Origin of the sequence: Streptomyces sp. NPDC050743 (assembly GCF_044456925.1) — a bacterium.
Lineage (GTDB): Bacteria > Actinomycetota > Actinomycetes > Streptomycetales > Streptomycetaceae > Streptomyces.
This window is the reverse complement of sequence record NZ_JBITGJ010000008.1, coordinates 169,972-217,574: the sequence shown is the minus strand read 5'-3', so window position 1 is coordinate 217,574 and position 47,603 is coordinate 169,972. Positions and strand designations below refer to the sequence as shown.

General features: G+C 70.8%; 46 protein-coding genes, 3 tRNA genes and 3 pseudogenes. 35 read left to right on the top strand and 17 right to left on the bottom strand.

Features of this window, described 5'->3' with window-relative positions:
- Window positions 1–29 precede the first annotated feature (29 nt).
- Window positions 30–1,352, bottom strand: a complete 1,323-nt coding sequence (gene aspS / locus ACIBJF_RS12290; RefSeq protein WP_399173616.1) for an aspartate--tRNA(Asn) ligase — start codon at window positions 1,350–1,352, stop codon at window positions 30–32.
- Window positions 1,353–1,756: 404 nt separating this feature from the next.
- On the opposite strand from aspS, the gene ACIBJF_RS12285 reads away from it, so the two are divergent.
- Window positions 1,757–2,326 carry an HD domain-containing protein gene (locus ACIBJF_RS12285; protein ID WP_399173615.1) on the top strand — a complete coding sequence of 190 codons (570 nt, stop codon included), beginning with the start codon at window positions 1,757–1,759 and terminating at the stop codon, window positions 2,324–2,326.
- A 10-nt stretch (window positions 2,327–2,336) separates the two neighbouring features.
- Here the strand turns inward: ACIBJF_RS12285 and ACIBJF_RS12280 are convergent, their stop codons facing one another.
- Both ACIBJF_RS12280 and ACIBJF_RS12275 read right to left on the bottom strand, forming a co-directional pair.
- The gene (locus ACIBJF_RS12280) at window positions 2,337–2,804 is read right to left on the bottom strand and encodes an NUDIX hydrolase (RefSeq protein WP_399173614.1); all 468 of its coding nucleotides are present in this window, start codon (window positions 2,802–2,804) and stop codon (window positions 2,337–2,339) included.
- 7 nt (window positions 2,805–2,811) lie between these two features.
- Window positions 2,812–3,561 (bottom strand): XRE family transcriptional regulator, encoded by a 750-nt coding sequence (locus ACIBJF_RS12275; protein ID WP_399173612.1) that lies wholly within the window; start codon window positions 3,559–3,561, stop codon window positions 2,812–2,814.
- Between the two features lie 98 nt (window positions 3,562–3,659).
- On the opposite strand from ACIBJF_RS12275, the gene ACIBJF_RS12270 reads away from it, so the two are divergent.
- From ACIBJF_RS12270 to ACIBJF_RS12225, 10 genes are all read left to right on the top strand, one after another.
- Window positions 3,660–4,358, top strand: coding sequence for an HAD family hydrolase (locus tag ACIBJF_RS12270; protein WP_399173611.1), 699 nt, complete (start codon window positions 3,660–3,662; stop codon window positions 4,356–4,358).
- 150 nt (window positions 4,359–4,508) lie between these two features.
- Window positions 4,509–5,603, top strand: coding sequence for a hypothetical protein (locus ACIBJF_RS12265; protein ID WP_399173610.1), 1,095 nt, complete (start codon window positions 4,509–4,511; stop codon window positions 5,601–5,603).
- Window positions 5,603–7,648 carry a hypothetical protein gene (locus ACIBJF_RS12260; protein WP_399173628.1) on the top strand — a complete coding sequence of 682 codons (2,046 nt, stop codon included), beginning with the start codon at window positions 5,603–5,605 and terminating at the stop codon, window positions 7,646–7,648. The genes ACIBJF_RS12265 and ACIBJF_RS12260 overlap by 1 nt, the downstream gene beginning before the upstream one ends.
- A complete protein-coding gene (locus ACIBJF_RS12255) occupies window positions 7,645–8,715 on the top strand; it encodes an enolase C-terminal domain-like protein (protein WP_399173609.1) in 1,071 nt (356 codons plus the stop codon). Before ACIBJF_RS12260 ends, ACIBJF_RS12255 begins: the two co-directional genes overlap by 4 nt.
- Entirely contained in the window at window positions 8,697–9,143 is a 447-nt protein-coding gene (locus ACIBJF_RS12250; RefSeq protein ID WP_399173608.1) for a hypothetical protein, read from the top strand. Before ACIBJF_RS12255 ends, ACIBJF_RS12250 begins: the two co-directional genes overlap by 19 nt.
- Complete coding sequence (locus tag ACIBJF_RS12245; protein ID WP_399173607.1) at window positions 9,140–9,805, top strand: HAD family hydrolase; 666 nt, start codon at window positions 9,140–9,142, stop codon at window positions 9,803–9,805. Before ACIBJF_RS12250 ends, ACIBJF_RS12245 begins: the two co-directional genes overlap by 4 nt.
- Entirely contained in the window at window positions 9,802–10,599 is a 798-nt protein-coding gene (locus ACIBJF_RS12240; protein ID WP_399173605.1) for a methyltransferase domain-containing protein, read from the top strand. Before ACIBJF_RS12245 ends, ACIBJF_RS12240 begins: the two co-directional genes overlap by 4 nt.
- Window positions 10,596–11,435, top strand: a complete 840-nt coding sequence (locus ACIBJF_RS12235; RefSeq protein ID WP_399173604.1) for a creatininase family protein — start codon at window positions 10,596–10,598, stop codon at window positions 11,433–11,435. The genes ACIBJF_RS12240 and ACIBJF_RS12235 overlap by 4 nt, the downstream gene beginning before the upstream one ends.
- On the top strand, window positions 11,419–12,186 hold the full coding sequence (locus tag ACIBJF_RS12230) for a phytanoyl-CoA dioxygenase family protein (protein ID WP_399173603.1): 768 nt from the start codon (window positions 11,419–11,421) through the stop codon (window positions 12,184–12,186). Before ACIBJF_RS12235 ends, ACIBJF_RS12230 begins: the two co-directional genes overlap by 17 nt.
- Before the next feature lie 3 nt (window positions 12,187–12,189).
- Entirely contained in the window at window positions 12,190–12,840 is a 651-nt protein-coding gene (locus tag ACIBJF_RS12225) for an L-threonylcarbamoyladenylate synthase (protein WP_399173602.1), read from the top strand.
- A gap of 177 nt (window positions 12,841–13,017) precedes the next feature.
- Here the strand turns inward: ACIBJF_RS12225 and ACIBJF_RS12220 are convergent, their stop codons facing one another.
- Genes ACIBJF_RS12220 through ACIBJF_RS12210 form a run of 3 tightly spaced genes read right to left on the bottom strand, consistent with a single transcriptional unit; the run spans window position 13,018 to window position 14,699 of the window.
- Window positions 13,018–13,218 carry a hypothetical protein gene (locus tag ACIBJF_RS12220; RefSeq protein ID WP_399173601.1) on the bottom strand — a complete coding sequence of 67 codons (201 nt, stop codon included), beginning with the start codon at window positions 13,216–13,218 and terminating at the stop codon, window positions 13,018–13,020.
- The gene (locus ACIBJF_RS12215; RefSeq protein WP_399173599.1) at window positions 13,218–14,267 is read right to left on the bottom strand and encodes a major capsid protein; all 1,050 of its coding nucleotides are present in this window, start codon (window positions 14,265–14,267) and stop codon (window positions 13,218–13,220) included. Before ACIBJF_RS12215 ends, ACIBJF_RS12220 begins: the two co-directional genes overlap by 1 nt.
- Window positions 14,268–14,282: 15 nt before the next feature.
- Complete coding sequence (locus ACIBJF_RS12210) at window positions 14,283–14,699, bottom strand: head decoration protein (RefSeq protein ID WP_399173598.1); 417 nt, start codon at window positions 14,697–14,699, stop codon at window positions 14,283–14,285.
- 266 nt (window positions 14,700–14,965) lie between these two features.
- On the opposite strand from ACIBJF_RS12210, the gene ACIBJF_RS12205 reads away from it, so the two are divergent.
- On the top strand, window positions 14,966–15,661 hold the full coding sequence (locus tag ACIBJF_RS12205; protein WP_399173597.1) for a collagen-like protein: 696 nt from the start codon (window positions 14,966–14,968) through the stop codon (window positions 15,659–15,661).
- Window positions 15,662–15,708: 47 nt separating this feature from the next.
- Here the strand turns inward: ACIBJF_RS12205 and ACIBJF_RS12200 are convergent, their stop codons facing one another.
- Window positions 15,709–15,954 (bottom strand): GntR family transcriptional regulator, encoded by a 246-nt coding sequence (locus ACIBJF_RS12200; protein ID WP_399173596.1) that lies wholly within the window; start codon window positions 15,952–15,954, stop codon window positions 15,709–15,711.
- 364 nt (window positions 15,955–16,318) lie between these two features.
- Between ACIBJF_RS12200 and ACIBJF_RS12195 the strand changes: the two genes are divergently transcribed.
- Together ACIBJF_RS12195 and ACIBJF_RS12190 are read left to right on the top strand one after the other, a co-directional pair.
- Window positions 16,319–16,504: a hypothetical protein gene (locus ACIBJF_RS12195; protein WP_399173595.1), complete on the top strand. Its 186-nt coding sequence runs from the start codon at window positions 16,319–16,321 to the stop codon at window positions 16,502–16,504.
- On the top strand, window positions 16,504–16,692 hold the full coding sequence (locus tag ACIBJF_RS12190) for a hypothetical protein (RefSeq protein ID WP_399173594.1): 189 nt from the start codon (window positions 16,504–16,506) through the stop codon (window positions 16,690–16,692). Before ACIBJF_RS12195 ends, ACIBJF_RS12190 begins: the two co-directional genes overlap by 1 nt.
- Window positions 16,693–16,874: 182 nt before the next feature.
- On the opposite strand, the gene ACIBJF_RS12185 is transcribed toward ACIBJF_RS12190, so the two are convergent.
- The 3 genes from ACIBJF_RS12185 to ACIBJF_RS12175 all read right to left on the bottom strand — a co-directional run bounded on the left by ACIBJF_RS12185 (window position 16,875) and on the right by ACIBJF_RS12175 (window position 17,280).
- Window positions 16,875–16,951: transfer RNA gene (locus ACIBJF_RS12185), tRNA-Ile, on the bottom strand.
- A 177-nt stretch (window positions 16,952–17,128) separates the two neighbouring features.
- Window positions 17,129–17,201 (bottom strand) — tRNA-Asn (locus ACIBJF_RS12180).
- Window positions 17,202–17,207: 6 nt separating this feature from the next.
- Window positions 17,208–17,280: transfer RNA gene (locus ACIBJF_RS12175), tRNA-Asn, on the bottom strand.
- 159 nt (window positions 17,281–17,439) lie between these two features.
- On the opposite strand from ACIBJF_RS12175, the gene ACIBJF_RS12170 reads away from it, so the two are divergent.
- From ACIBJF_RS12170 to ACIBJF_RS12155, 4 genes are all read left to right on the top strand, one after another.
- Window positions 17,440–17,745 (top strand): YtxH domain-containing protein, encoded by a 306-nt coding sequence (locus ACIBJF_RS12170; protein ID WP_399173593.1) that lies wholly within the window; start codon window positions 17,440–17,442, stop codon window positions 17,743–17,745.
- A gap of 72 nt (window positions 17,746–17,817) precedes the next feature.
- Window positions 17,818–19,257 carry an FGGY family carbohydrate kinase gene (locus tag ACIBJF_RS12165; RefSeq protein ID WP_399173592.1) on the top strand — a complete coding sequence of 480 codons (1,440 nt, stop codon included), beginning with the start codon at window positions 17,818–17,820 and terminating at the stop codon, window positions 19,255–19,257.
- Window positions 19,258–19,370: 113 nt separating this feature from the next.
- Complete coding sequence (locus ACIBJF_RS12160; RefSeq protein WP_399173591.1) at window positions 19,371–21,104, top strand: ABC transporter ATP-binding protein; 1,734 nt, start codon at window positions 19,371–19,373, stop codon at window positions 21,102–21,104.
- Window positions 21,104–23,032: an ABC transporter ATP-binding protein gene (locus tag ACIBJF_RS12155; RefSeq protein ID WP_399173590.1), complete on the top strand. Its 1,929-nt coding sequence runs from the start codon at window positions 21,104–21,106 to the stop codon at window positions 23,030–23,032. The genes ACIBJF_RS12160 and ACIBJF_RS12155 overlap by 1 nt, the downstream gene beginning before the upstream one ends.
- A gap of 32 nt (window positions 23,033–23,064) precedes the next feature.
- On the opposite strand, the pseudogene ACIBJF_RS12150 reads toward ACIBJF_RS12155, so the two are convergent.
- A pseudogene (locus tag ACIBJF_RS12150) lies at window positions 23,065–24,364 on the bottom strand (RNA polymerase sigma factor).
- A gap of 111 nt (window positions 24,365–24,475) precedes the next feature.
- On the opposite strand from ACIBJF_RS12150, the gene ACIBJF_RS12145 reads away from it, so the two are divergent.
- Window positions 24,476–25,102 carry a hypothetical protein gene (locus ACIBJF_RS12145; RefSeq protein WP_399173589.1) on the top strand — a complete coding sequence of 209 codons (627 nt, stop codon included), beginning with the start codon at window positions 24,476–24,478 and terminating at the stop codon, window positions 25,100–25,102.
- A pseudogene (locus tag ACIBJF_RS12140) lies at window positions 25,099–26,084 on the top strand (nucleotidyl transferase AbiEii/AbiGii toxin family protein). Before ACIBJF_RS12145 ends, ACIBJF_RS12140 begins: the two are co-directional and overlap by 4 nt.
- On the opposite strand, the gene dnaG reads toward ACIBJF_RS12140, so the two are convergent.
- The 4 genes from dnaG to ACIBJF_RS12120 form a co-directional block, all read right to left on the bottom strand.
- Window positions 26,081–27,985 (bottom strand): DNA primase, encoded by a 1,905-nt coding sequence (gene dnaG / locus ACIBJF_RS12135; RefSeq protein WP_399173588.1) that lies wholly within the window; start codon window positions 27,983–27,985, stop codon window positions 26,081–26,083. The pseudogene ACIBJF_RS12140 and the gene dnaG overlap by 4 nt on opposite strands.
- A 38-nt stretch (window positions 27,986–28,023) precedes the next feature.
- Window positions 28,024–29,289 carry an NAD(P)/FAD-dependent oxidoreductase gene (locus tag ACIBJF_RS12130; RefSeq protein WP_399173587.1) on the bottom strand — a complete coding sequence of 422 codons (1,266 nt, stop codon included), beginning with the start codon at window positions 29,287–29,289 and terminating at the stop codon, window positions 28,024–28,026.
- A 104-nt stretch (window positions 29,290–29,393) separates the two neighbouring features.
- A complete protein-coding gene (locus ACIBJF_RS12125; RefSeq protein WP_399173586.1) occupies window positions 29,394–30,668 on the bottom strand; it encodes a deoxyguanosinetriphosphate triphosphohydrolase in 1,275 nt (424 codons plus the stop codon).
- 107 nt (window positions 30,669–30,775) lie between these two features.
- Window positions 30,776–31,636, bottom strand: coding sequence for a sirohydrochlorin chelatase (locus ACIBJF_RS12120; protein ID WP_399173585.1), 861 nt, complete (start codon window positions 31,634–31,636; stop codon window positions 30,776–30,778).
- Between the two features lie 163 nt (window positions 31,637–31,799).
- On the opposite strand from ACIBJF_RS12120, the gene ACIBJF_RS12115 reads away from it, so the two are divergent.
- The 4 genes from ACIBJF_RS12115 to ACIBJF_RS12100 all read left to right on the top strand — a co-directional run bounded on the left by ACIBJF_RS12115 (window position 31,800) and on the right by ACIBJF_RS12100 (window position 35,661).
- The gene (locus ACIBJF_RS12115; protein ID WP_399173584.1) at window positions 31,800–32,480 is read left to right on the top strand and encodes a vancomycin high temperature exclusion protein; all 681 of its coding nucleotides are present in this window, start codon (window positions 31,800–31,802) and stop codon (window positions 32,478–32,480) included.
- Window position 32,481: 1 nt separating this feature from the next.
- On the top strand, window positions 32,482–32,622 hold the full coding sequence (locus ACIBJF_RS12110; RefSeq protein ID WP_399173583.1) for a hypothetical protein: 141 nt from the start codon (window positions 32,482–32,484) through the stop codon (window positions 32,620–32,622).
- Window positions 32,623–32,667: 45 nt separating this feature from the next.
- Window positions 32,668–34,770 carry a molybdopterin oxidoreductase family protein gene (locus ACIBJF_RS12105; protein WP_399173582.1) on the top strand — a complete coding sequence of 701 codons (2,103 nt, stop codon included), beginning with the start codon at window positions 32,668–32,670 and terminating at the stop codon, window positions 34,768–34,770.
- 81 nt (window positions 34,771–34,851) lie between these two features.
- Window positions 34,852–35,661 (top strand): arylamine N-acetyltransferase, encoded by an 810-nt coding sequence (locus ACIBJF_RS12100; protein WP_399173627.1) that lies wholly within the window; start codon window positions 34,852–34,854, stop codon window positions 35,659–35,661.
- 1 nt (window position 35,662) lies between these two features.
- On the opposite strand, the gene ACIBJF_RS12095 is transcribed toward ACIBJF_RS12100, so the two are convergent.
- Window positions 35,663–36,106, bottom strand: coding sequence for a gamma-glutamylcyclotransferase family protein (locus tag ACIBJF_RS12095; RefSeq protein WP_399173581.1), 444 nt, complete (start codon window positions 36,104–36,106; stop codon window positions 35,663–35,665).
- A gap of 139 nt (window positions 36,107–36,245) precedes the next feature.
- Between ACIBJF_RS12095 and ACIBJF_RS12090 the strand changes: the two genes are divergently transcribed.
- From ACIBJF_RS12090 to ACIBJF_RS12080, 3 genes are all read left to right on the top strand, one after another.
- The gene (locus tag ACIBJF_RS12090) at window positions 36,246–37,898 is read left to right on the top strand and encodes a M4 family metallopeptidase (protein ID WP_399173580.1); all 1,653 of its coding nucleotides are present in this window, start codon (window positions 36,246–36,248) and stop codon (window positions 37,896–37,898) included.
- 320 nt (window positions 37,899–38,218) lie between these two features.
- A complete protein-coding gene (locus ACIBJF_RS12085; RefSeq protein ID WP_399173578.1) occupies window positions 38,219–38,725 on the top strand; it encodes a hypothetical protein in 507 nt (168 codons plus the stop codon).
- Window positions 38,726–38,888: 163 nt separating this feature from the next.
- Entirely contained in the window at window positions 38,889–39,527 is a 639-nt protein-coding gene (locus ACIBJF_RS12080; RefSeq protein ID WP_399173577.1) for a class F sortase, read from the top strand.
- Between the two features lie 36 nt (window positions 39,528–39,563).
- On the opposite strand, the pseudogene ACIBJF_RS12075 reads toward ACIBJF_RS12080, so the two are convergent.
- A pseudogene (locus tag ACIBJF_RS12075) lies at window positions 39,564–39,692 on the bottom strand (winged helix-turn-helix transcriptional regulator); the annotation flags it as partial.
- 36 nt (window positions 39,693–39,728) lie between these two features.
- Here ACIBJF_RS12075 and ACIBJF_RS12070 point away from each other — a divergent pair.
- The 8 genes from ACIBJF_RS12070 to ACIBJF_RS12035 all read left to right on the top strand — a co-directional run bounded on the left by ACIBJF_RS12070 (window position 39,729) and on the right by ACIBJF_RS12035 (window position 47,532).
- Window positions 39,729–40,085: a hypothetical protein gene (locus ACIBJF_RS12070; RefSeq protein ID WP_399173575.1), complete on the top strand. Its 357-nt coding sequence runs from the start codon at window positions 39,729–39,731 to the stop codon at window positions 40,083–40,085.
- 24 nt (window positions 40,086–40,109) lie between these two features.
- A complete protein-coding gene (locus ACIBJF_RS12065) occupies window positions 40,110–41,327 on the top strand; it encodes an NAD(P)/FAD-dependent oxidoreductase (RefSeq protein ID WP_399173574.1) in 1,218 nt (405 codons plus the stop codon).
- Complete coding sequence (gene nirB, locus ACIBJF_RS12060) at window positions 41,327–43,933, top strand: nitrite reductase large subunit NirB (protein ID WP_399173573.1); 2,607 nt, start codon at window positions 41,327–41,329, stop codon at window positions 43,931–43,933. Before ACIBJF_RS12065 ends, nirB begins: the two co-directional genes overlap by 1 nt.
- Complete coding sequence (nirD, locus tag ACIBJF_RS12055; RefSeq protein ID WP_365325587.1) at window positions 43,930–44,283, top strand: nitrite reductase small subunit NirD; 354 nt, start codon at window positions 43,930–43,932, stop codon at window positions 44,281–44,283. The genes nirB and nirD overlap by 4 nt, the downstream gene beginning before the upstream one ends.
- Window positions 44,284–44,344: 61 nt before the next feature.
- On the top strand, window positions 44,345–44,929 hold the full coding sequence (locus ACIBJF_RS12050) for a TetR/AcrR family transcriptional regulator (RefSeq protein ID WP_399173572.1): 585 nt from the start codon (window positions 44,345–44,347) through the stop codon (window positions 44,927–44,929).
- A gap of 101 nt (window positions 44,930–45,030) precedes the next feature.
- Window positions 45,031–46,116 carry an IS630 family transposase gene (locus tag ACIBJF_RS12045; protein WP_399173571.1) on the top strand — a complete coding sequence of 362 codons (1,086 nt, stop codon included), beginning with the start codon at window positions 45,031–45,033 and terminating at the stop codon, window positions 46,114–46,116.
- 70 nt (window positions 46,117–46,186) lie between these two features.
- On the top strand, window positions 46,187–46,948 hold the full coding sequence (locus ACIBJF_RS12040) for an SDR family NAD(P)-dependent oxidoreductase (RefSeq protein ID WP_399173570.1): 762 nt from the start codon (window positions 46,187–46,189) through the stop codon (window positions 46,946–46,948).
- A gap of 176 nt (window positions 46,949–47,124) precedes the next feature.
- Window positions 47,125–47,532: a hypothetical protein gene (locus tag ACIBJF_RS12035; protein WP_399173568.1), complete on the top strand. Its 408-nt coding sequence runs from the start codon at window positions 47,125–47,127 to the stop codon at window positions 47,530–47,532.
- Window positions 47,533–47,603: the final 71 nt, after the last annotated feature.

Genomic DNA, 47,603 nt, shown 5'->3' with positions numbered 1-47,603 from the left:
GACGTAGGCCAGCCATACACAGAGGCCAGCTATGGGGTGAGCCGGTTCGGTCCGCGGAAGAGGAAGGTGGCCTCGCGGATCGACTCCAGTCCGAGCAAGACCATCAGCACGCGTCCGAGGCCCATGCCCAGGCCGCCGTGCGGTGGGCACCCGTACCGGAACGCGTTCAGGTAGTCCTGCATCGGCTCCGGGCTCAGGCCCTTCTCCGCGGCTTGCTTCAGTAGGACGTCGTAGCGGTGCTCGCGCTGGGCGCCGGTGGTGATCTCCAGGCCCTTCCACAACAGGTCGAAGCTCAGCGTCACACCCGGGTTGTCAGCCGGGCGCATGTGGTAGAAGGGCCGGATGCTCACTGGGTAATGCGTGATGAACACGAATTCGTGGCCGGTGGCCTGCTGGATGTGGGCGCTGATGCTCCGCTCGCCCTCCGGGTCCAGGTCCTTCTTGATTCCTTCCGGGTCCCAGCCGCCCTTGCGCAGGATGTCGTGCGCCTCGCCCATGGTGATGCGGGGGAAGGGCGTCGTGGGGATGGTGATCTCCACGCCGAACTGCTCACGGACGGCCTCGCCGTGGGCGTCGGCGACTTTGGCGATGGCGTGGGGGAGCATCCGCTCCTCGAACGCCATGACGTCCTCGACGCCGTCGATCCAGGCCAGCTCGACGTCGACGCCGGTGAACTCGGTGGCGTGCCGGGAGGTGAACGACGGCTCGGCGCGGAAGACGGGGCCGATCTCGAAGACCTTCTCGATGCCGGCCGAGATCGCCATCTGCTTGTAGAACTGAGGCGACTGGGCGAGATAGGCGCTGCGGTCGAAGTAACCGAGTTCGAAGACCTCCGCGCCGGACTCCGAGGCGGTGCCCATGAGCTTGGGGGTGTGCATCTCCGTGGCGCCCTGCGCGTAGGCGTACTCGCGCATCCCCTGCTCCAGGGTGGTCTGCACGGCGAACATCAGCTGAGCGGCGGGACGGCGGCGTACGTCCAGGAACCGCCAGTCCAGGCGGTGCTCCAGGCCCGTGTGCTCGTCGATGGGCAGCGGTGTCGCGGCGCGGTTCAGCACCTCGACCCGCTCCGGGATGATCTCCAGGCTGTGGAGCTTCACGATCGGGTTCTCTGCGACGCGGCCGGTGATCCGCACGGCGGACTCCGGCGTGAGCTGCTGCAGGGCGGCCTCAATGTCGTCGCCTGCGCCGCCGCGCCGGTGGGTGACCTGCACCATGCCCGTGTGGTCGCGTACGACGACGAACTGGACCTTACTGAGCAGGCGCAGAGTGTGCGCCCAGCCCGATACGGAAACGGTTCGACCCAGGTGCTCGCGCAGGTCAGATACCAGTACACGATCGGTCGTATGGATCATCGCAGCCCTCCAGGGCGTCATGGTGATCCCTTGGGGGCGCGGGCGAGAAGGGGACTCGCGGTTCCACCACGCCTTCACCACCACTCGACAGCGGCGGCCTCATTCGTGGCCGGTAACGCGGCCAGCCGGCGGGGCATTGGACCACATGGCCGTTCCTCCCCGCACTCAGGAGGGTCTTCACTCTGGGGCGCGAGGCTGCCTTCCCAGCTGCCAGCAGCTCTCTCGGCTCGCGTGATCCCTGGCTACTCGTCTCCGTCAACGCGTTGCCCGGAAGAATAAGTACGCGGCGATCGGGTCCGCAATCGAGAAACGCTTCAGCGGCTCCAGCAGCGTCCAGGCTTCCCCTTTGCGCACGGCCGCGGATGCCCAAGACGTCCTCGCCGTTGCTGCCATATCCTCCCCAGGTGGCAACGACCAAGGTTGACTGGGCGTACGAACTGGCTGGTGAGCTGCTGAGTAGCAGCCTCCCGCGCAGGTGGGCACACTCGCAGGGCGTTGCCGCTTGCGCCCAGACGCTGGCGCCGCTGGCCGGTAACAGCGCCGAGGTGCTGGAAGCGGCTGCGGTGCTGCATGACATCGGCTACGCGCGCCCGCTCGTCTCTACGGGATTCCATCCGCTGGACGGAGCACGGTATCTCCGGGACGTGCACGGGGCGGAGGGACGGGTTGTCCGCCTGGTCGCGAACCACTCGTATGCGCTGCTCGAAGCCGAGGAGCGTGGCCTCCGGACTGATCTGGTCGACGAGTTCCCCCTCCTGGATGATCCGCTCCTTGTGGACGCGCTGGTCTACTGCGACATGACCACGACGCCGGACGGCCGACGGACGACGCCCCATGAGCGGCTGCAGGAGATCTTGGGCCGCTACGGCGAGGACAGCGTGGTCGGGCGTTTCATCCGCCGGGCCGCCCCGCACATCCACGCGAGTGTGGATCGGGTGCGGGCGGCTGCGGTCGAGGCCGGCGTAGAGCTGTAAGTCCGAGCGGTCAGCCGAGGTAGGGGTAAGCCCCGGTCAGGTAGTGGCCGATCTGCTCGTGCATGCTCGGGTGGATGTCGAGCTTGTCCAGGTCGTCCGGGTGAACCCAGCGCACGCCGTCGGCCTCGTCATTGACGGTGGGCTTGCCTCCTACGGGGCGGCCGATGTACACGGCCTCGTACTGCTGCCGGATCTCGCCGTCGGTGTACTCGATGATGTGCTCCGGGTTGGAGTAGACGCCGAGGAAGCCGGTGACCTCCGCGACGATGCCGGTCTCCTCCTCGCACTCGCGGACGGCGCACTGCGCCGGGCTCTCGCCGATGTCCTGGGCTCCTCCGGGCAGGGCCCACTGGCCGGTGTCGCGGCGCCGCTGGAGAAGGATGGCGCCTTCGTCGTTGACCACAAGCAGGTTGCTGGCGGGGATAAGGGTGTTGGCCTTGGGGGCCTTGGGGTCGTGGTAGTACTCGGTCCTGCCCACGGCAGTGCTACTCCTGTCTGTCGGGCGCCCAGGGGCGCGCGGATGCCCACACGGCCTCGAAGCTGTCGCCGTACCGCTGGAACCACTCCCCGCCGTCTATGTCGCGGAGCTGGAGTAGCGGGTTGGCGCTGGCCGGCTGGCCCCAGATGTGCGGGTTGACCATGAGGTGGTCGTCGTATCGGAAGATCGAGTTGTAGAGCGTCGTGTCGTGAAGGCGCACCTCACAGCCTGGGTAGCCGACGAGGTCGCGGTAGTACGTGAGGGACGCCCTGATCTTGGCCGCGAGCGTGTCTCCGATGCCCTCCTCCCTGCCCCTGACACGGACTGCCTCCCCGTCCGGATCGCCAAAGCACAGCCGAACACGAACGCCAGCCTGCGCCCTTTCCTGGAGCATCCTCGCGATGTGCGGGTTCGTTTGCGCGAAGAAGGTCCCAGAAAAGACGAGCACGTCAACCTGCTTCATGGCGCCCAGAAGCAGGGAGAGCCACACATCGCGAGGGACACTCGCCCGATTGGGGTAGGTGTCGACGAGCTCCGAGCGGGACGACCCAAGCCGCGGAGGCCCCTGACCGTTGTCCGGCCACAGATACGTCTCGTCGACCCGCAACAGGTTCGCGACCGTCCAACGGTGCCGGCGGTGGGGAACCCGGCCACCGACCCACCGGCTCGCGGTCTTGGGGTCCACGGAGCAGGCTTCCGCCAACTCCTCCACGGTCAGGCCGCGTTGCACAAGCGCAGAACGCAGTCGCTCATTCACTCAGGCAAGCCAACCGGACCGTGACAGCAGGCCGCAAGTGCGATGAGCCCGCCGGATGCGGTTGTGGCCAGAACTGTTCGTATGCCTACGCTGGCCTGGTGCCACTGATCGTGCTCTGGGACATCGACCACACCCTCATCGAGAACTCCGGCGTCAGCAAAGAGATTTACGCCGCCGCCTTCGAAGGCGTCGCTGGCCGTGCCGCAACCCGTCCGGCACGCACCGAGGGCCGGACCGACCGACTGATCCTCGCGGGGATGTTCCGGGACCACGGTATGGAGCCACCGGAGTGGGCGTTGATCCAGCCCGCCCTGGTGGCCGCTGGCGCGGCACGGGAGGCCGATCTCTCCCGTCGCGGCCGTGCGCTTCCCGGTGCCCGAAAGGCCCTTGCCGCGGTGGCGGCCGAGCCCGGCATGATCTCATCGGTCCTCACCGGAAACGTCCAGGCGAACGCCCGGGTCAAACTCAGGGCCTTCGGGCTGGACGAACTGGTCGATATCGAGTGCGGGGCGTACGGAGCGGACGCGACGGACCGAGCGGATTTGGTCGACGTCGCACGGCGCCGTGTCCGCGCCGTCTACGGCACCCCGGCCGAGACGCCTGTAGTCCTCATTGGCGATACCCCCCGTGACGTTCAGGCCGCCCTCGACTCCGGCGCGCACGTGATTGCCGTGGCCTCTGGCGTCCACAGCGCAGACGAGTTGAAGGAGGCCGGAGCGAGCATCGTGCTTGCCGACCTCACGGACGTCGCCGCCCTGATGCGTCACCTGCGGGCGCTGGCTCACGCCGTCTGCTGAAAAACGTCCCGGGACGTCCTGCAAAAGTCCCTGCGCGTGGTTCGCCGTCCTGCCGTACGACGGCACGCTCTTCAGAGCCGTCGGCGGAGCGTCCCCCGCGTTCCGCCGACGTGCCATCCCCCCCTCCCGCCTCATGGATGGAGCACACGCGTGACAGCTTTAGTCGGCGGACAGGCGGGCGTGACGTCCACACTCGCGGACGTAGAGCAGCTCGCCCGGCGGTACCGGGTGCCGGTCGAGGACGCCCTGCTCATCGCGATCAATCTCCACGGTATCGACGGTGAAGCCCCACATCACCGCGCCCGCTTGCAGGTTCGGCTGGACAGCGCACGTTCGGTGCCCTGGCAGCTCATCGTCCCGCTCAACGCGGCGGAGTCCCCCTTCCACCTGCTGGAGGACGGACAATTGCTGCTGGGTCAATCTCGGGTCGGCGTTGTGGAGCGTGTCGATGCCGATGAGGCGGTTGGTGGCTACTTCCGTGACGGCGGCACCGCATTGACGCTCAACCCGAATGCCCGGAGTCGCTGCGTTGGTTGTGCCTTCTGTCCCAACACGCTTGAGGCCGCGGCAGACCCGCGATTGTCGGAGGAACGGGACCTCCGGGAACTCCTCGCCGCGCTGTGCGAGCAGCACCCGCGGCGGGACCTGACGGAAGTTCGAGAGGTCACTGTCTCCACCGGATGCTTTGAGCGGGAGCCTGCGGCCGTCGACCATCTACGGGCCTTGCGTTCCGTGCTCGTCGAGTATGGCGTCGAAGCCCGCCTTGGCTTCCTCACCTCAGTGCTGCTCTCCAGGCAGGCGTTCGACGACCTTGCCGATGTGGGCCCCTTCGTGCTCCGGCTCACTGCTGAATGCTTCACCCGACGGGATCTCCTGCTGAAGGCCAGCAAGGCGGTGCTGACGACCACCTTGATGCCGGAGGTCCTGAGGCGGGCGGTTGCTGCCGGTCACGGCACGTCGTTCACGTACATCGCGGGCCTGGACGACCTCGACGCGCTCCGCACCGGTGTCGAGGCCCTCGCACCCTACGTGACCGAGTTCCCCAACTTCCAGGTCTACCAGGCCCACAACCGGATCATGGCCGGCCTGCGTGCCTCGGGGGCCCAGGAGCTCGAGTACTACCTCCTCGCCCGCACCGAGATAGAGAAGATCATGAAGCCCTCCGGCCTGCGACCTGCGGCATGGGAATGCTATCGGCCCCTTTGGTACTTCACCTTCGCTGACGAGACCCTGGTCGGCGCGTGATGGAGGCCAACGCCGTTCTGGCCGACGCACTGTGGAGAGCCATCTGTTACTCCTCGGTGTGCCAACTCCACCTCCAGGACAACGTGCTGCTCAGCCAGCCGCTGACCGCCGAACACGTGAAGAAGCGCCCGTCCGGCCACTGGGGAACCGTGCCGGGCACCGCCTGGGCCTTGACCCACCTGGCGCTCGCTGCCGGAGCTCTCGATGGGGAAGTCGGCCTCGTACCGCTGCTCGGAGCCGGGCACGCCGGCGTCGTCCAGCTCTCAGCATCCTGGGTGACGGGCGAGCTCGGCAGGCTGCGCCCCGATTTCGGCGCAGACGCCGACGGGCTGCGGCGACTCTCCTGTTCGTTCCCCGGCGTGGACGGATTGGGAGCCGAAGTGATTCCGGCGCTCCCGGCCGGCGCATTCCTCGGCGGACGGCTCGGCGGCTGCCTGCCCTTCGCCCAAGGGGCCGCCCTGGGCGCTCCCGGCAGAATCGTCGTGCCTGTGATCGGCGACGGCGAGTGCGAGACCCCGACCACCGCAGCCGCCTGGCTCGCGCACGGCGACCTCACTGGGGCCACCGTCCTTCCCGTAGTGCACGTGAACGGCTTCCGCATGGGCGGTCCGTCACTGCTCGGACGGCTGGACGACGACCGCCTTCGCGCGTACTTCGCCGGCCTCGGCTGGAAAGCCGAGATCGTCCACATCACCACGGGATCACAGGCTGAGCACGCCGCCTTTCACGCCGCCCTATGGGACGCCATGGAGTCCACCTTGGAAGACCGTCCTACAGCTCTCGTCCTGCGCTGCATCAAGGGATGGACCGGCCCTGTCGCCCTCGGCAGCCAGACGCTCCTCGGCACGCCCGCCCTGCACAAGACTCCCCTCACAAACCCGCAGGCCGACGCAGAACAACTGGCGCAGCTCGATGACTGGCTGGCCTCCTACCGGCCTTCACAGCTTTTCGACACGTACGGACGCAGCCGAGGGCCGCTCGCGGAGGCCGTCGCCCAGGTTCGCTGGTGCTCCCTTCCCTCCGCACGATCATCGACTCCGTCTGCCCCGTGTGAGGCCAATGCGGTCTCGTTCGCAAGCGCGGTTACTGGGATCGTCCGGCAGCATGCCGAACAAGGGGACTTCCTGCTTCTCAGTCCCGACGAACTGGCCTCCAACCGTCTCCCCGGTCTCGCGGGTGAGCAATGGGCTCACGAACTGCTGGCGGAGGAGGTGCTGTTGGAGTGGCTCGCCGGCTGGACCGCCAGCGGGCGACGGGGCCTGCTCGTGTCGTACGAAAGCTTCGCTCCTCTGCTCACGAGCGGCCTTGTGGGGCACATCAAGCAGCGACGCCTCGACGGCGCTCGGGGCCTCCCCAGCCTGAATCTCCTTCTGACCTCCTACGGCTGGCACAACGTCCACACGCACGGCGACCCGTCCCTCGCCACCGCCCTACTGGCCCTCGGCGCCCCCGGAGTGCGGGTGCTGACGCCGACGGACCCGGCGCGGACGGCGGCGGTCCTGGACGAGGCGCTCGACTCGGTGGACCGAGTCAACCTGGTCATCACGGGCAAGCACACCCGCACTCGCCATCCGGAGGGTTATCTGGCCGAGGAGCAAAGCCGTGGTCTCGCGGTGTGGTCGCACCTCAGCGATGATGACGAGCCCGACCTGACGATCGTGACAGCAGGAGACATCCCCGCTGTCGTAGCCACGGAAGCCGTCGACCGCATTCGTGACCGTTACCGGTGCCGGGTCCGAGTCGTCAATCTGCTGGACCTTACAGTCCTCGGTGCTCCAAGCGTCTGGCCACGGGGCCTGAACGGCCGCGAGGTCGAACACTACCTCGGCGCTCATGCGCCCGTTCTCGTCCTCACTCTCGGGCATCCGGCGGCTGTGTGGGGCCTATTGGCGGGAAGGCTCCGCCGCCCTGTCGACGTCATCGGCTGGCAGGAGCCCGCCGGCCCGCTGCCGCAGCGCGATCTCGCTCGCACCATGGGCATGGACGTGGCGGGCGTCGAGCGGGCTGCCGACCTCCTCCTGGCCTCCCGGGAGGTGGTCCGATGACCTCGTGGACCATCCAGGACCTCCACGTGGTCCAGACGAGGCAGCCCGCGGCAGCCGGTGACGACACCTTCTTCATCGCGGTCCGCGCTGGGAACGCGGTCGGCTGGTACGGCCCAGTCGGGGAACGCGTAGGACGCTACGTGAACGACGTACTTGCCCCCGAGACGAAGGACGCGCTGGTCACCGACCACGTTCGCCTGCTCGACGAACTGCGGACCGCGGCCCGCAGGCAGCCGTCCGAGGCAGCCTCGTGGGCTGTCGGCACGGTCGACTGCGCCGTCTGGGACCTCCACGGCCGACTCGCCGAGTGCACCGTGGCCGAACTCCTCACGACCGCAGCCCCGCAGCCACTCATCCCGGCGTATGCCTCCTGGCTCACCCAGGACCTCAGCAGTATCAACAGCCCGAACGTGCTGACCGGCGTCATGGCCGGCGGCTGGAACTTCACCAAGTGGGGACTGCGCCGCGACCCGGCCTACCCGCCCGCAGAAGCCGCCGTACGCATGGCCCAAGCAGTTGAACGCTGCTCTCACGCTCTCGGCACGCCGCTCGCCGTCGACGCGGTCGGCACCTGGACACCTGCACTTGCTCTTGCCTTCGCGCAGGCCGCCGACCCCGCCTGCCTCCGGTGGCTGGAGGACCCGCTCCCGCATCATGACGCCGACACCTATGAACTCCTCGCGGCGACCGCGCTGCCGCTCGCAGTCGGCGAACGCGCTCACTGCGACGAGGACCCGGCCGGGCTGATCCAGTACATACGCCCCAGCGCCCTCACCCTCGATGCCGTCGGATGCGGCGGCCTGACCCGAGCGGCACAGATCATCCCAGTCGCTCAGGCCCAGGGTCTCCCCGTATACCCACACGGCCGCTCGCTCCTGCCCGGCCTCCACCTCGCCGCCGCCTACCCCGACGCCGTCCCGGCCGTCGAATACCGGCTGCGATGGGAGCCCGGCCGTCAACGCCTCTACGAGATGCCGCTCCGCCCCGAGAACGGCCATATCCGCTTGCCAGCCACCCCTGGTCTCGGCACCACGCCAAGGAGCACAGCATGCCCAGTGCCCCACTGAACGTTCCCGTCGAAGGCACGGTCGCCCACAGCCCGGAAGGGCCCTTGCTCCGCCTGTCGCGACGACTCGACGGCCACGACACCTTCCTCACCGGAAGCCTCGACATCGCGGACTCGTCCGTCCCGGTGCGCATCCTGACTCTGGACGACGTCACCGTCCTGCGGCCCACGAACGGCATTCCGGCATCGGTTGACGGCGAGCGTTGGCACGGCCGACTCCACCTGCCGCACGGATTGCGCCCCCGCAGCGTCCCACCGGACCTCAACGCCGCCGCCGATCAGGAAAGTCGGTCACTCGACGCGCTCGACGAAGCGGAGCTGCGGTACGTCCTCACGTTCCTCTCCGAAGCCACCACCCCGGACATCCGGCAGGCCCGTATCGAAGCCGTCGTCTCCGCGCTCCCGGCCACCACGGGGAGGGCCCAGTGACGTCACGGCCTGAACTGCTGGTCTCGGTGGACGTGGGGGGCACCCTGGGCATGGCCGATGGCCCCGGCCTGACGATGCGGCTGGTCGAGGCGTCACCGCTTCCTCCCACGCGTACCCGCGAGATCCTTCGGTCCAGCCTCCACACCCGCCCGGCTCTGACCGACTCGTTGGTGCACGAGGTCTGCGAAGCCATCCAGGTGCCGGCGGAGACTTTCCCACGCGATGTGCCGCCGGCCCCATTCAGCCTCTATCCCGGTACCGCCGATGCCCTGCGCCGGATCAGTGCCGTAGCGACCGTCGTCACCCTTTCCAACGTGACCTGCGTCGACGCCGACACCGACGGAATGCGCAGGCTCCTCTCCCCGTGGGTGAGCGACTTCTTCCCGTCCTGCCGCATCGGCTACACCAAGCCCGACCGCCGCGCCTTCCAGGCCGTGACCGACCACTTCGGCGCGGACCCAAGTGGCCTGATCCACGTCGGTGACGACTGGACGTGCGACATCGTGGGTGCCATAGAAGCAGGGGCGCGTGCCGTGTGGATCTCGCGCGGAAGGCAGGTCCCCGACGAGTCCCTGCTCGTTGACCACGGTGTGCTTGTCGCCGACGACTTGGCGGCAGCCACCGCCCACATCCAGCACCTCGCACCACGGAGCGCGACATGAGCCTGTTCACCGGAACCGCCAGCTACTACCGCCAGTTCCGCCCCGGTATTCCCGAAGACGTCGCCGAGGCCCTGGACCAGGCCGCTCCGACCCGGACCGGCGGTCCGCGACGTCTGCTCGACGTCGGCACCGGCACCGGACTGGTCGCCGAGGCGCTGCTCGGCCGCTTCGACGACATCATCGCTATCGACAACGACGCCGACATGCTCGCCGCGGCGGAGTCGGCGCTGCGCCCGAAGCTCCCTGAGGGCACGCGCCTGTCGCTCGTGGACAGCACCGCCGAGGACTTCGTGCCGCCCGCCGACTGGAAGGCCGACCTGGTCACGATCTGCCGCGCGTTCCACTGGCTCGACCAGGCAGCCGTCCTGTCCCGCCTGGACGACCAGGTCGCACCCGATGGTGTCGTGGCCATCTTCGGCGACAGCAGCTTCTGGACCGCGACCAGCCCCTGGAAGGACGCCGTCCGGGACGTCATCAAGTCGTTCCTCGGCGAGGAACGCCGCGCCGGCTCCGGCACCTTCCAGCACCACAACCGCCCCTACAGCGAGATCATGGAGGAGTCGCCCTTCGACCAGGTCGAGGAGGCACGGATCCCTGTCCACCGCACCTGGACCACCGAGAGCATCCTCGGCTACCTCTACTCCACCTCCTTCGCCGCGCCCCACCTCTTCGGCAACCGGCTGCCCGAATTCGAGACCGCGGTCAAGGAGCGGCTCACGGACTTCAGCAAGGACGACACCTTCCCGGAGGAGAACGAGTTCCTGATCCGGTTCGGGCGGCGGAGCAGGAGGTGACGACCCCCAGCAACAGACGGGCGTTCGCCGCGCTCACCGCCCCTCGTGTGGCGGCCGAGCTCGGCGAGCGGTCCGTCCTCTGCCTGCCGCTCGGATCGGTCGAACAACACGGTCCTCACCTGCCGTTGGACACCGACACCGTTATCGCCGAGCAATTCGCGCACCGCCTGGCCACATACGTGGCGGGCCGACACGACCTCTGGGTAGGGCCGGCCGTCCCCTACGGCCTCTCGCCCGAACACGCTCGCACGCCAGGGACCATCACCCTGGACCTCCACCTGTACGCGACGCTGATCATCACGCTCGTCACCGAGTACATCCGGTCCACGCGTGTCCAGTCCCTGCTCCTCATCAACGGCCACGGCGGCAATCGCGGCGTCCTGGAGGCGGTCGTCAACCAGCTCCGTCACTCCCACGGCGTTACCACCTGCGTACTGCACCCCGCGGCACTCGCCGCCGGCCGCGTTCCGATCGACAGCGAGTTGCCCGAGGTACACGCCGGAATGCTGGAGACCGCCCTCATGCTCGCCCTCGACCCGGACCGGGTCCGACTGGACCTCCTGCCCAGCGGGGCCGTCCCCGACCCCGGCCAGCGCCAGGCAGTCGGACGCCTCGTATTGGACCGCGGCCTCACCTGGCCCTGGGCGTCCGACGACCCCGCTCTCTCCACCGGGGGCGTCATCGGCGGGGACCCCCGCAAAGCCACCCCAGAGCTGGGTCAGAAGCTCCTCACCGCGGCTCTCGACGGGAGCGCGTACGCCCTGAACCGCATCGACACGGACTCGTCCCGTGGGACACAGAAGACCTTACGGAGGCACCATGCCCCTCACACCTGAGGAAAAGGACACCTTCAAACGGGACGGCGCGCTCGTACGCCGCGGCCTGGTCGCCCCCGAACTGGTCGGTCGCGCCACATCATTGATAGAGGCTTGGTACCGCGACCGCCTGAAGGCCGACGACATCCCCGCGTACAGCCAGCGCACCTTCGCCCCCGAACTCGGGAGCCACCCCGACATCCTCGCACTGTACGGGGAGACGGACACAGCCGAACTCGCCACCGACCTCCTCGGGGACACCCTCCCCGTCACAACCGCCCAGATCCAGATCCGCGTACCCGAGTCGGAGTTCCCCGATGTGCAGCCGGAGAAGCCGATGCACGTGGACGGGGTCTCCTGCCCTCACCTCGATCCGCGAGAACTGCGCACCTTCTCGCTCCTCGTCGGAGTCCTCCTGTCCGACGTGAGCAGCGCACAGGGCGGCGCGCTGCACTACCAGCCGGGCGGTCACCACACCATGGCGGACTGGTTCCGGACTCAGTGGTCGCTCGGCATGACGGAGCAGGTGCCCCCGGAGGTCGACCAGGAGCGGGGTGTGGCGCTACTCGGTGCCCCCGGCGACGTCCTGCTCATGCACCATCTCGTCCCGCACTCGGTGGGACGGAACCTCACCCTTTTCCCCAGGGTTATGGCCTACTTCCGCGTCTCCCACCCGGACCACCCTCGCCGCCGCCTCGAAGCCCTGCGCGACCCGTGGCTCGACTATCCGTCTCTCACCGCGGCTCCTCAGCCCACAGTCGACAAGGAGTAGCCCATGCGTGTCATCGGTCCCGAAGACCTCGAAGCCGCAGCACAGGCGATCGAAGGCGGAGGACTCGTCGTCGTCCCGACCCGGCGCTGGTACATGGTCTGCGCCGACGCGAGCAACGCGCGGGCGTGCGACGACATCGTCACGGGCAAGCGGCGCCCGAGCGGTAAGCCCCTTGCCTACGTAGCCGCCTCAACCGCCTCCTGCGAGGAACGCTTCATCCTCAGCCCGGAGGCCAGGCGACTCGCGGCAGCCTTCTGGCCCGGCGATCTCGCGCTGCTGCTGCCGTGGAAGAACGCGGAAGACGCCGCCCAGCATGCGGCCGTCGGATCACCTGCCCTGGTCACGGTCGCCCCCGGCATCCTCGGGGACCTCGCGTCGGCGGTGAAAATCCCGCTCGCGGCCACCACAGCGAACATTTCCGGAGACGCCGGTCCGGACGACCCGGGCCCGGCCATCACCATCAACCAGGTCCACGCCTTCCTGGCCGCCTCCGGCCTGGAGCCCGACGTCATCGTCAACGGCGGAGTGTGCCCGGCGGCGAACCATATGACCATCGTTGACTGCTTTACCCCCGAGGCCAGGCTGGTGCGCACAGGACTCGTCCACCAGCGGGCCATCTCGGCGGCGCTCGGCACCGAGATCCGGACCGCCTGACGACCTCGCCTCCGGCTGCTGAGCAGGCAGGAGGTGGCTACCGGAGCGAACATGATGCCTACGACTGGAGGCCAGCCATCTCTTGACATGCGCCCGGCAAGAGATGACGACGCGCTGAGACGGGTCCTGGAAGACGCCTCAATGGGGCGATGGGAGGGTCCGCGGGACTTGCTGGCCTCAACCGGTGCCGACTGGGATCGCAGGATCTTCCGCCTGCAGGTTCTCGCCGAAGTCCTGCAGCGGCCCATCCCAGGCGTCCGGGTTCGTCACCAGCGCGGCGATCTCCGGCGCCGGGCTCTCGCCCGGCAGCAGGATCAGGTCCTCGTGGGTCGTCGGGTCCTTCACGTACACGGCCGCGATCAGTCGGCGCACCTGCATCAGAGCACCTTCGCCACGATGTGCGCGTCCGGGGTGTGCATGATCGGCATGCCGACCGCGGCAGCCTTGGTCCAGATCTGGACCGGGTCATCCTGAACGCCGCGGGTGATTATCAGGCCCGGTGCGTCCTCCCGGATGATCTCCGGGTTCGTACCACGGGACAGCACCAGGGCCTCCGCCGTGACCCCGTACATCGTCTGCGACCACTTCTCCCGCTCCGGCGGCACCAGAATCCACAGGTCCTCGGGCAGCACCTTGCGGGGCTTGCCGTCCACCCGCACCTGCGCCTTGTAGAACTGGATCGGCGGCAGGTTGTAGTTGCCGCGCACCACGTTGATCTGCTGCGGCGTGAGCGTGGCCGTCGGCGTGGTCGACGGGTTCACGCTGCCGTAGTACGCGGCTCTGTAGGCGTTGTTCGCCGCCAGGTAGCTGAACGCCTTCCGGCTGGTGATCACAAGCTCCGGCTCCGGTGCGCCGATGTCGTCCAGGTGCTGGATCCACCGCAGCTCGTCCGCGATCGGGTCGGAGGCCGGGTCCGACCACGGCCTCGCGGCGACCGGCATGTCCTCGGCGGGAACGTTCCAGTCCACCTCGAGCGTCAGCCCATTCTCCTGGACCAGCGAGAACTTCCCGTCCGCGAGCACGTCGCCGGCCGCCAGCTCCAGCCGTGAGCGGATCGCCTCCACGTGCCGCTCCACGTCGTCGTACAACAGCTCGACCAGCCGGTCCTGATCCGAGCCGTGCGACGCCTCCAGCAAGATCTGCTCCTGCTCGGAGACGACGAGCTTCTGCCCCAGCGCGGGCAGCGCACCCTCGCGGGACGTCTGCCACGCCTCACGGGTCGCGAACGGCACCGACGCGTTGAACGCCCGGTACTTGGCGACGTTGACGTACCGGCCGGAGTCCTTCGTACGCCACTTCACCTCCCGCATCTCCACCGTCGGGAAAATCGTCTGGGTGAGGAGGAAGTCCTTCGGGGACGGGATCGCCCTGGCGAACGCCGTCAGGTCCATGACGGAGACGTCCTTGAGCAGGTCCTGAATCGTCACAGCTCACACCCCCGCTCACACGAAGCGGATCTGCGCGGCACGCGGGTGCCACACGAGTTGGGACACGTCGATGCCACCCGGCACCTTCGACGCCTTCACCGCGCCATGCCACAGCAGAGCGGCCGGAACACGGGTCTGCCCCGGAGCGAACGGGGCCTCGGCGATGATGAAGCCGCGCAGGATCTGGCGGCCACAGACCGCCTCTGGGTCGTACGGCCTGTACAGACCGGACTCGGCGACCCTGCCGACCGGCACACCGGACAGCACCCTGCCGTACGGCTCGCAGCCGTCACCGCTCACGTAGTGCACGCCTTCGGTGAACAGCGGAAGGTCGAGGGTGATGGTGTCCGTCGAGTCGGTGCCGTGCAGGGACGCCAGCCACTCACGGTTGGCGGTCGTGTACTCGGACGTCGAGACGGGCTGGATGGTCATGTGCGATCTCCATGGACGCTGCGGTCAGATTCCGCACACCGCCCACGGAGGCTATGCCGTCCACGAAGTTCAGGGGGGCGTGGTCCCCACGTTCGGAGCCCGGGACTACCGGGCGGCGGAGTCGCTGAACTCGGGTATCAGTGGACGTTAAGTCCGGTCTTCCTCGGTTCGTGATCCCGGATAACCGCCCTGCTCGAGCAGCGGGTGTCCGATCAGGAGGCGATCGCCCGCCTCCGCGTCAAAGTCATCGAATTGGGAGGCGATCCATGACCCGTGCAGAACGGGCACTCGCCGGGAGCTGGCGATGGATCGCCGTCCTCTGCTGGCTGCTGGCACTCTCCGGCGCCGCCGTCATCATCTGGGGCCGCATCGCAGCCGAGGGCCACCGTGCCGATCAGTACGCTGCCGAGGCAGACCGTCGCGGCAGCGCCGTGTCGACGCTGGCCGGCGACGTCCGGGCGCTGAGGGCGCAGGTGAAGGCCAAGGGCGGGACGCCCGTTGCTCCCGACCCGACCAAAGCCGTACCGAATCTGCCAGCGAGGGCTCAGGTGCCGGTGCCGATCCCCGGCCCGCCGGGACCTCCCGGGCCTTCCGGCGTACCCGGCAGGGACGCGCCCACCATCACCCCGCCGCCCGGACCATCTGGAGCCTCGGGTGCGCCCGGCGCTCCTGGCGCCAGCGTGACCGGGCCACCGGGACCCGCGGGCCCTTCCGGGGCACCCGGCAAGGACGGGCGAGACGGCACCGACGGCAAGGACGGCAGGAACGGGCAGCCGCCAGCTGGCTGGACGTTCACGTACAACGGCCAGACGTACACGTGCAGCCCCGTCTCGGACTTCGACCCGGACAACCCCCGCTACACATGCGACTCGTCGCAGCCGAGCGACGGCAACGGAGGCGGCGGAGGCGGAGGCACCGGCCTGCTCGGTCTGGCTCTCGACCCACGCCGCAGATACGCATAAGGACGCCCCCTGCACGGCCCAATACGGGCTGTGCAGGGGGCGTTTCGTCATGCCTGGGGTGGATCGCCCGCGACGAAGCTGCCCTTGCCGCGCACAGTGACGACCAGGCCCCGCTCAACCAGCAGTTGCACTGCGGCCCGCGCGGTCGGCCGGGACACGGAGAACTCCTCGACGATCCCCGCTTCGGACGGGATGCGGCGCCGCGGCGGGTAGGTGCCGTCAGCGATGCGGGCAGCGAGGACCGCGGCGATCTGCTCGTACAGAGGCTCGGGCCCGTCGAGATCCACGGTCATATATCGACCGTAGGAGCCATACGACGATGCTTCTCGTCGTGTGACGTCACCTGACAACACCTGACAAGTGGCGTAGCGTCGACAAGAAAGGACCCCCGCAGCCTGGCAGGGCTCGGGGGCGTGGCCGACTGGTTGGAGTCGACATGGCTGAGCCTACGCAGACCATCTCCCCTGCGCCTACTCCCGGGCGCTGGTGCCACTGGCACAAGGGGCCGTCTCAGACCGCCGTCGCGGTGCAGGCGGTCGAGGCGGGCAGCGGGCCGGGATTCACGCTGTACGCGTGTGCGCCGTGTCGCGAGCAGCGGCACCTCACCCCTCTCACTGCCCAGCCGTGACCGGGCGGCCTCTGCCGCCAGCCCCCAGCTTGAGCCGCGCCGTCTACTCCGGCTGGGCCTGCGTCTGGTGCGGTGCCTCGCTGCGCCGTGGCGGCGAGCCGGCCGGGCGGGCGCGCGGCAGCGTCGGCGCTCACGTCCTGGACGTAGACGTCTACCAGTACCTGCCCGGCGCGGGCTGCAGCTCCCTCAGATCCAAGCAGTCAGGAGACGACTGATGCCCTTGTGCGCCCGCTGCGACCAGCCCATCGAGGGCGAGCCGGCCACCTACGACCACATGTCCCCCAGTGCGGGCGGGGCCACGGTGTACCTGTGCCCGACCAACTGCCAGCCCGTCCCGCACCAGACCACCCCCACGAGGCGCGTACAGCGTCCCCGGCCGTCCGGCCGCCGTCGCAACCGGTGAGTTTCTGACGGCGGGTGGACCCCGCGGCCCCGACCGGAGCGCCGGCCCGGTCGGGGCCGTTTCATGTCTAGATCGTTTACCCTTCGGGCCAGCAAGCGATCTCCCGCGTGTCGCTCCGCCGCTTCGAGTCCCTGAGGGAGCACAGTCGGCGCAGGTGAAAACGTTCCTGCACCGAAGGGCTTTGGTGGGGCGGGTGGGACTCGAACCCACGGCCGACGGATTATGAGTCCGCTGCTCTAACCGGCTGAGCTACCGCCCCATAGCGGCGTGTCGCGTACAAGTGTGCGCGCCGTCTGCCGCAGCATAGCCGCTCATACGATCTCCTGCTTCAGGATGGTCGGCTTCTGCGCTGCTCATGACCTTGAGGACAGCGCCGCAGGCGCGGCGGTTCCGCCGGGCATGAAAAAGGACCCCCCAGGGGTCCTCGTTCATCGCGCTCCCCCGACTGGACTCGAACCAGTAACCTGCCGGTTAACAGCCGGCTGCTCTGCCAATTGAGCTACGGAGGACCGAAGCTCCCCCGACTGGACTCGAACCAGTAACCTGCCGGTTAACAGCCGGCTGCTCTGCCAATTGAGCTACGGAGGATCGCCTCGTTTGCATCGAACGTACCTCCCCGGGTATTCGCCAGGGGGCGCTCGCTCGCTGCGACACATACATTAGCGCAAGCAGGGGGGTGGTCCGCCAATCGGTTCGCCCCGGCGCCCACGTCGCACCGCAGACCTAGGCAAAGGAAGGGTGGCAGCCATGCGCTACCGGCTCACGTTCGTCGCCGGACTGGCCCTCGGTTACGTACTCGGCACGAGGGCCGGACGCGAGCGCTACGAGCAGCTGAAGAAGTCCGCTCGGCGGATCGCGCAGAACCCGGCCGTCCGCAACACGGCCGAGTCCGCCGCCCAGCAGGGCCGCCAGTACGCCGGCAAGGCCTTCCACACGGTCAGCGACCGGGTCGGCGACCGGGTCCCGGAGACGGTGGCCCAGCGGGTGCGTTCCCTTCGGGAGCGGAACCTGAACGGCACGCCCGAGGACGACTGGGGCTCCAGCAACACGTAGGCGTGCGCGCATCCCCACCCCCTTGGGCGCCCCGGGCCACCGCATCCACAGGAATGCTGCAAAATTCAGGGCATGGGGATAGTCGCCGGCTTGGACAGCTCACCGGACTTCACGCGCATCGTGGTCTGCGATTCGGACACCGGTGCCGTACTGCGGCAGGGGTACGCCCCGCATCCAGTGGAGGGCCGGCCCAGCGACGTGGACCCGCAGGCCTGGCTGCTCTCCCTCGGTGAGGCGGCCGGCGGCGGCCTCCTGGAGGGCGTACAGGCCATCGGTGTGTCGGCCCAGCAGAACGCGCTGGTCCCGCTGGACGCCCAGGGCAACACCGTGCGCCCGGCGCTGGTCGGCGGCGACAAGCGGGCGCAGGTCGCGGCGGCGGATCTCGTCGACGCCGTCGGCGGCCGGGAGGCCTGGGCGCAGGCCGTCGGGTGCGTACCGGCCGCCGCGCAACCGGTCACCAAGCTGCGCTGGCTCGCCAAGAGCGAGCCCGAGAACGCCCGCCGCACGGCCGTACTGCTCCAGGCGCACGACTGGCTGGTCTGGCAGTTGCTCGGACGGCCGGTCAGAAGGACCACCGATCGCGGTGGGGCGTCCGGTACCGGGTACTGGTCGGCGGCCACCGGCGCCTACCGGCCCGACCTGGTCGAGCTGGCGCTCGGTCATCAGGCGATGCTGCCGGAGGTGATCGGCCCGTCGGACGCGGCCGGTACGACCCCGGAGGGGCTGCTGATCTCCGCCGGGACCGGGGAGACCATGGCCGCCGCGTTCGGGCTCGGGATCGGGCTGGGGGACGCCGTCGTCTCCCTCGGCGCCTCCGGGTCCGTGATGGCCGTGCACCCCGAGGCCCTCGCCGACCAGTCCGGGATGATCACCTCGCTCGCCGACGCCACCGGCATGCACCTGCCGGTCGTGACCACTCTGAACGCCGTGCGGACCCTGCGCGGGACCGCCGAACTCCTCGGGCTGCCGGACCTGGAGAGCCTGTCCGAGCTGGCGATGAAGTCCACGCCCGGCGCGCACGGACTGGTCCTGCTCCCCTATCTGGAGGGTGAGCGGACGCCGAATCTGCCGCACACCGCCGGGACGATCGCGGGCCTCAGGCGCGAGTCGATGAAGCCCGAGCATCTGGCGCGGGCCGCGTTCGAGGGCATGCTGTGCGGGCTCGGCGACGCGCTGGACGTGCTGCGCGGGCGGGGCGTGGACGTGCGGCGGATCTTCCTGCTCGGCCCGGCTGCCGAGCTGCCCGCCGTGCAGGCCTCGGCGCCCTCGCTGTTCGGCGCGCAGGTCGTCGTACCGCAGCCCGCGGACTACGCGGCGATCGGCGCGGCCCGGCAGGCGGCCTGGGCGCTCGGTGTGTCGCAGGGCGCGCTCGATCCGCGTACCCCGCCGGCCTGGCAGGGCGCGGCGGCACAGGTGCTGGAGCCGGGCGACGAGCTGCCCGTCGGGCAGGCGGTGCGGCAGCAGTTCACGGCGGTTCGGGAGCAGACCCACCCGGGGGCGTTCCGCTCTTAGCTCAAGAGGCCGGTCCGCCGGTTATTCGGTTGAGGTAACGCGGGTGGAGTGTCCGACGATAGGGGCCAAGGGCAACCGACCAGCCCCCACCCGCCGACTCCGAGAGACGCAACGTGCTCATACGACTTCTGCGGACCTATCTCAGGCCCTACAGGAAACCCATCGCCCTCCTGGTGCTGCTGCAGTTCCTCCAGACCTGCGCCACCCTCTACCTGCCCACGCTGAACGCGCACATCATCGACAACGGTGTCGTGAAGGGGGACACGGACTACATCCTGTCCTTCGGCGCCCTGATGATCGGCATCTCGCTCGCGCAGGTCGTCTGCAACATCGGCGCCGTGTACTTCGGCGCGCGGACCGCCTCCGCGCTCGGCAGGGACGTGCGCGGTGCCGTCTTCGACCGCGTGCAGTCCTTCTCCGCGCGCGAGGTGGGTCACTTCGGGGCGCCCTCGCTCATCACGCGTACGACGAACGACGTACAGCAGGTCCAGATGCTGGCCCTGATGACGTTCACGCTGATGGCGTCGGCGCCCATCATGTGCGTGGGCGGCATCGTGCTGGCGCTCGGCCTGGACGTGCCGCTGTCCGGGGTGCTCGTCGCCGTCGTGCCGGTGCTGGCGATCTGCGTGACGCTCATCGTGCGCCGGCTGCGCCCGCTGTTCCGGTCGATGCAGGTCCGCCTGGACACGGTGAACCGGGTGCTGCGCGAGCAGATCACCGGCAACCGGGTGATCCGCGCCTTCGTGCGCGACGAGTACGAGCAGGGCCGGTTCGGGAAGGCCAACGGCGACCTGACCGAGATGCAGCTGGCCACCGGCCGGATGCTCGCGCTGATGTTCCCGATCGTCATGACGGTGGTGAACCTGTCGTCCATCGCGGTGGTGTGGTTCGGCGCGCACCGCATCGACAGCGGCGGAATGCAGATCGGCGACCTGACCGCCTTCCTCGCCTATCTGATGCAGATCGTCATGTCCGTGATGATGGCGACCTTCATGTTCATGATGGTGCCGCGCGCGGAGGTGTGCGCCGAGCGCATCGACGAGGTCCTCGGCACCGACTCCAGCGTGGTGCCGCCCCTCGCGCCGGTCACCGAGCTGCGCCGGCACGGCCACCTGGAGATCCGAGGCGCGGGCTTCCGCTATCCGGGTGCCGAGGAGCCGGTGCTGAAGTCCATCGACCTGGTGGCCCGGCCCGGTGAGGTGACGGCCGTGATCGGCTCCACCGGCAGCGGCAAGTCGACGCTGCTCGGGCTGGTCCCGCGGCTGTTCGACGCCACCGAGGGCGAGGTGCTCGTCGACGGCGTGGACGTCCAGGAGGTCGACCCGAGGCTGCTGGCGAAGACAGTCGGCCTGGTGCCGCAGAAGCCGTACCTGTTCGCGGGGACGGTCGCCACCAACCTGCGCTACGGCAACCCGGACGCCACCGACGAGGAGCTGTGGCACGCGCTTGAGGTGGCGCAGGCCAAGGAGTTCGTGAGCAAGCTGGAGGGCGGCCTCGACGCGCCGATCGCGCAGGGCGGCACGAACGTCTCCGGCGGCCAGCGCCAGCGGCTCGCCATCGCCCGCACCCTGGTGCAGCGGCCGGAGATCTACCTCTTCGACGACTCCTTCTCCGCGCTCGACTACGCCACCGACGCGGCCCTGCGCGGCGCGCTCGCCCGCGAGACAGCCGAGGCGACCGTCGTCATCGTCGCCCAGCGGGTGGCGACCATCCGGGACGCGGACCGGATCATCGTGCTGGACGAGGGCCGGGTCGTCGGCTCCGGCCGGCACCACGAGCTGATGGCGGGCAACGAGACCTACCGGGAGATCGTGCTCTCCCAGCTGACGGAAGCGGAGGCTGCCTGATGGCCGGGCCCATGGGACGCATGATGGCCGGGGGCGGCCCCGACCAGCGCTCGATGGACTTCAAGGGGTCGGGCAAGCGGCTCGTCTCCCTTTTCAGACCGGAACGGGTCACGATCTACGGCCTGCTGCTGTGCGTGGTCGTCAGCGTGACCCTCAGCGTGATCGGCCCGAAGATCCTCGGCAGGGCCACCGACCTGGTCTTCGCCGGCATCATCGGCCGGCAGATGCCGGCCGGGGCCACCAAGGAGCAGGTCCTCGACCGGATGCGGGCCCATGGCCAGGGCTCCATCGCGGACATGCTGAAGAGCACCGACTTCACGCCCGGCAAGGGCATCGACTTCGGTGCCGTCGGCAACGTCCTGCTGCTCGCGCTGTGTACGTTCATGGTCGCCGGCCTGCTGATGGCGGTGGCCACCCGGCTGGTCAACCGGGCCGTGAACCGCACGATGTACCGGATGCGCGAGTCCGTGCAGGCGAAGCTGTCGCGGCTGCCGCTGTCGTACTTCGACAAGCGCCAGCGCGGCGAGGTGCTCTCCCGCGCGACCAACGACATCGACAACATCGGGCAGACGCTCCAGCAGTCGATGGGGCAGCTGATCAACTCGCTGCTGACCATCATCGGCGTGCTCGTGATGATGTTCTACGTCTCCTGGATCCTGGCGCTGGTCGCCCTGGTCACCGTGCCGCTGTCGTTCCTGGTGGCCACCCGGGTCGGCAAGCGCTCGCAGCCGCACTTCGTGCAGCAGTGGCGCTCCACCGGCAAGCTGAACGCGCACGTCGAGGAGATGTACACCGGGCACACCCTGGTGAAGGTGTTCGGCCGGCAGGAGGAGTCGGCGAAGCAGTTCGCCGAGCAGAACGAGGCGCTGTACGAGGCCGGGTTCAAGGCGCAGTTCAACAGCGGTGTCATGCAGCCGCTGATGATGTTCGTGTCGAACCTGAACTACGTGCTCGTGGCGGTGGTCGGTGGCCTGCGGGTCGCATCCGGCGCCCTGTCCATCGGTGACGTCCAGGCCTTCATCCAGTACTCGCGGCAGTTCTCGATGCCGTTGACGCAGGTCGCGTCGATGGCGAACCTGGTGCAGTCCGGTGTCGCCTCGGCCGAGCGGATCTTCGAACTCCTGGACGCGGAGGAGCAGGAGGCGGATCCGGTGCCGGGCGAGCGGCCGGCACAGCTGCGCGGCCGGGTGCGGCTGGAGCACGTGTCCTTCCGGTACGACCCGGAGAAGCCGCTGATCGAGGACCTCTCGCTCACGGTGGAGCCCGGTCACACGGTCGCGATCGTCGGTCCGACGGGCGCGGGCAAGACCACGCTGGTCAACCTGCTGATGCGGTTCTACGACGTGTCGGGCGGCCGGATCACCCTCGACGGGGTCGACATCCGGAAGATGTCCCGGGACGAACTCCGGTCCGGGATCGGCATGGTGCTGCAGGACACCTGGCTGTTCGGCGGCACGATCGCGGAGAACATCGCGTACGGGGCGTCCAGGGAGGTCACCCGCGGGGAGATCGAGGAGGCGGCACGGGCGGCGCACGCCGACCGGTTCATCCGCACCCTCCCCGAGGGGTACGACACCGTGATCGACGACGAGGGCACGGGCGTCAGCGCGGGTGAGAAGCAGCTCATCACCATCGCGCGGGCCTTCCTGTCCGACCCGACGATCCTGGTGCTGGACGAGGCGACGAGTTCGGTCGACACCCGGACCGAGGTGCTGATCCAGAAGGCGATGGCGAAGCTGGCCGCGGGACGGACGTCGTTCGTGATCGCGCACCGGCTGTCGACGATCCGCGACGCGGACACGATTCTCGTCATGGAGAACGGGTCGATCGTGGAACAGGGCGCGCACGCCGAGCTGTTGGCGGCCGACGGTGCGTACGCCCGGCTGTACAAGGCCCAGTTCGCGCAGGCCGTGGCCGAGGTGGACTAGGCACGGGGGGGCCGCCGTCCGGCGGCCCCCTTTCAGTCCAGGTAGCCCCTGAGCTGGTCCGCGAAGGCGTGGTCCCGGAGCTTGCTGAGGGTCTTGGACTCGATCTGCCGTATCCGCTCCCGGGTCACCCCGAACAGCCGGCCTATCTCCTCCAGCGTGCGGGGGCGGCCGTCGATGAGGCCGTAGCGGAGCTGGACGACCTTGCGCTCGCGCTCACCGAGGGTGGACAGCACGGCCTCCAGGTGCTGCCGGAGCAGCAGGAACGCCGCCGACTCCACCGGGCTCGCCGCGTCGCCGTCCTCGATCAGGTCGCCGAGGGCCACGTCGTCCTCCTCGCCGACCGGGGCGTGCAGCGAGACCGGTTCCTGGGCCAGGCGCAGCACCTCGGAGACCCGCTCGGGCGGCAGGTCGAGGTGCGCGGCGACCTCCTCGGGCGTCGGCTCGTAGCCCCGCTCCTGGAGCATGCGGCGCTGCACCCGGACGACCCGGTTGATCAGCTCCACCACGTGCACCGGGACGCGGATGGTGCGGGCCTGGTCGGCGAGGGCCCGGGACATGGCCTGGCGGATCCACCAGGTGGCGTACGTCGAGAACTTGTAGCCGCGGGCGTAGTCGAACTTCTCCACCGCCCGGATCAGCCCGAGGTTGCCCTCCTGGACCAGGTCGAGCATGGTCAGCCCGCGCCCGACGTACCGCTTGGCGACGGAGACCACGAGCCGCAGATTGGCCTCGATCAGCCGCCGCTTGGCCATCCGGCCCATCACCACGAGCCGGTCCAGATCCAGGGCCAACTCGCTGTCCAGATCGGGGGTGTTGCCCAGCTTCTCCTCGGCGAACAGGCCGGCCTCGACGCGGCGGGCGAGTTCGACCTCCTCGGCGGCGGTGAGCAGCGGGATGCGGCCGATCTCGCGCAGGTACTGGCGGAACAGATCGGCCGAGGGGCCGCCGGTGTCGGCCCGGGCCGCGACCGGTGGCTCGGCGGGCTCGGCGGCCTCCAGCGGTTCGCCGTCCTCCTCGGGCTCGTCCACGAGCGCCTCCGCCGGTGGTTCCGCCGGCTCGGCGTGCACCGCCTCCGCGTGGAGGGCGGAGCGGCTCTGCGGGGGCACGGCCACGAGGACGTCCAGCTCTGCGTCCGGCTCGTCCGCGGTCGTGCCGGTGGTACTGGTGGTACTGGTGGCGCTGTCGGTCTGAGTGAGGGTCTGGGTCTGCACGGGGGCGACCTCCAGGATGATCGCTGCTGAAGGTGTGCGGCAGCGGTACTTCGGGAGCGGAGAGTCGACGGCCTGCGCACCGAGGACTCGGGCACCGGACCCAGTGTGGGGTACGACACATCCCCGCCACGAGGGGCTTGCGGTGACTTTTTGCGTCCGGTTCGTGACCGGACGGTGATCGGCGTAGGAAAACCGGGGGCCGTGTACGGCCTTGATCTGGGAGGATTCCCGGGTGTCCGGACTTCTGTACGAAAGCCATGTCACCGTCCGCTGCGCCGACCCCGCCGAGACGGAGCGGCTGCGCGGCTGGGCGGACGCGGCCGGGCTGAAGCTGACGCACATCGTGCTGGCCCGCGGGCGGATGCGGGACCAGCCGATGCTGACCCTGGCCGGTTCGGCCTCGTACGCCGAGCAGTCGGCGCGGGCGGACCGGACGGTGGCGGCGCTGCGCTCGGCGGGTTTCACGCCGGTCCGGGTGAAGACGGAGTCGGTGCCGTGGGCGCCGGAGGTGCCGGACGGGCCGTGCGGGGGCGCGCACTATTTCGAGCACCATGTGAAGCTCCTGCTGGACGCCGGCGCGGACCTCGCCGAACTGGCCGCGCGGGTGGTCCCGCACGGCGCGCACCTGTCGTGGAACGCGCGCCGGGTGCGCGAGGGCGGACGGCACGAGCGGTTCGTGACGCAGCGCTGCCGGGGCGTCCGCGACGCGGAGGCCGAAGAGGCGCTGCGGCTGCTGCTCGCGGAGCTGGACGGGCTCGAAGTGCTGGGCGTGGAACGGGAGTTCGTGCTGTACGACAGCGACGAGTCGGTGGACGACGGGTGGATCGAGGAGCGGGCCGTGCAGGAGGTGCGGGCATGAGCGGGGCGTGGGACAGCTTCGGGTGGCGCAGCGAGGAGATACCGCACGAGCCGCTGGACGAGACGACTCGGCGGGCGAACGACCTGCCGCGCACGCTGACCTGGGTATCCGGCGGCGACGTCACCCAGCGCCCCGTCTTCGAACCGGCCCTCAAGCAGTACCAGAACGCCTATCGCGCCACCGACCCCGTCTTCGCCGACCGGCACGCGGCGAGGCCTGGCGTACGGCCCGGCGGCGGGCGCTGCACCTGGTCCTGGCCGCGATCGCCGACTCGGAGTGGGCGGACGCGCTGGTGCTGCGCGGCAGCCTGCTGATGTCGCTGTGGTTCGGGGAGGCGGCCCGCGAGCCCGGTGACCTGGACTTCGTCGTCGTACCGGCGGACTGGGGGATCGAGGAGGCGCGCACGAACCGGATGATCCGGGGGATTGCGGAGGCCGCGCAGGCCTGCGGGGGTGAGGTCGGCTTCTCGGCGCGGGACGCGGTCGTGGAGGACATCTGGACCTACGAGCGCGTCCCCGGCCGCCGCATGGTCCTGCCCTGGTCGGCTCCCGGCCTGCCCGGCGGGCACGTACAGCTGGACTTCGTCTTCAACGAGCGGCTGCCGCAGGCACCCGAGCCGGTGGAGCTGCCGGGCGGCGCGGTGCTGCTCGCCGCGACGCCGGGGCTGTCGCTGGTGTGGAAGCTCATGTGGCTGATCACCGACCTCTACCCGCAGGGCAAGGACCTGTACGACGCCGTCCTGCTCGCCGAGCGCCATCCGCTCTCCCACGAGCTGCTGCAACAGGTGCTCAGGGAGTCCGGTGAGTGGCCCAACCCCGCCACGGAGAAGCCGGTCCCCCTGGCGGACCTGGCGGAGGCGGCCCACCAGGTCGAGTGGCACCACTTCGTCACCGAGTACCCCCAGTTCACCGACCGCGAGCGGGAATTCGCGGACCGGCTGGTGCGTGCGGTGACCAAGGCCTTCCCGCCCGAGGCCGGCTAGAGCGCCTCCGCGCCCCGCTCGCGCAACGCCTGGTCGTACTGCTGCAGCACCCACATCTCGTTCTGTACGGCGGCCAGCCGGGCGGGGTCGCCGCCGGTGGCGAGGCGGGTCAGCTGGGACTGGATGTCGTGGATGCGGCGCTCGACGGCGCGGCGGCGGATCTGGACCAGGACCGTGCCGGCGTAGGTCTCGTCGACCGTGCGGCGCAGGATCGGCTCGACGGCCAGCTCGGTGACCATCGCGCGGACGGTGTCGTCCGGGGCCGCCTCCCGGACCCTGACCAGGTATTCCTGCGGGTCGGACACGCCGTACTCGGCGCCGCCCGCCTCCGCGATCGCCTGGCGCACGGCCGCGTACGGCGGCGCGGTGAACTCGTCCACGCCGTAGGCGTCGAAGGCCGGGGAGACCAGCTCGGGGCGCTGGAGGGCGAGTTTGAGCAGTTCGCGTTCGGCGGCGTAGACGGGGTTGCGCAGGGTGAGGGCCGGGCCGCTGCTCGCCGGGCGCGGCGCCGCCGCCCACTGCTGGTCGGCCGGGCGGGAACGGCCCTGCTGCTGCGAGCCCTTGCCCTCCCGGGCCCAGCGGGCCAGCTGAGCTACGCGCCGGACCACGAACTGGGTGTCGAGGATGCCGAGCATGCCGGCCAGCTCGACGGCGACCTCGTGCTGGGCGCCGCTGTTCTTGATGCGGGCGACGATCGGCGCGGCCTCGTCCAGCGCCGCCGCGCGGCCGGCCGGCGTGTCCAGGTCGTAGCGGCTCACGATCTGGCGGAGCGCGAACTCGAACAGGGGGGTCCGCGGCTCGGCCAGGTCCGCCACCGCCTCGTCGCCCTTGGCCAGGCGCAGCTCGCAGGGGTCCATGCCGTCGGGCGCGATGGCGATGTAGGTCTCGGCGGCGAACTTCTGGTCGTCCTCGAAGGCGCGCAGGGCCGCCTTCTGGCCGGCCACGTCGCCGTCGAAGGTGAAGATCACGCGTGCGCTGCCGTTGTCCATCAGCAGCCGGCGGAGGATCTTGATGTGCTCGCCGCCGAAGGCCGTGCCGCAGGTCGCGATCGCGGTCGTCACTCCGGCGAGATGGCAGGCCATGACGTCGGTGTAGCCCTCGACCACGACCGCGCGGCTGCTCTTGGCGATCTCCTTCTTCGCCAGGTCGATGCCGTACAGCACCTGGCTCTTCCGGTAGATCGCCGTGTCGGGCGTGTTCAGGTACTTCGGGCCGTTGTCCGCCTCGTACAGCTTGCGGGCGCCGAAGCCGACGACCTCGCCGCCGATGTCGCGGATGGGCCACATCAGGCGGCCCCGGAAGCGGTCGATGGGGCCGCGGCGGCCCTCCTGGGACAGCCCGGAGAGGATCAGCTCCTTGTCGGTGAATCCCTTGCCGCGCAGGTAGCGGGTGAGGTGGTCCCAGCCCTGGGGGCTGTAGCCGACGCCGAAGTGGACGGCGGCGGCCTGGTCGAAGCCGCGCTCGGCGAGGAAGACCCGGCCGGTCTCGGCCTCGGGGCTGGTGGCGAGCTGCTCTGCGTACCACTGCGCGGCGATCTTGTGCGCCTCGACCAGGCGGATGCGCTCGCCGCGCTGGTGGGCCGGGTTGTACCCGCCCTCCTCGTAACGCAGGGTGATGCCGGCCTGGGCGGCGAGCCGCTCGACCGCCTCCGAGAAGGAGAGGTGGTCCACCTTCATCACGAAGGTGATGGTGTCGCCGCCCTCCTGGCAGCCGAAGCAGTGGAAGAGTCCCTTGCTCGGGCTGACCTGGAAGGACGGCGACTTCTCGTCGTGGAACGGGCACAGACCCTTGAGGTTGCCGCCGCCCGCGTTGCGCAGCTGGAGGTACTCGGAGACCACGGCGTCGATCGGGACCGCGTCCCGTACCGCCTTCACGTCCTCGTCGTTGATCCGTCCTGCCACGCGTGAATTCTACGGGGGTGCTGTGACAGTCCCGGTCCTCAGGAGGTGAGGCTGTCCAGCGGCACGTGCGGGTCGGCCAGGGCCTCCGTGTCCACCTGGGCCTTGGCCCGGATCAGCTTCTGGATCTGCTCTGTGACATCCCACACGTTCACGTTCATCCCGGCCAGCACGCGTCCCTCCCTCACCCAGAACGCGATGAACTCCCGTTTCCCGGCGTCGCCCCGGATCACCACCTGGTCGTACGACCCGGCCGGCGCCCACCCGCTGTACTCCATGCCCAGGTCGTACTGGTCGGTGAAGAAGTACGGCACACGGTCGTACGTCACGTCCTGGCCCAGCATCGCGCGGGCCGCCGCCGGGCCGCCGTTCAGCGCGTTCGCCCAGTGCTCGACCCGCATCCGGGTGTCGAACAGGGCGAGGGGGAAGTTCGCCACGTCACCGGCCGCGTAGATGTCCGGGTCGGAGGTGCGCAGCCGCTCGTCGACGACGATGCCGCCGCCGTGCGCCCGGTCGGCGATCTCCAGGCCCGCCGCCTCCGCGAGGCCGACCCGGGGCGCCGCCCCGATCGCGGCCAGGACGTCGTGCGCCGGGTGCTCCTCGCCGTCGTCGGTGCGGGCCGCGAGGACCATGCCGTCCTGGCCGACGATCTCGGTGAGCTGCCGCCCGAAGTGGAAGCGGACGCCGTGCTCGCGGTGCAGCTCCGCGAAGACCCCGCCCAGCTCGGGGCCGAGGACGCCGTGCAGCGGGGTCGGCGCCGGTTCGAGCACCGTGACCTCCGCGCCGTACTCGCGGGCCGCCGCCGCGACCTCCAGGCCGATCCAGCCGGCGCCCGCGATCACGATGTGCCCGTTGTCCCGGCCGAGCGAGCTCAGCACGCCCTTGAGCCGCTCGGCGTGCGCGAGCCGGCGCAGATGGTGCACGCCCGCCAGGTCGGTGCCCGGGATGTCCAGGCGGCGGGGCTCGGCACCGGTGACCAGCAGCAGCTTGTCGTAGCGCACGAGGGTGCCGTCGTCGCCGAAGCGGACCGTCTTCGCGCCGCGGTCGATGCGGTCCACGAACTGGCCGAGGTGCAGCTCGATGTCGTTCTGCGCGTACCAGGCCGGTTCGTGCACGAAGACGCTGTCGCGCTCCTCCTTGCCGAGCAGATACCCCTTGGACAGCGGCGGTCGCTCGTAGGGGTGGTCGCGCTCGTCACTGATCAGTATCACCCGGCCGGTGAAGCCCTCCGCCCGGAGCGTCTCGGCCGCCTTCGCGCCGGCGAGTCCGCCCCCGACGATGACGAATGTCTGATCCGCGTCGACCACTTGATGCCTCCTCGTAAGGGTGCCGCCACATGCGAGCGTCCCGCACCGGGCGTGCTGCGGGAAGAGGGAGTGACCCGATCAGGCCACGGACGGTCATGTTCCTCTCACATATGCCCCGTAAGTCTCGCGTGCAGCGAGCGCGCGGAGGCGTCGGTGAGGGAGGCGATCTGGTCGACGATCACCCGCTTGCGTGCGTGGTCGTCGCCTGCCCCGTCGAACAGTGCCCGAAACTGGGGATCCAGCCCGTCCGGCGCGCGGGCGGTGAGCGCCTCCGCCAGTTCCGCCACGACGACCCGCTGGTCCGCGCGCAGCCGCTCCTGCTCGGCGCGCTGCATCACGTACCGGTCCGCGACCGCCTTGAGCACCGCGCACTCCATGCGGGCCTCGCGGGGTACGACGAGCTCGGCGTCGTACCGGGTGAGCCGACCGGTGCCGTACGCGGCGCGGGTGGCGCCCTCGGCGGCCAGGCAGAACCGGCCGATGAGCTGGCTGGTGGCGTCCTTCAGCCGGGCCTGGGCGACCGCGGTGCCGTCGTAGCCGTGCGGCCACCACTCCTCGTCCTGGAGCCGGTCGAGGGCGGCGGAGAGTTCGGCCGGGTCGGTGCCGGCCGGGACGTACCGGCCGATGGCGACCTCGAACACCGCCTGCCGCTCGGGCTCGGCGTGCAGGCAGTTGGGGTCGATGTGGCCGGCGTGCAGGCCGTCCTCGACGTCGTGCACCGAGTACGCCACGTCGTCCGACCAGTCCATGACCTGGGCCTCGAAGCAGGTGCGGGTGCCCGGGGCGTGCGCTCTGACCCAGTCGAACACCGGGCGGTCGTCCTCGTAGACCCCGAACTTCCTCGACGCCGGGTCGGTGGGGTGGGCGCCGCGCGGCCAGGGGTACTTGGTGGCGGCGTCGAGGGTGGCGCGGGTGAGGTTGAGGCCGACCGAGCGGTCCTCGGTGAACCGTTTGGGCTCGATGCGGGTGAGGAGCCTGAGGGACTGGGCGTTGCCCTCGAAGCCGCCGCAGTCGTCGGCGAAGGCGTTCAGGGCCTGTTCGCCGTTGTGGCCGAAGGGCGGGTGGCCGAGGTCGTGGGCCAGGCAGGCGGCCTCCACCAGGTCGGGGTCACAGCCGAGGGCCGCGCCCAGCTCCCGGCCCACCTGGGCGCATTCGAGTGAGTGGGTGAGCCTTGTTCTGGGGCTGGCGTCCCAGGCGCTGGCGCTGCGCTCGCCCGGCGTGACGACCTGTGTCTTGCCGGCGAGGCGCCGTAGGGCCGCGCTGTGCAGGATGCGGGCGCGGTCGCGTTGGAAGGCGGTGCGGCCGGGGCGTTTGTCCGGCTCGGGGGCCCAACGCTCCGCTGAGGTCGGGTCGTAGGTTCCGTTGGGTGTGCCTTCCATGATTCGACAGTAAGCGTCGGCAGTGACAAAAGGGTGTTGGCGGTGCGCCCAATCGTCTGCCGGGGTGTGTCGTTCGGCGGGCGCGGGTGCGTGCCCCGCGGGTTGCCTCAGGCCGAAGCCAGTTCCGCCTGCCTCGTCACCCGTGCCTGGTCGTACCGGTGCAGGATCAGCCGGGCCATCGCCGGGTGGGCGCCCAGAGGAGCCGAGGCTATCCACGGGGCCTGGTCCGCGCACTGCGTCGCGAAACGTCCCGGAGCCGTGAAGTACGAGGCGATCGCCACCCGGTGCCGGCCCCTGGCGGCCAGGGCCCGTACCGCCGTCGGGACGGTCGGGGTCGCCGCCGAGGCGTAGGCCGGGACGACCGGCACCCCCAGCCGATCCGCGAGGAGGCGGGCCGTGCGGCGGGTGTCGGTGGCCGAGTCGGGGTCGCGGGAACCGGCGGCGGCCAGGACGACCGCGCTCGCACGGCGCGCGGCCGGGTCCATGACCGTGGGCCAGCCGGCCTCGACCAGGCGGTCGTAGAGGGCCTCCACCAGCAGCGGGTGCGGGCCGAGCGGGGCCGCCAGGCGGGTGGGTCCCGGGGCGGCGGCGGCCATCCCGGGGATGTCCTGCTTGACGTGGTAGCCGCGGGAGAGGAGCAGCGGGACCAGGACGGCGGAGGTGTCGCCGAGCGCGGCGAGGGTGTCCGGGAGCAGGGGCTCGTTCAGCTCGATGTGGCCGAGGTGGACGGAAAGAGCGGGGCGCAGTTCGCGCACCCGGTCCGCCAGCGTCCGTACGGTCTCCAGCGCGCGCGGGTCGCGGCTGCCGTGGGCGACCAGGACGAGGGCGGGCGGGGCCGTGCGGCGGTGGCCGAGCGGCGAGACCAGCCGGAGCCGGCTGGCGAGCTGGCTGCTGATGCTGTCCATGAGGTGCGCCGTGCTGTCGAGGTGGACGCGGAACTCGGACCGGGGAGGATGCGACGCCGTCATGAAAGGATCCTGATGGCGCCAGGTTGCGTGGCCGTTGCCGGGCCGTCACGAGCGTTTTCCGCCGCTTCACGTCGTACGGATGCCCGATGTGAGGCGAACCGGACGGCCGCCGGTGACGTCCTCCATGGTCGGAACCGGTCGGAGCCGATCCCTGGGGGGCCGTATGAAGATCCGTCGACCGCGGCTGCCGCGCACCCGCACGGGACAGCGGCGGCTGGTGCAGGCCGTGATGGCCGGGTGTGTGCTGGCGCTGCTGCCGGCGACCTGGCTGTTCGTGTCCACGGCGGACCGGCTGCGCACGACGGCGGACGCCCCGCGCACCCAGGTCGCCATGGTGTTCGGGGCCGGGCTGTGGAACGGGGAGCCGTCGCCGTATCTCGCGCACCGGCTGGACGCGGCGGCGAAGCTGTACCGGGCGGGGCGGGTCGAGGTCGTCCTGGTGACCGGGGACAACAGCCGCAAGGACTACGACGAGCCCGACGCGATGCGCGCCTACCTCAGGAAGCACGGGGTGCCGGACAAGCGGATCGTCAGCGACTACGCCGGGTTCGACACCTGGGACTCCTGTGTGCGGGCCAGGAAGATCTTCGGCGTGGACCGGGCCGTGCTGATCAGCCAGGGGTTCCACATCCGGCGGGCGGTGGCGCTGTGCGAGGCGGCGGGGGTGGACTCGTACGGGGTCGGGGTCGACGCCAAGCACGATGTGACCTGGTACTTCGGCGGGACGCGCGAGGTGTTCGCGGCGGGCAAGGCGGTGCTGGACGCTGTGTTCCATCCGGATCCGACGTTCCTCGGGCCACGGGAGAACGGGGTCGCCAAGGCGCTGGCGGGGGCGCGGGGCTGAGGTGGAGATCACGGACCTGACGCCCGCCGAGCGCCGGGTGCGGGAGGCCTTCCCGCTCGGCAAGGGGTCGATTTCCGGGAGGGCGACGACGACCTCACGGCGTCACCGGTCCGGCGGGGAGGTCGCCGTGCCGGGCGTGTAACGGGAAGCGGCCGGGGCCGTAACACGCCCGACGCACGCTGGCGGCATGGAACCGATCGCCTCGACGCCCACCCACTGCCCGTACTGCGCCCTGCAGTGCGGGATGAACGTCACGCTCCTGCCGCAGGGGGGCGTCGAGGTGACCGAACGGACGGACTTCCCGGTGAACCGGGGCGCGCTGTGCGGCAAGGGCCGTACGGCGGCCGAGGTGCTGTCGCCGGCGGTGCGGCTGACCTCGCCGCTGGTGCGGTCCGGGGGCCGGCTGGTCGAGGCGGGCTGGGCCGAGGCCCTGGACCGGATCGCCGAGCGGCTCGGGAGCGTACGGCGGGAGTACGGCGCCGACGCGCTGGGCGTGTTCGGCGGGGGCGGGCTGACGAACGAGAAGGCGTACACGCTGGGGAAGTTCGCCCGGGTCGCGCTCGGCACCTCGCAGATCGACTACAACGGCCGGTTCTGCATGTCGTCGGCCGCGGCGGCGGGCACGAAGGCGTTCGGGCTCGACCGTGGCCTGCCCTTCCCCCTGGAGGACATCCCGAAGACCGGGTGCGTGATCCTGGTCGGCTCCAATCTCGCCGAGACCATGCCGCCGTCCCTGCGCTTCTTCACGGAACTGCGGGAGAACGGCGGCACGTTGATCGTCGTCGACCCGCGCCGCACGAGGACGGCCGAGCAGGCGGACCTGCACCTGGCCCCCCGCCCGGGCACCGATCTCGCCCTGGCCCTCGGCCTGCTGCACCTGGTGGTGGCAGAGGGCCGGACGGACGAGGAGTACATCCGGGAGCGGACCACCGGCTGGGAGCAGGCGCGTGCGGCGGCGATGGCGCACTGGCCGGAGCAGGTGGAGCGGATCACGGGGGTGTCCGTTCCCCAACTCCGGGAAGCGGTACGGCTTTTCTGCGAGCCGGAGTCGGCGATGGTGCTCACCGCCCGCGGGCCCGAGCAGCAGTCCAAGGGCACGGACACGGTGGGCGCGTGGATCAACCTGTGCCTGGCGACCGGGCGGGCGGGACGGCCGTTGAGCGGTTACGGCTGTCTGACCGGGCAGGGCAACGGGCAGGGCGGCCGCGAACACGGCCAGAAGGCCGACCAGCTGCCCGGCTACCGCAAGCTGGACGACCCGCAGGCGCGGGCGCATGTGGCCGGAGTGTGGGGCGTCGACCCGGACGCGCTTCCCGGCCCCGGACGCAGCGCGTACGAGCTGCTCGACGCCCTGGGTACGGACATCAGGGCGCTGCTGCTGATGGGCTCCAACCCGGTGGTGTCGGCGCCGCGCGCGGCCCATGTCGAAGAACGCCTCAAGTCCCTCGATTTCCTGGCCGTTTGTGACGTCGTGCTGTCGGAGACGGCCGAGCTGGCGGACGTGGTCCTGCCGGTGACGCAGTGGGCGGAGGAGACGGGCACGACGACCAGCCTGGAGGGCAGGGTCCTGCTGCGCCGCCAGGCGGTCACCCCGCCGCCCGGGGTCCGCAGCGACCTGTACGTCCTGCACCAGCTGGCGGCCCGCCTCGGCGTGGAGAAGGGCTTCCCGACCGACCCCGAGGAGGTCTTCGAGGAGCTGCGCCGGGCGAGCGCGGGCGGTCCGGCGGACTACTCGGGGATCACCTACGGGCGGCTGGCGGAGGAGAACGGGGTGTTCTGGCCGTGCCCGCAGCCGGCCGAGGACACCCCGGCCGAAGCCCACCCGGGCACCCCCCGCCTCTTCCTGGACCGCTTCGCCACGGAGGACGGCCGGGCCCGGTTCGTCGCCGTGGCGCACCGGGCCACGGCGGAGGAACCGGACGCCGACTTCCCGCTGCTGCTGACCACCGGCCGGGTGGTGTCGCAGTACCAGTCGGGGGCGCAGACGCGGCGCGTCGCCGAGCTGAACGCCGCCGCTCCCGGCCCCTTCGTGGAACTCCACCCCCGACTCGCGGCCCGTATCGGCGCGACCGAGGGGGATCCGGTGACCGTGACCTCGCGCCGGGGCCGGGCGACCGCCCCGGCCCGGATCACCTCCGCCATCCGCCCCGACACCGTCTTCATGCCCTTCCACTGGCCCGGCGAGGGCCGCGCCAACACCCTGACCAACCCGGCGCTCGACCCGACGTCCCGGATGCCGGAGTTCAAGTCGTGCGCGGTGCGGGTGGAGGTCGTAGGGCCACGGCAGTAGCGCGGATCGGCCCGTGGGTCGCGGCGGGCAGTGACCGGAGCGCGTTAGGTTCGCTGTATGTCCGACTTCGAGTAGTCCACCCTGGACGCCTACCTGGACCGCATCGGCTGGCAGGGCGGCCGGCGGCCCGTCCTGGAGACCCTGCGCGGGATACACCTGGCGCACGCGCTGTCGCTGCCCTTCGAGAACCTGGACGCCGTCTCGGGCCGGGCCCCGTCCCTCGCCCCGGCCGATCTGCTGGCCAAGATGATCCACGGCCGGCGCGGCGGCTACTGCTACGAGCACAACACCCTGCTCCGGCTGGCGCTCCAGGCGCTGGGGTTCGGGGTGACGCAGCTGGCCGGACGGGTGGTGGTGGGCGCGGACACGCCCGAGAGCCGTCCGCGCACCCACACGATGCTGCGGGTCGCGGTGCCGGGCGAGCCGGAGCCGTACCTCGCGGACGTCGGCTTCGGCGCGGTCGGCGCGCTGCTGCTGCCGGTACCGCTGGTGACCGGCGAGGAGTCCGAGGGCGCGGGACGCCGGCACCGGCTGGTGCCGCTGCCGCACGAAGGCCCGCTGGAGCTGTGGGAGTTGCAGGCGTACGACCGCCGGGCGCGGGAGTGGGCCGGACAGTACGCCTTCACTCTGGAGCCGTTCGCCGCCTCGGACCTGGAGGTGTTCAACTGGTATGTCAGCACCAGCCCACGCTCCCCCTTCACCCGCCGCCCCTACCTCCAGCGGACCACCGCCGAGCGCCATCTCTCCCTGGACGGCGCCCGCTTGACCGAGACCCGCCCCGACGGCACGGCGACCGAACGCAAGCTGACGGACGAGACGGAGGCGCGACGGGTGGCGGCGGAGGAGTTCGGGATCGACGTGCCCTCGGGGCTGACGCTGCTCGGCGGCTGACTCAGCGCCGGGACACCCAGTCTCCGCCCTCGATCGGCGTTCCCCCGGCGCGCAGCCGGGCGGCGACAGGCGGGGCGGCCAGGTAGACCCAGGCGAGGGTGGTGGTGCCGTCGGTGGTGCGGATGACGTTGCGGGCCGCGCGTTCGTAGAGGTTGCGGGGGTCGCCCGGGGTGTACTCCTCCAGGCGGTCCAGGGCAGCGAGCAGTTCGGCGTACGACTCCGGCCGGGCCGTGACCAGTTCGCCCCGGATCTCGCCGCCCGGCCGCTCGACGGCGTAGGGGTAGCCGGGGCCGTCGTACAGCGTGGCGTCCGGCAGGCGGGCCGGTTCCTCCGACGCGGTGCGGCCCCGGAGGAACAGGTCGTGGTTGGGCTCGCCGGGGCGCAGGGTGCCGTAGACGAAGAAGGGCAGCGGGGCTCCGGGCCCCTCGGGTTCCTCGGTGATCACGGAAACGATTCTGGACCCCCTTCGGCTCCTCACACATCTCCATGAAGGGACTATGGACATGACATGTCATGGCCCCTTAAATCTCTGGGGACATCAGCGCCGCCCCCACGCCTAGTCGGGCGCTTCCCCGAGGAGACCGATGAGCCGGATACGCCAGCACGTCCGAGGATCACGTCGTCTCGCCACCACCGCCGGCGTCGCCGTCACCACCGCGACCCTGCTGTCCCTGGCGCTCTCCCCCGCCGCCCACGCCGACGCCAGACCCACCCGGGCCACCGCGATCCAGAACGCCGCGTCGGCGCTCCTGGCCCATGCCGCGAGCCTCGGCCTGACCTCCGCCGAGGACACCAGCGTCCGCGACGTCGTCGTGGACAAGGACGGCACCCAGCACGTCCGCTACGACCGCACCTACCACGGACTGCCCGTGCTGGGCGGCGACTTCGTGGTCCACCTGACCCCGGACGGCGCCTACCGCAGCGCGAACCGCGCCACCCGCGGCACGATATCCCTCGCCTCGATCCTGCCGAAGATCTCGGCGCCCAAGGCCGCCGACCTCGCCGTCAACGCCCTGCGCGCCGCCAACCTCGGCGATGCGCTCAAGCAGGTCAAGGCCAAGCCCGAACTGATCGTCGACGCCCTGCACGGCATCCCGAGGCTCGCCTGGCGCACCAACGCGGCCGGCCTGGACTCGCTCGGCAACCCGGTCGCCCGGACCGTGCTGACCGACGCCCGCACCGGCCGGCAGATCGACGCCTGGGACAGCATCGAGACCGCCGCCGGCGACGGCAAGTCGCTGTACAGCGGGACGGTGCCGCTGGAGACGACCCAGTCGGGATCGTCGTACCAGCTCAAGGACCCGACGCGCGGCAACACCTACACCGGTGACGCCGAGGGCAAGACGGACCTGTGCTTCTTCGGCATCTGCTTCAGCCGGGCCCCCGCGACCCTGTTCACGGACGCCGACAACCACTGGGGCAGCGGCACCACCTCCGACCGCGCCTCGGCCGCCGTCGACGCCCAGTACGGCACCAACGAGACCTGGGACTACTACAAGAACGTCCACGGCCGCAACGGCATCGCGGGCGACGGCAAGGGCTCGTACAACCGCGTCCACTACGGCAGCAACTACAACAACGCCTTCTGGGACGACAGCTGCTTCTGCATGACGTACGGCGACGGTGACGGGACCACCTTCGGCCCGCTGGTCGCCCTCGACGTGGCCGGGCACGAGATGACCCACGGGGTGACGTCGAAGACCGCGGCGCTGACCTACTCCGGCGAGTCCGGCGGGCTCAACGAGGCCACCTCGGACATCCTCGGCACGATGGTGGAGTGGTACGCCAACAACTCCTCCGACACCGGTGACTACCTCATCGGCGAGAAGATCGTGAAGCCCGGCTTCGGCCACACAGCGCTGCGCTACATGGACAAGCCCTCGAAGGACGGCAACTCGGCGGACTACTGGAGCAGTTCGGTCGGCAACCTCGACGTCCACTACTCCTCCGGCGTCGCCAACCACTTCGCCTACCTGCTGGCGGAGGGCAGCGGCCCGAAGACCATCAACGGCGTCAGCTACGACTCCCCCACCTACAACGGCTCCACGGTCACCGGCATCGGCCGCGACAAGGTCGGCAAGATCTGGTACCGGGCGCTGACGGTCTACATGACCTCCTCGACGAACTACGCGGGGGCCCGCACGGCGACCCTGAACGCCGCCAAGGACCTCTACGGCGCGGGCAGCACGGAGTACAACGCGGTGGCGGCGGCCTGGAGCGCCGTCAACGTGAACTGAGCCCGCATCGAGCACGACAGGCCGCGGCCGCCCCGGTGATGGTTCCGGGGCGGCCGCGGTCCGCTGTGCCACACCTGCCGTCACCCGTTCAACGGGCGGCGTCGCTCCATTCGTGTTCTCTTCGCACACTTATCTCATCGCCCCTTCCCGTGCGCCTGTGACCTGCCGGAACCCGGCAGCGGTTACGCCGTGTGGGGGCCGGCCCGCGACACCCGTTCACCGCAGTCCTGACGGCCCCTCAGGGAGCGGGTCCGGGCGAAAGCCATTTACCTCGGAAGGGCAGAGGGACACACCAGTCCGACCAGCCCTGGGGAGCACCCATGCGACGCACCGCTCGTCTGCTGACCGGTACCGCGCTCGTCGTGGCCGCCGGGGCGCCCGCCTGGGCCGGCACCGGCAGCCTGGACGTGTACCCCTCCAGCGTGGCGCCCGGCGGCCAGGTCACGGTGAACACCGCCGCGTGCGGCGAGAAGGGCTCGGCGGTCGGGGACGCCGGCGCGGTCGGCGCCGGCACCTTCACGCTGGCGCCCAGCTCGCACAAGGGCGAGGCGATCGGGCAGTTCCGGGTGCCGGAGAGCGCGCAGCCGGGGACGTACGAGATCGTCGCCAAGTGTGCCGAGGGCGACCGGCAGGTGAGCGGCGACCTGCTGGTGGCGTTGGGCGCGGCACCCGAGCAGGTGCAGCCGCGAGGAAGCATGAAGACGGGGGTCGGCGGCGCACTCGGCGCCGACCCCGTGCAGACCGCGGCGGGTGTGGCGGCGCTGGCCGTCGCCGCCGCGGGCGGTACCTGGCTCCTGCATCGCCGGGCGAGAGGCGACGGGTACTGACGGACACCCTCCGCTGTCCGTCAGCCGGTACCGCACATCCCGCCCCCTCCGGGTCCGACGCCCCTCGCGGCCCGGAGGGGGAGGGGGTGGTCATGGGGCCCGCCCCCGGTCTTGGGGGGTCCGCCCCCGGCCTTCGGGGGTCCGCCCCCGGGAGAGGGTTCGTATGCGCACCAGAAACAGGCGCGACAGGCTCGGCGACACCGCGATAGCCGCCGTCACCGTCGTGGCGCTCGGCTCCGGGGTGTGGCTGCTCGGCAGCGGTGCCGGGACGCACGCGCCGCCGCAGCCCACCGCGGCCGAGGGACACCCGGAGGCGAGCGGCGAACGGCTCGCGGCCCCCGCCCTCGCCCCGTCCATACCCACCCGCATCCGCATACCCTCGATACGCGTGAACGCCCCGCTGATGGGCCTCGCCCTCAGCCGCTCCGGCAGTCTGAACGTCCCCCCGGCCAAGAACAAGAACCTGGCCGGCTGGTACGAGGCCGGCACCATACCCGGCGAGACGGGCACCGCGATCGTCGCCGGCCATGTCGACAACACCGAGGGCCCGGCCGTCTTCTACGACCTGGGCGCGCTGAAGCGAGGCGCCCACATCGAGGTGGACCGCCGGGACGGCTCCGTGGCCGTGTTCACCGTGGACGCGGTGGAGGTGTACGCGGCGAACAACTTCCCCGACGAGAAGGTCTACGGCGCGGCGCCCCGCCCCGAACTCCGCGTCATCACCTGCGGCGGCGGCTACACCAAGGCCACCGGCTACCTGGGCAACGTGGTGGTGTTCGCGCACCTGACCGGAAGCCGATAGCAGGCGCGGCTCCCCGCGCCCCTCGGGCCGCCAGTGCGCCGGTTCCCCGCCGAGGACGTGCTCCCTCCCCCACGCCCCGAGCGGCGCCAGTGCCTCGTTCAGCAGGACGCCCCGGCAGGTCAGCGAGTACTCGACCCGAGGCGGCACCTCCGCGTACTCCTCGCGGGCCGGGCGGTCCCCACCGGAAACCCTGGCCACGCGATGGCCGGCATGGCCCACCGGACGGCCGAGCGGCCGGCGAGCGGTGACCATACGAGCGGGGTGGTCTCCCACCTGGCCATGCAGGTCGCGGGCGCCGGGACCCTGCTGCGTACGGCGCAGGAGCAGCAGGTGAGCGCGGAGCTGATCACCCCGTTCCTGGACCTGATGGCCCGGCGCCTCGCCGAGGGGCACGGGCAGGAGGACACCTCCGGCCTGGTGGACCTGCTGCGTCGCCGAGGACCGGTGCGCGTCTCCTCACAGCGCTCCCCGGCGGGCCCGCGGGACCCTCACACCCCCCGCCCGCCCCCGCTGAGGGCAGCGTTCCTCACGGGAAACAGGTGTGATGCGGCCGGGTAACGTCGGGACCGCACGCTCAAGGGCATGACCTCGAATACGCGTGTGGTGGTGATCGGCGCCGGCCTCGCGGGCGTACGGCTCGCCCGGCGGCTCGGCGAGCTGGGCGCGCCCGCGCTGCTCGTCGGCGAGGAGGAGCACCCGCCGTACAACCGGGTGCTGCTCGCCGAGGTGCTGGCCGGCCGGTACGCCCCCGAGGTGATCGGCCTGCCGGCGCCCGAGGGCCTGCTGCGCGCCCGGGTCACCGGTATCGACCGGGCCGCCCGGACCGTCGAGTGCGCCGACGGCTCCTCGATCGCATACGACACGCTGGTTCTCGCCACCGGGTCCAACCCGGTGCTGCCACCGCTGCGCGGCCTGTTCACGCCCGATCACCAACTCCCCGAGGGCGTCCACGCGTTCCGCACGCTGGACGACTGCCTGGGGCTGGCCAAGGCGGTCCGGCCGGGTGTGCGCGCGGTCGTCATCGGGGGCGGGCTGCTCGGTGTCTCCGCCGCCCGCGCGCTCGCCGTGCGCGGCGCCCAGGTGGTCCTCGCCCAGCAGGCCGAGCGGCTCATGGAACGCCAGCTCGACCCGGACGCCTCCCGGCTGGTGCTGCGGCACCTGACCGGCCTGGGCGTCGAGGTGCACACCGAGTGCCGGGTGCGGGACGTGCGCTGCGTCGCCGGCGCGGTCCGCTCGGTGGAGATGGCCGACGGATACGCCCTGGACGCCGACCTCGTCGTCCTCGCCTGCGGCGTGCGCCCGCGCACCTCGCTCGCCGAACGGGCCGGTCTCGCCGTGCACCAGGGCATCCTCGTCGACGACGAACTGCGCACCTCCGACCCGCGCATCCACGCCGTCGGCGACTGCGTCCAGCACGAGGGCACGGTCTACGGCCTCGCGGTACCCGCGCTGGAACAGGCAGACGCCCTCGCCGAATTGATCGCCGGGGACCCGGACGCGCGCTATCGCGGCACCCGTTCCCTGACCCGGCTGACCCTCACCGGCCCGGGCTTCCCCTTCGACCTGGCCGCGTTCGGCGAGACCGAGGCGCGCCCCGGCGACGACGTCGTACGGCTCGCCGACGCCACCCGCGGCACCTACCGCAAGGTCGTCGTCCGCGACGACCGCCTGGTCGGCGGGGTCCTCGTCGGCGAACTCGGCACCGTCGGCGCGCTCGCCCGCGCCTGGGAGGGAGCAGAGCCGCTCCCCTCCGACGGCTGGCCCCTGCTCCACCTGCTCACCAACGATGGAGGCTCCTGATGACCACCGCCCTGGGGGCCACCCCCACGATCGTGCTCGTCGGCCACGGCATGGTCGGCCAGCGCTTCCTGGAAGCGCTCGCCGAGCGCGGCCTGACCGCCACGCACCGCGTGGTCGTGCTGTGCGAGGAGCCGCGTCCCGCGTACGACCGCGTCGCCCTCACCTCGTACTTCTCGGGCAAGGCCCCCGAGGACCTATCCATGACCGACATGGAGTTCATCAACGACCACGGCATCGAGCTGTACGTCGGCGACCCGGCTCAGACGGTCGACCGCGCGGCGAGGAAGGTCACGGCCAGGTCCGGCCGGGTCTTCGCGTACGACACCCTCGTCCTGGCCACCGGCTCGTACCCGTTCGTGCCGCCGGTCCCGAACAAGGACGCCGAGGGCTGTTTCGTCTACCGCACGATCGAGGACCTGCTCGCCATCGAGGAGTACGCGAAGACGCGGGCGACGACCGGCGCCGTGGTCGGCGGCGGGCTGCTCGGCCTGGAGGCGGCCGGTGCGCTGAAGGGGCTCGGACTGACCACCCACATCGTGGAGTTCGCGCCGCGCCTGATGCCGGTGCAGGTCGACGAGGGTGGTGGCGCGGCGCTGCTGCGGACCATCGAGGGCATGGGCCTGACCGTGCACACGGGCGTGGGCACCCAGGAGATCCTCACCGGTGAGGACGGCTCGGTCAGCGGCATGAAGCTGTCCGACGGCTCCGAACTCGGCGCAGAGATAGTGGTGTTCAGCGCGGGCGTGCGCCCCCGCGACCAGCTGGCCCGGGACTGCGGCCTCGCGGTCGGCGAGCGCGGCGGCATCACGGTCGACGAGCAGTGCCGTACGGTCACCGACCCGCACGTCTTCGCGATCGGCGAGTGCGCGCTGGCGGCGGACGGCCGGGTGTACGGCCTGGTGGCGCCCGGCTACGAGCAGGCGCAGACGGCCGCTGCGACGATCGCTTCCGACGAAGCCGCCTTTGTCGGCGCCGACCTGTCCACCAAGCTGAAGCTGCTCGGCGTGGACGTGGCGTCCTTCGGCGACGCGCACGGCACCACCGAGGACTGCCTGGACGTCGTCTACTCCGACTCCCGCGCCGGCCTGTACAAGAAGCTGGTCATCGGCGCCGACGGCACGCTGCTCGGCGGCATCCTGGTCGGTGACGCGGAGTCGTACGGCACCCTGCGCGCGCTGACCGGCTCGGTGCCCCCGATCTCCCCCGAGTCGCTCGTCCTGCCCGCCGGAGCCGACTCGGGGGCCCGGCTCGGCCCGTCCGCGCTGCCGGACGAGGCGATCATCTGCTCCTGCCACAACGTCAGCAAGGGCGCCATCCGGGGCGCGGTGACGGAGCACAAGTGCACCACCGTGCCCGAGGTGAAGAAGTGCACCAAGGCCGGCACCGGCTGCGGCTCCTGCGTCAAGGTGCTCGGCCGGCTCGTCAACGCCGAGCTGGAGGCGTCCGGCGTCGAGGTCGACAAGGGCCTGTGCGGCTGCTTCGCCCGGACCCGCGAGGAGCTGTACGAGATCGTCCTCGCCCTGCGCATCACGTCGTACCGGGATCTTCTCGACCGCTACGGCCGTGAGGGCGCCCGGGGCGGCGACGGCTGCGAGGTCTGCAAGCCGGCCGTCGGCTCGATCATCGCCTCCCTCGCCCCGACGATCGGCGCGAGCGGCTACGTCCTGGACGGCGAGCAGGCCGCCCTGCAGGACACCAACGACCACTTCCTGGCCAACCTGCAGAAGAACGGCTCGTACTCGGTGGTGCCGCGCATCCCCGGCGGCGAGATCGCGCCCGAGAAGCTGATCGTGATCGGCGAGATCGCCCGCGACTTCGGCCTCTACACGAAGATCACCGGCGGTCAGCGGATCGACATGTTCGGCGCGCGGGTCGAGCAGCTGCCGCTGATCTGGGCCCGGTTGGTGGACGCGGGCTTCGAGTCGGGCCACGCGTACGGCAAGTCGCTGCGCACGGTGAAGTCCTGCGTGGGCCGGACCTGGTGCCGCTACGGCGTGCAGGACTCGGTGCGGATGGCGATCGACCTGGAGCTGCGCTACCGGGGCCTGCGCTCCCCGCACAAGCTGAAGTCGGCGGTCTCCGGCTGCCAGCGCGAGTGCGCCGAGGCCCAGTCGAAGGACTTCGGGGTGATCGCCACCGCGGGCGGCTGGAACCTGTACGTCGGCGGCAACGGCGGCGCGACCCCGCGCCACGCGGACCTGCTGGCCCAGGACCTGTCCGACGCCGAACTCGTGCGCCTCATCGACCGGTTCCTGATGTTCTACATCCGCACCGCCGACCGACTGGAGCGCACCTCGACCTGGCTGGAGCGGATCCCCGGCGGCCGGGACCACGTACGGGACGTGGTGGTGCACGACTCGCTCGGCATCTGCGACGAGCTGGAGCAGCTGATGCGGGCGCATGTCGCGCACTACCGCGACGAGTGGGCGGAGACCATCAACGACCCCGAGAAGCTCGCCCGGTTCGTGTCCTTCGTGAACGCCCCGGACACCCCGGACCCGGTCGTCGCCTTCGTCCCCGAGCGCGACCAGATCAAGCCCGACCTGCCGCTGCTGTCCATCGGCCTGCGGCCCGCAGACGACGTCCTGGAAGGAAGCGCCCGATGACCCTGGCTGTCGAGACCACCGACCTGAAGGTCCAGCTCCGGCTCGCCGACGACGACTGGTTCACGGCCTGCGACCTGAGCGCGCTCACCCCGGGCCGCGGGGTGGCCGCCCTGCTGCCGGACGGCCGCCAGGTGGCCCTCTTCCGGGACCGCGCCGACCGCCTGTACGCCGTCGACAACCGGGACCCCTTCACCGGCGCGGCCGTCCTCTCCCGCGGCCTGACCGGCACCCACGTCGGCCGCCCGTTCGTCGCCTCCCCTCTGCTCAAGCAGCGCTTCGACCTGGTCAGCGGGGAGTGCCTGGACGACGAGGAGGTCCGGGTGGCGGCGTACGAGGTGCGGGCCGCCTAGCCTCTGCGCGACCGACAAAGTCGCTTGACTGGCCGTTCCAGAAAAACCTAGGCTGCGTTCCATGGCCAGGACCAAGGAGTTCGATCCGGACGCCGCGTTGCAGGCAGCCCTGGAGCTGTTCTGGCGGCGCGGCTACGAGGCGACGTCGATGGCCGACCTGGTCGAGCACCTCGGCATCGGCAGGGCGAGCCTGTACGCCACCTTCAGGAACAAGCACGAGCTGTATCTGCGGGCGCTGGAGCGCTACGAGCGGTCGGGGCTCGCCCGGATCGTGCGGGAGCTGTCCCAGCCGGGCGCCGCGCTGCCGGCCGTGCGAGCGGTCGTACGGCGGTACGCGGCAGAGGCGGCCGACGAGCGGCTGCGGCTGAACGGCTGCCTGATCACCAACACGGCCGCCGAGCTGGCCCCGCACGACCCGGCCGCCGCCCGGCGCGTCGAGCGCAACTGGGACCACCTGGAGACACTGCTGCACTCCGCGCTGGTCCGCGCCCAGAGCCAGGGCGAGCTGCCGGCCGGCCGCGATCCACTCGCCCTGGCCCGCACGCTGCTGGTGCTGATGCAGGGCCTGCGGGTCGTCGGCAAGGCGTCGGCGGACCCGGCCCGCGTCCGGGACGCGGCGGAGCAGGCGCTGGCGCTGCTCGACTAGTGATCTGGTCTTGAGTTCACGTATCGCCACGTGAGGCGTCGTTCGTTTCAGATTGCGGTCTGGGCGGTGACAGCAGCTGGCGGCTGCGGTCTGCTGGAGGAATGGGGGACAGCAGGCTGCAACCGCTGGTGTTATCCGAGGACGAGCGGCTGGTGTTGCAGGGGTGGGCCAAACGCCGGGCGACCGCGCAGGGGCTGGCCAAGCGGGCGCGGATCGTGCTCGCCTGTGCGGACGGACTGAGCAACACCGCGGTGGCCGCGCGACTGGAGACCGATCGCGGGACCGTGCGCCGGTGGCGGACGAGATTCCTGCGGGATCGGCTCGACGGCCTGTCCGACGATCCCCGTCCCGGCGTGCCCCGCACCATCACCGACGCGCAGGTGGAAGAGGTGGTGGTGCGCACGCTGGAAGAGGTCCCCGAGGGTGCCACGCACTGGTCGAAGCGGGAGCTGGCGAAGCGGGTGGGAATTTCACCGACGAGCGTGCTGCGGATCTGGCGGGCGTTCGGGCTGCAGCCGTGGCGCACGCAGGAGTTCAAGATCTCCCCGGACCCGTTGCTGATCGACAAGATCCGGGACGTGGTCGGGCTGTATCTCGCCCCGCCGGCGAACGCGGCGGTCTTCGCGGTGGATGAGAAACCGCAGATCCAGGCGCTTGAGCGGACCGCTCCAGTGTTGCCGATGGTGCCTGGTGTCCCTGAGCGTCGCAGTTTCGACTACGTCCGGCACGGCACGGTGGATCTGTTTGCCGCCTTGAACACCGCGACCGGCAAGGTGATCGGGAAGCTGTCCGCGCAGCACCGTGCCGTGGACTTCCGCGACTTCCTCGATGAGATCGACCGCCAGACCGATCCCGGCCTGGCAGTCCACGTGATCTGCGACAACCTCTCCGCCCACAAGGCGCCGGTGGTGCACAAGTGGCTTCTGGCCCATCCCCGGTTCCAGTTGCACTTCACCCCGACCTACTCGTCCTGGATCAACCAGGTCGAGCGGTGGTTCGCCGAATTACAGCGGCGCTGTCTGGAGCGCGGCGTGTTCTGCTCACTCGACGAGCTGAAGACCGCGCTCGAAGACTGGATCAAGACCTGGAACGAGCAGGCCCGTCCCTTCAGATGGACCAAGACCGCGGACCAGATCATCGACCGCATCTGCCGGTACTGCGACAGGATCTCCAGACCAGAACACTAGACGCCCTCCCTCCGGAGGGCGTTTTTCCTGCCCACATACTGAACCGACCGTTCCACAAAAGGGGATCCCCATGCCTCGCTTCACCGACCGGACGGCCCTCGTCACCGGCGCCGGATCCGGCATCGGCCGGACCGTCGCCCTCGCGCTCGCCGCCGAGGGCGCCCGGGTCGTCGTCGCCGACCGGCGGCCCGAGCCGCTGGCGCAGACCGTCCGCCTGATCGAGGAACAGGGCGGCAAGGCCCTCGCCGTGAGCGCCGACGTCTCCCGCGCGGCCGGCGCCGACGCGGTGGTCCGCACCGCCGTGGAGGCCTTCGGCGCGCTCGACGTGGCGGTCAACAACGCGGGCGTCTTCCGGGGCGGGCAGCCCCTCGCGGACCTCCCGGAGGAGGACTGGCACACCCAGCTGGCGACCAACGTCACCGGCGTGTTCCTGGCCCTCCAGGCGCAGATCCGCCAGATGCGCACGCAGCCGGCGGGCGGCGCGATCGTGAACGTCTCCTCCACCTTCGGCCTGCACACCGCCTCCCCCGGGGCCGCCGCCTACTCGGCGACCAAGGCCGCGGTGACCGCGCTCAGCAGGGGCGCCGCCCTGGACCACATCCGCGACGGTGCCCGGATCAACGTGGTCAGCCCCGGCGCCACCGAGACCCCCATGTCCCTGCGTCCGGGCGAGACCGAGGCGGACCGGGCCGAGCGCGCGCGGGCCGCCCTGCCGCTCGGCCGCATCGCCACCACCGAGGAGGTCGCCGCCGCCGTCCTCTACCTGGCCTCGGACGACGCGGCCTGCGTCGTCGGCACCGACCTGGTCGTGGACAGCGGCGGCTCCCTGTAGGCGGCCGACACGTAAGCCACCGGCTGTCAACCCGCTTTCAGTGGATCTCGTCGCCTGGTCGTCCGCTGAAAGCGCGGTGAGGCCGCCGTGAAACCGGGCGGGCGCAGGCTCTGTGCCAGAAGCAAGGCGACGGAGCCCCGACCCGGGGCCGCGATGGATTCAAGGAGCACACGACCATGTCTCTCACCCTCACCGACCAGGACAAGCTCACCCTGCGCACCGCCGCGTACGGCGCCGTGTCGCTGTTGACCGCCGCCGACGCCGCCGGCTCGCCCCACCGGGTCGCCACCCACGGCAGCATCGCCCTGGCCGGCGCGACCGGCCTGGTCGGGCACGTGCTCGCCGAGAAGTCCAAGGTGCAGAACCTGGACGGCAAGTCTGTGGCCGAAATCGCCGACCACGTGCTGCCGGCCCTGACCGCGGCCATGAGCCTGCTCAAGAAGCAGGATCCGGCGGAGGCGGACAACTTCCGCAGCACCGTCCTCGTCGCCCTCGAAGCAGCCACCCGGGCCCACAAGGGCGAGCCCGGCCCCACCATGGCCGAGATGACCCGCAAGATCACCGCGGCCCTCGACGCGGCCTGACGGGCCGGGGCGGCCGGGGCGGACATGGCTCGCGCCTGCCCCGCCCCGGCCGCCGGGGCGGGGCAGGCGCG

Excerpts from the sequence above, each read along its gene's own strand:
- aspS (WP_399173616.1), bottom strand. The coding sequence starts at position 1,352 with ATGATCCATACGACCGATCGTGTACTGGTATCTGACCTGCGCGAGCAC.
- ACIBJF_RS12260 (WP_399173628.1), top strand. The coding sequence starts at position 5,603 with ATGGAGGCCAACGCCGTTCTGGCCGACGCACTGTGGAGAGCCATCTGT.
- ACIBJF_RS12255 (WP_399173609.1), top strand. The coding sequence starts at position 7,645 with ATGACCTCGTGGACCATCCAGGACCTCCACGTGGTCCAGACGAGGCAG.
- ACIBJF_RS12250 (WP_399173608.1), top strand. The coding sequence starts at position 8,697 with ATGCCCAGTGCCCCACTGAACGTTCCCGTCGAAGGCACGGTCGCCCAC.
- ACIBJF_RS12240 (WP_399173605.1), top strand. The coding sequence starts at position 9,802 with ATGAGCCTGTTCACCGGAACCGCCAGCTACTACCGCCAGTTCCGCCCC.
- ACIBJF_RS12230 (WP_399173603.1), top strand. The coding sequence starts at position 11,419 with ATGCCCCTCACACCTGAGGAAAAGGACACCTTCAAACGGGACGGCGCG.
- ACIBJF_RS12225 (WP_399173602.1), top strand. The coding sequence starts at position 12,190 with ATGCGTGTCATCGGTCCCGAAGACCTCGAAGCCGCAGCACAGGCGATC.
- ACIBJF_RS12220 (WP_399173601.1), bottom strand. The coding sequence starts at position 13,218 with ATGCAGGTGCGCCGACTGATCGCGGCCGTGTACGTGAAGGACCCGACG.
- ACIBJF_RS12210 (WP_399173598.1), bottom strand. The coding sequence starts at position 14,699 with ATGACCATCCAGCCCGTCTCGACGTCCGAGTACACGACCGCCAACCGT.
- ACIBJF_RS12205 (WP_399173597.1), top strand. The coding sequence starts at position 14,966 with ATGACCCGTGCAGAACGGGCACTCGCCGGGAGCTGGCGATGGATCGCC.
- ACIBJF_RS12200 (WP_399173596.1), bottom strand. The coding sequence starts at position 15,954 with ATGACCGTGGATCTCGACGGGCCCGAGCCTCTGTACGAGCAGATCGCC.
- ACIBJF_RS12190 (WP_399173594.1), top strand. The coding sequence starts at position 16,504 with ATGCCCTTGTGCGCCCGCTGCGACCAGCCCATCGAGGGCGAGCCGGCC.
- ACIBJF_RS12170 (WP_399173593.1), top strand. The coding sequence starts at position 17,440 with ATGCGCTACCGGCTCACGTTCGTCGCCGGACTGGCCCTCGGTTACGTA.
- ACIBJF_RS12165 (WP_399173592.1), top strand. The coding sequence starts at position 17,818 with ATGGGGATAGTCGCCGGCTTGGACAGCTCACCGGACTTCACGCGCATC.
- ACIBJF_RS12155 (WP_399173590.1), top strand. The coding sequence starts at position 21,104 with ATGGCCGGGCCCATGGGACGCATGATGGCCGGGGGCGGCCCCGACCAG.
- ACIBJF_RS12125 (WP_399173586.1), bottom strand. The coding sequence starts at position 30,668 with ATGGAAGGCACACCCAACGGAACCTACGACCCGACCTCAGCGGAGCGT.
- ACIBJF_RS12120 (WP_399173585.1), bottom strand. The coding sequence starts at position 31,636 with ATGACGGCGTCGCATCCTCCCCGGTCCGAGTTCCGCGTCCACCTCGAC.
- ACIBJF_RS12115 (WP_399173584.1), top strand. The coding sequence starts at position 31,800 with ATGAAGATCCGTCGACCGCGGCTGCCGCGCACCCGCACGGGACAGCGG.
- ACIBJF_RS12105 (WP_399173582.1), top strand. The coding sequence starts at position 32,668 with ATGGAACCGATCGCCTCGACGCCCACCCACTGCCCGTACTGCGCCCTG.
- ACIBJF_RS12090 (WP_399173580.1), top strand. The coding sequence starts at position 36,246 with ATGAGCCGGATACGCCAGCACGTCCGAGGATCACGTCGTCTCGCCACC.
- ACIBJF_RS12085 (WP_399173578.1), top strand. The coding sequence starts at position 38,219 with ATGCGACGCACCGCTCGTCTGCTGACCGGTACCGCGCTCGTCGTGGCC.
- ACIBJF_RS12080 (WP_399173577.1), top strand. The coding sequence starts at position 38,889 with ATGCGCACCAGAAACAGGCGCGACAGGCTCGGCGACACCGCGATAGCC.
- ACIBJF_RS12070 (WP_399173575.1), top strand. The coding sequence starts at position 39,729 with ATGGCCGGCATGGCCCACCGGACGGCCGAGCGGCCGGCGAGCGGTGAC.
- ACIBJF_RS12065 (WP_399173574.1), top strand. The coding sequence starts at position 40,110 with ATGACCTCGAATACGCGTGTGGTGGTGATCGGCGCCGGCCTCGCGGGC.
- nirB (WP_399173573.1), top strand. The coding sequence starts at position 41,327 with ATGACCACCGCCCTGGGGGCCACCCCCACGATCGTGCTCGTCGGCCAC.
- nirD (WP_365325587.1), top strand. The coding sequence starts at position 43,930 with ATGACCCTGGCTGTCGAGACCACCGACCTGAAGGTCCAGCTCCGGCTC.
- ACIBJF_RS12050 (WP_399173572.1), top strand. The coding sequence starts at position 44,345 with ATGGCCAGGACCAAGGAGTTCGATCCGGACGCCGCGTTGCAGGCAGCC.
- ACIBJF_RS12045 (WP_399173571.1), top strand. The coding sequence starts at position 45,031 with ATGGGGGACAGCAGGCTGCAACCGCTGGTGTTATCCGAGGACGAGCGG.
- ACIBJF_RS12040 (WP_399173570.1), top strand. The coding sequence starts at position 46,187 with ATGCCTCGCTTCACCGACCGGACGGCCCTCGTCACCGGCGCCGGATCC.
- ACIBJF_RS12035 (WP_399173568.1), top strand. The coding sequence starts at position 47,125 with ATGTCTCTCACCCTCACCGACCAGGACAAGCTCACCCTGCGCACCGCC.